Here is a 57,671-nt window from a genome sequence, read left to right as displayed (position 1 = left end):
TCTTCTTCTTGAAATTGGTATCGGAGATTCGTAAAGTATTGTGTCCAAAACGATGGAGGTCCACCATATTCTTTCGAAACGTGGGCAGCGAGCTCTTCATAACCATTACGTCTCGTTTTTGCCTCACTGGATTTCCATTCCTGTAAAAGTTGCTTCATGCCTTCCGGCTCTTCGGCGAGCTTGTCTTTTCTCATGGCAAAAACAGCAAACGTCATCGGTAAAGACGTGTTAGACGTCCAAAGGTTAGCAAGATCGTATACGTACACTTGGTGTTCTTCTCTTCTCTTTGCTTCGATGGCATCGTCACCGATCAATAAACACGCATCATGATTTAACATCATCTCATCATAAATGGGCGGGACCGTATGATACGTATTCCTACGATGCTCGTAGAACCTACGCATAATAACCTTAAGTAAGTGGATAGACGTAGCTGAACTATGCGTAAGCGCAATGCTTTTATCGTTTAATTGTTCAATCGGGACCTTTGAGAAAAGAAAAATTGAACCGACCTCTCCTTTTGCCGCTACGGCAAGGTCAGGCATTAGCACGTAATCTTCGTGATTTTGTGCATAGGCGAATGACGAAATGGCTCCTACGTCTATATTACCTTGTGCCATGGCTTCGTTCAACTTCGCAGGAATACTCGGCACAAAAGACACATCATGCTGGAGTTGATCACGATTCAAATGATAGAAGAACGGGTGGACATTTGTGTACAAAATTTCTCCAACGTTAATCATGTCATCTCTCCCCATCGTTGAAATAAACTATGGTTTACATCGAGTCGGTCGAGAATTTTACCGACAACAAAATCAATGAGATCATCCATCGTCTCCGGCTTATGGTAAAAGCCAGGCATTGCAGGGATGACCGTTCCACCGGCATCAGCAACGCGCTTCATATTCTCCAAATGTGTACTCGTAAGCGGCGTTTCTCTAGGTACAATAATTAATGGCCGTTGTTCTTTAAGCGCAACATCAACACTTCGCTCTAGCAAGCTTCCTGAATGACCGTAAGCAATCTTTGCGAGCGTTCCCATTGAACACGGCACAACGATCACTCCGTCGTTCTTGTAAGAACCACTCGCAATCGGTGCACGAAAGTCTTGCAACCCATGAACGTGCAAGTCTCCAGTTGGAAAGAGTCGCTCTAAACAGGCTTCACGATCCGTAACGTCAAGCCCTTCCTCCAAATCAAATACTTGCCAAGCAGCTTCAGACATGACGAAGTGTACTTTATGCTCACTAGAGAGCAGCTGTTGTACTAAGCGAATGCCGTAAATGGCCCCACTCGCTCCAGACATAGCGACCGTAAAGATTCGTTTTTCACTCATAAAAGAAAATCCCCAATCGTGAAGAAAAGCATTAAAAGACTAATGATGCCATTCATCGTAAAAAACGCAACATTTACTTTTGATAAATCGTTAGGACTAACAAGACTATGTTCGTAAATCATAATGCCCGCACAAATGACCGCCCCAACGAAAAATACCCAGCCGAGCGGAGAAATGAATGAGAGCGTAAGTAGCGCTGTTACACTAATAATATGACTACCACGAGCAATGATTAACGCTCGTTTAATGCCAAAGCGTGCAGGGACAGAATGCAAACCATTTCTTCGGTCATAATCCGCATCTTGCGTCGCATAAATAATATCAAACCCTGCTGTCCAAAACATCACGACTAAAAATAGCAACACCGCAACCGGGCTGATTGTGCCAGTCGCACCGACCCAGCCACCTAGTGGTGCAATCGCGATCGTCATCCCTAAAATAAAGTGACACGCCCATGTGAACCGCTTCGTATAGGAGTAGATGACTAAAAAGAAAACCGCAAGTGGCAACAAGTAAACCGCTAACATGTTTAATTGAAATGCAGCTACAAATAGCAACACGAACGACACCGAAATAAAAATGCCCACTTCTTTGAACGAAATCTCACCTGCAGGAATCGCACGGTTGCTCGTTCTCGGATTTCGTTTATCAATGGTTGCATCAATCACTCGGTTTAAACTCATCGCAGCACTTCTTGCACCTATCATGGCAACGGTAATCCAAAAGATTTGCATAAGCGTTGGCCACGTACCATTCTCAACAAAGCTGCCGAGAATCGCACCTAAAAAAGCAAAAGGAAGCGCAAAAACGGTATGCTCAAACTTGATCATTTCGAGAATCGTTTTTAGTTTATTCATAGATTGCATCCTCAAGAACTGATCGCTTAAAACCCCAATGACCCGCGGCAGCACCACCAGCATAGCTTCGGTAGTTCACATCAACAAAACCAGAATCAACAAACCACTCAGCGAGTTCCTTTTTCTTTGGAAACGTTGCGGTCGAATCATACAACCACTGATACTCTTTTCCGCTTCCAGCGACCCAGCGACCGAGCCTTGGCATGACTTGTTTAAAATACACAGAATAAAACGGCTTAAACAACACATTCTCTGGGTGGGACGTCTCTAGGCAGAGTACTTGTCCTCCGGGTTTAAGAACACGAAGAATTTCTTGCAATGCCTTTTTCGGGTCCGGTACATTGCGGAGCCCAAAGCCAATTGTGACAACGTGAAACGACTCATCGGCAAATGGCAGTTCCGTCGCATCTCCATGAAGAAGCTCCACATTTGTTAGTTTCTCATCATCGACTTTTTTTTGGCCGACTTCGAGCATATTTTCACTAAAGTCAAGACCGTGCACTTTTCCTTTGCCTTCAAGCTGATTGGCGATGGCAATCGTCCAATCTCCTGTGCCACAACACACATCAAGCACTTGAGCGTGAACGGGCAATGACATCTGCCTCATAATGTCTCGGCGCCATTGCTTATGCATGTTCAGGCTGATGACACCGTTCATTTTGTCATACTTCGTTGATATGGATTGAAACACTTCATGAACGTGTTTTTCATTCGTTCTCCCCACAGTTGTTACCCCTCCCGATTATGCGCTAAGAGTTCTCCGATGCGATTGGATAGATGATCTGTTAGTTGGCTTTGATGCGTGTTATACGCTTCTTCAAGCTTAACGTATACACGTTCAGCGACAATTCGAAGTTGCTGGATCATCCCTTCAGCCGATACATCCCCAACTTCCCCACTCGGTTCCATGGCAAATAACGGTGATAGCCTCGCTGAACCGAAGGGGTTCTCTTTTTCTTCTGCGTGCTCAATCATGTCAAGTAGTCTTCGATACGTTAGAAAAGGAGGCGCGATGTGTTGCACAGCCTCGTGATTATAAAAGACACCGACGTTTTTAATAAGTGTAGATTCCATAATCGTGACAAGACTTTCCAATTCATCTACGCCTGACCAGTCATGCTCATGAAGTCGAATCTTCGCGTCGTTCGTTTTTTGGATGGAGCCGCTGAACACACGTACGAGTTTCACGTCTTCAAGCTTAGCGAGCTCTGAATAGTAAAGACTACTAAACCAATCTCCAGCAAGCACCGTCAATTGCTTTTCAATTTCCCGGTCCCTTGCTTCATTATGTAATGGGACGTATTGATGAGTCGTAAGCGCTGCGTCTACTAGCATTGCTGCTGTAGTCCTCTTCAGCTTACCTTCTTCAGCCAATTCAGGGGCGTCAATACAATTCGTGAAAAGCATCATTTTGTCAAGGTCGATGCTCACTTTCGAAACGTGTTGGTTTAAATACCGATGAGCGCTTAATCGATCGAATCGATCTTGAATCCATTGAAACCGCTCTTCTTCTTTCCATTCTGCTTGTTGCATACTCTTCCCTCCGGAAACCCATGATCCTGAATTGAAAGAAAGTAGCTAGATTTTGCTACTCTCTTTCTGTCAACATTTCTCCGTGACTCGTTTGAATAAGCGCCTTGCCGCGAATTTTAACCGCAGACGTATGCTCTGTAAATTGACCAATCATCACTTCGCCTTTATCCAGCTTTTCAGAGTGATGAAAGCGCGTCGTATTTCCACGTGTTAAACCAATCACATTCACACCGTCTTCTTCTGCCCGAACGACAAAGAAGTCATTGTTACTACTCATGAGAATCCCTCCTCTACGCATTTACTGTCTAATACTTAATGAGAGACAATACTTCTTGACGCGAAGACTCCTCTTCTTCGAATACGCCACGAACCGCAGACGTCACCGTCGAGCTGCCAGGCTTTTGAATACCCCGCATCGTCATACACATATGTTCAGCCTCAACAACGACCATCACACCGTGCGGATCTAACGTCTCTACCAAAGCATCGGCTACGGTTGATGTAATTCTTTCTTGAAGTTGTGGCCTTCTCGTTACGGTTTCAACAACACGTGCCAATTTACTAAGCCCTGTAACTGTACCATTCTTAGGAATATAACCTACGTGTACTTTTCCGAAAAAAGGAAGTAGGTGGTGTTCACACATCGAATAAAACGTAATGTCTTTGACGAGCACAAGCTCTTCATGCTCTTCTCCAAATACTGTCTTCAGATGCTCAGCAGGATCTTCACCAATGCCACCGAATACTTCTTCATACATTCTTGCTACCCGGGCAGGTGTATCTATAATTCCTTCTCGACCAGGATCATCTCCGATCGCTTCAAGGATTTGACGGACCGCAGATTCAATTTTTTCTTTGTCGAATTTCGTCATGGCGTATGGCCCCCTATATCGCATGTTAATCGCTAGAAATTTTAGCACAGGACCTTTTATAAAGCAATTATGACCTCTTATCCTATTGTAACACTTCGTCAAGCCTCATCAAATAAAAACAAAATAAACCCCCGTTATATAACGGGAGTTTGTTCTTACAAGATAATCGCAATCAGACCGCCGCTTCCTTCATTAATGATTCTCTCCAGCGTTTCTTTTAACTTATACCGTGCATTTTCAGGCATGAGAGAGAGCTTCGCTTGAATGCCTTCGCGGACGATGCTGTTTAAAGAGCGACCGAATATATCTGAATTCCAAATGGAAAGCGGGTTTTCTTCAAAATCTTGCATCAAGTAGCGCACGAGCTCTTCGCTCTGCTTTTCTGTCCCGATAATCGGGGCAAACTCTGACTCGACATCAACTTTAATCATATGAATGGACGGAGCAACCGCTCGTAAGCGCACCCCAAACCTTGACCCTTGTCGGATGATTTCTGGTTCATCCAAACTCATATCCGTAATGGCCGGTGCGGCAATACCATAGCCTGTTTGTTTAACCATTTTCAACGCTTCGGATACTTGATCATACTCTGATTTTGCATGGGAGAAATCTTGCATAAGTTGTAAAAGGTGGTCTTTCCCTCGAATCTCTACACCGACCACTTCTTTTAAGATCTCATCATACAAATCATCAGGCGCATACAAATCAATATCGGCGACCCCTTGCCCCATTTCGATACCTGATAACGAGGCGGTATCAATAAACTCAAACTCGTCTGCAAAGTGACCGACGACGCGATCGACGTCTCGCAACCGTTTAATATCTTGAACCGTCTCTTTCACAGATCGCTCATAATCTTTTCTTAACCAGTGATCATCGCGTAACACCATGACCCAACTCGGTAAATTGACGTTCACTTCGTGCACCGGAAACTCAAAGAGCACTTCTCTTAGTACACGATTAATATCGTGCTCTGTCATGCTTTCTACACTCATTGAAAGTACAGGTACGTCATGCAACTGCTCCAAATCACTTCGGAGTTCTTCTGTTTCTGGTGCGTACGGTCGAACGGAGTTGACGATAACGATAAACGGCTTGCCAACTTCCTTTAGCTCTTCAATGACGCGCTCTTCTGCTTCCAAGTATTCATGTCTCGGCAATTCCCCGATGCTACCATCAGAAGTGACAACAACACCAAGCGTCGAGTGTTCTTGAATGACTTTTCGTGTTCCAATCTCTGCAGCTTCTTGGAACGGAATCGGTTCTTCGTACCAAGGCGTATTAATCATTCTCGGTCCGTGCTCATCTTCATACCCTTTCGCTCCCGAAACGGCATAGCCCACACAATCAACGAGTCTTATATTTACATCGAGACCTTCATCGACATGTAGCTCAACAGCCGTATTCGGTACAAATTTAGGTTCTGTCGTCATAATCGTTTTTCCGGCTGCACTTTGCGGCAATTCATCTTGTGTGCGGGCGCGCTCTACCTCACTGTCCATGTATGGCAATACGACCAATTCCATGAACTTCTTGATAAAGGTTGATTTACCTGTTCGCACCGCACCGACGACGCCTAAGTAAATATCACCTCCTGTACGCTCCGCGATATCTTTAAAGATATCCACTTTCTCCACGAGATCCCCTCCGATCTAAAATTAACTCCACCGTTTCAAAATATGTGTCATTGCATTCTATGATGTTGTCCACTTCTTTATGACAAGGATTGAACAGGCGGATCGTTTTCTCGAAATATTTACAAAAACAAAAAACCTCTTCTACTCTATATATAGATAGAGAGGAGAGGTTTAGAACATTTCCTTATTCGTTTTTGCCTGTAATTTTTGGTTCTCCGTTATCCAGTTCATAAGGAACAGAATAGACAGGCGCAATCGGAAACTCATCAGTAAGTATAGAGCGGATGTCTGATTCATCTTCAGGAACACCGTCATATTCTTGCAATACTCGGTTTAAATCAATCGCGTAATCGATCACCACTTGACCTGTACGATCCAAATACAATGGTAACGTCGTGGAGAAATACGGGCTGGATACAACCGGTTGCTCATCTAAACCCATAGCTTCATAATCAAGGGCAAAAATGCCAGGTGCAACCATTTCGTCTAGCGGTGGATAACCGTGTGTTCTCGTGTAGTCATTTACTTCTCGTTCAAATTGGTTCGCTTCATGCATAACAAGTACTGGAATGACTCGAACTTCGGGATCGTTTTCGACATCAATTAACGTGTAGTAGAAGTTGCCCCCATTTTCATATGCACTCGCAGGAGCATCATGCATATAGCCAGGCACAAGTTGGCGAAAATCGACTTGATACCGTTCATAGTCGGTCATCGTTTCATCAAACGTTTTAATCGGGAGCACCCCGTTTTGTTCTTGAAACTGATCAACCCCAGCTTGTACAGATTGCAATTGCTCTTCGTATGGAAAGCCTCCTGTACTCGTCCCTGATGACGGTTCAGGATCACCACCACAAGCTACGAGTAAAACGAGCAGCGATATGGGAACTAGCTGTTTTATAATACGCACCATGCTTCACTCCAAAGATATATTCAAAGGGTTGCGCGCGATCCAGGAACGACCACGACCAACACGATTAATCCTGCGATGAGAATGCACACAAATGAAAAGCTGAGCACGATAAAACGTAGTACACCACTTAACTTTTCTCTTCCAAACAGCGCACCCGCTGCAGCCAAGAACATTAAAAACAACCCGATAAAAGACAGCCACATTGATTGTAACGGGGTCATAACGTACCCTCCTTCAAATTCACTCGTCCATTATAGCATACCGGTGATTGGTCTCGCAGTAACCGTTCATAGCAACAGTTGTCCATTTTTCAAAAATCTTTCGCTATAGGTAGGAGACATGATCCAGCCCACAAAAAATCGAAGAGCATCCGCTCTTCGATTGACTAAACCTTTCTTCCAATAGGTGGAGCCTTGTTGGATGTGGTTCACTGGTATCCTATGCACAGTATCCGTCTCTGCACTATACGAACGCCTAGCTAAACGCAATTATCCTCTGAAAAGTTGACTCAATGAATTAAAATCTAAAGGAATATCGTTATTTGTGATCGCGCGAACGAGCTGGTCTTCTTTTTCTTTTGAAACCGGAACGCCTGCCATTTTTGATACATCATGGATGAGTTGACGAACGGTCGCTTCATCTTGCAAGTTGGCCCCGCTAACTGAGTTAGCCATGTTGTATACATCGTTTTGGTTCATGTTTGACTCCTTTTGAATCCGATCGAAAATGGAATCAAATTGATTCATATCTACACCCACTTTCCTATTCTTATTGAATAGTGTATGTAGATCGAATTGAGGTGTGATTTCTAGGCAGAAGTTTAGATCGATTATTCTTTTAGATGTTTAAAAAAGTCTTCAGACTCATGCTTTTTTAGGCGACCCATTAATTGTTCACTGGCGCTTTCTGGGTGCTCTCCGTTAAAGATTACGTCATACAACGCCGTTGTAATTGGCACCTCAATCTCATGTGATGCCGCCAGTTGGTGCATGGCACGTGTCGTTTTTACACCTTCTACAACCATTCCCATATCGTCCAAAACGGTTTGGAGCGGCGTGCCTTGACCGAGCTGAAAACCCGCTCTCCAGTTCCGACTATGCTTGCTCGTACACGTCGCAATCAAATCTCCGAGGCCAGAAAGACCGGCAAATGTTAACGGATCCGCACCTAACCGTGTGCCAAGTCTTGTAATCTCCGCAAGCCCTCTCGTCATAATCGCCGCTTTTGCGTTATCACCAAAGCCAAGACCTTCTGCCAGTCCAACAGCGAGTGCAATCACATTTTTGAGAGACCCGCCAAGTTCAACTCCAGTCAAATCTTCATTCGTATACACGCGAAAGTTTTGGTTAATAAACAAGTCTTGAGCCCTTTTTGTCGCGTGAACATCATCCGATGAAACCGTAACGGTCGTCGGCTGTCTTCGGGCCACCTCTTCGGCATGGCTAGGCCCTGACAGACAGACGATTGATTCCGTCACTTTTTCTATACCCTCATCTTTCATTAACTCTGAAACTCTAAGTAATGTGTCCGGTTCAATGCCTTTAGACGCATGAATGACGTATGGAATGGTTTTATTGAATGCGACAATTTCTCGAACAGCTTCTCTCATCCCAGACGTTGGAACGCTAATTAATAGCGCTTCCCCATGCGCCAATACTTCTCCCATATGTGTAGACGCCTTCAATTGTTTTGGGAGCGTAACACCGGAAAGATATTTCTCATTCGTATGATGATCGTTCATTTCATTCACTTGGTCTTCTCTTCTCGCCCACATTAAAACATCATGGCCATTGTCGGCGAGAACGATCGCGAGCGCCGTCCCCCAACTTCCCGCACCAAGAACTGCTACACGTTGTTTCATCCCCATCATCCCTTTCCAGCTTTCAAGCGAATACCGCACACTACTTTTCTCCGATTTTACTTTCATTCCCTTTGACTAAACGTTGAATGTTCGTTCGATGCCGCCAAATAGACATGATCCCAACAACACAAGTAAGCGCAAAGTATGATATTGGATAACCATAATGATCAAGCGTAAACAACACCGTAAACGGGGTGAAAAAAGCAAAGATCAGTGATCCAAGCGACACATATCTCGTGATGACGATCGCCAAAATCGCAACAATCCCAACATAGATTGCCGGAAAGAAAACGAGCGTTGCAATGACACCAATTGTTGTCGCGACACCTTTTCCACCCTTGAATTGATAATAAACCGGATAATTGTGACCGAGTATTGCGAGCAACCCGCATATTGCAGGTGTCCAACCCGAGTACTGATCAAAAAATGACAGACCGCTTGATAAGAACAACAATTCCATTAAAAAACCGAGAAGCACGGCGACGATCCCTTTCACCGCATCAAGGAGCAATACAAGTATTGCAGGACCTTTCCCCAATATACGTAATGTGTTGGTCGCCCCTGCGTTTCCACTGCCGTGTTTTCGAATGTCTACTTTCTTGATTTTCTTTACGAAAATGTAACTAAAGCTAATTGAACCGATAAGATACGCAATAATCCCTGCAAGAATAACATCCATCGTCTCCCCACTCCCCCCAAAGCTTAAGACTCGTTTTTCTTACGCGCAATAATTTTCAGTGGTGTACCAACAAAAGAAAACGCTTCTCGCAATTGATTCTCCAAATACCTGCGATAGGAAAAGTGCATTAAATCTGGATCATTCACAAACACAACGAATGTCGGTGGACCGATGGCAACTTGAGTAGCATAATTAATTCGCAAACGCTTAATCCCACCAGCTGTAGGTGCAGGGTTTCGGGAAACTGCATCCATAATGACGTCATTAATCACGTGTGTTGGCATCCGCATTTGGTGACTGTCCATCACTTCATTTACAACAGGAAGCAATTTATGAATCCGCTGATTCTTCGTTGCTGAAACGAACACGATTGGCGCATACGACAAGTAGCTAAACGTCTCACGAATGTTCTCGGTGTACGCTTTCATCGTGCGATCATCCTTTTCCACCGCATCCCACTTATTCACTACAATCACAACGGCCCTACCCGATTCATGCGCATAGCCTGCAATTTTCTTATCTTGTTCAATTACGCCTTCTTCACCGTCTAAGACGACAAGCACGACATTCGCCCTCTCAAGAGCACGCATCGCCCGAAGAACACTGTACTTCTCTGTGTTTTCATATACTTTCCCGCGCTTTCTCATACCAGCTGTGTCGACAATTTTGTAGTCTTGTCCCTCGCGGGTAAAGTTCGTATCAATGGCATCTCTTGTCGTACCGGCTATGTTACTCGTAATGACACGCTCTTCGCCTAAGATTGCATTGACGAGTGAAGACTTCCCGACATTTGGTCTACCAATAACGGCGATTTTAATGAGTGATTCTTCCTCAGCGTCCTCTAAATGAACAGGGAAGTTGGCAAACACTTCATCAAGCATATCTCCGATTCCAATGCCGTGTGATCCTGATATTGGAAATGGTTGACCGAACCCAAATTCATAAAAATCATAGATTAAGTCTTGCATGTCAGGGTTATCAACCTTGTTAACGCCTACAACAACAGGCTTTTTGGACCTTTTCAAGATCATCGCAACCTCTTCATCTTGAGGGGTGATGCCTTCCCTACCATTAACGATGAAAATAATGCTATCTGCTTCCTCAATCGCAATCTCTGCTTGCATTCTCATCTGGTCTATGAGTGGTTCTTCACCGATGTCAATTCCACCGGTGTCAATGACATTAAACGTACGATTCAACCACTCTCCTTGTCCATATAGGCGGTCTCTCGTTACACCCGGTTTATCTTCGACGATCGCTAACCTTTCGCCGACCATCCGATTAAAAATTGTTGACTTCCCAACGTTAGGTCTACCAACGATGGCTACTGTTGCTTTTGACATGAGATATTCATGCCCCCTGTTCTTCTATGTAAATCACGAATCCAAAGATTGAACTCGCGACACTCCTCTATGCTGAAAGTGTCACTTTCTTTCTGCGGGAGTGGTGTTGATACTGACCTGCTCGCTGTACAAGGCTTTCAATCATATGCCATACGACAAACAAAACGAGTACTGCAGTTAAACGATTGAAAAAGAGAGCGTCTGCAATGAACAGCCCTTCTCTTAATGGAACGAGCACCCATCCAGTAAGCAATTCCCCAAAGCATAGCGCTAACATTGCTAGTGGATAGCGGCTATCACGGTAGCGATAAACGAACACCGTTAAAAAGAAAATTGCCGCTGCAGGCACCCATACGTCATGCGCATAAAAAATGACAGGACTAAACCAGTACGCCAGTTCAATTGCCGCATACATAAACATTAGCGATAACGCACATACGATTAGCGCTAGCCACCTTTTCTTCGGAACGTTACCCGCCCACACGATTGCAATGATGAGTGCGACCCCAAATGCGAACGGAACCGTGTACGATTCCCCCGACCAAGATAATGGGTAGACGATCATGCCGACCAAAACAGCAGCGGCTAAATAAAATCTGGCAAGGCTTTTTTTCATAAAAAAAGAAATGAGTACCCAAAGTATCCATGAAAACCAAAAAAATAACAAGCTCTCCATTTGCATCCTCCCTTTTCTTGTTCAGTATAGACAAGAAATGGCAGAAAGAACCGTACGGGTTACGAATGGAGAGCTCTATTTCTCAAAACAATCGGCGAATCCACTGTTGGTATTCGCCGATCGTTTGCGGTAATTAATCGTTACGGTATTTTTTTAGTTGGTCTCCAATCATGTCGCCAAGGGAGAACCCAGAATGATCTTCTTCAGGTGCTTCATACTCACGCTGAACTTTATGATCAGACGTCTCTTTTTCTTCCAACTCGCGAATGCTCAATGAGATGCGCTGTTCAGAAGGACTGATATCTAAGATCTTCGCTTGAACAGCTTGACCTTCTTCCAATACTTCTCCAGGCGTTCCGATATGGCGGTTCGCAATTTGTGAAATGTGAACGAGACCTTCCACTCCAGGAGCCACTTCAACGAACGCTCCAAATGAAACGAGGCGCTTCACTTGACCATCAATGACGTCACCTGGTTGAAATTGGCCTTCAATCGTCGTCCAAGGTCCTGGCAACGTATCCTTAATCGACAATGAGATTCTCTCTTTGTCTGCATCTACTGCCAAGATTTTCACTTCGATTTCTTCCCCTTCTTTTACAATCTCTCCAGGGGATTCAACGCGATGGTGAGCCATTTGTGAAATGTGAACGAGGCCGTCAACGCCTCCAACATCTACAAACGCACCAAAGTCAGTGAGACGCTGTACCGATCCTTTTACCGTATCTCCAATTGTTAAGTTCTCAAGAACTTGCTTTTTCTTTTCATCCGCTTCTTCGTCGAGAACGGCTCTGCGAGACAGAATCAATTTGTTCTCTTCTGCATCCAACTCAACGATTTTTAACGTAACGGTTTGCCCTTTGTAGTCTGAGAAGTCTTCTACAAAATGACGCTCAACGAGTGAAGCTGGAATGAAACCACGTACACCAACATCAACAACAAGCCCACCTTTGACAACTTCTGCAACTTCAGCTTCAATAGGCGTTCCTGCCTCAAACGTTGCTTTAAGTTCATCCCATGCCTTCTCCGCCCGCGCGCCGCGAACAGAAAGGACAAGCTCATCGTCTTCGATCTTGATGACTTTAAGATCTAACTCGTCACCCGTATTAACTACATCACTTACCTTTTCTACGTGCAAACTGGATAGTTCGCTTATAGGAACAATCCCGTCTACTTTGTAGCCAGCGTCAACGAATGCTTGCTTCTCTTCAACCTTCGTCACCTTACCTGTAACGATGTCATTCACTTGAAGATCTTTCATTCCTTCTAATTCATTGTTCATTTCTTCAGCCATTGTCTTTTGCCTCCTTACTTCCCTTTAAAAACATTGCTATACAAAATTCTCCATTTCTTGGAAGAATGTTGCAGACATTAGTTCGAATTCTGTTCTTCTTTCAGCTGCTTAATATGATCCATGATCCGGTCGGTCACTTGCCTCGCAGAAGCTTTCTCTTCTCGCAAATCATCAAGTGGAACGGCTTGTCCATACGTGAGCTCAACCTTTTTAAATGGCTTGTACTTGCCTTTTACGTAGGCTGGAATAACAACTGCATCACTTTTCAGTGCGAAAAAGCCTGCACCCGCTAAGCCTTCACCAATCTCATCGGTTTTGGAGCGATTCCCTTCCGGAAATAACAGCAACATGTCTCCTTGTTTCAATACAGCAAGCGCCGTCCGCAGCGAAGCTCGATCACCTGCCCCTCGTTTTACAGGGAAAGCACCGAGATTCTTAATCAACGTGCCGAATCCTTTTTTCTCGAATAATTCTTCTTTCGCCATAAACCGAAGTGGTCGTTTAATGTAGGATCCAAGCAACGGAGGATCGAAGTTGCTTTTATGATTAGAACAGATAATCACCGGACCATTCGCCGGTATATTTTCTTTTCCCTGAATTGATGCAAAGAAAACACCAGAAAGCAGAATTCTACAAGCAAATTGTCCAATTCGATAGATCATGACGATGTGTGCTCCTTCTCGCGGGCATGTTCATAGATAAACCGAACGACATCCTCAATCGAAAGTTGTGTCGTGTCAAGTGGAATCGCATCGTCTGCTTGCCTTAAAGGAGCGAATTCCCTAGTCGTATCTAAATGGTCTCTTCGTTCGATCTCTTGTCGGATCGTCTCAAAATCTGATGGTTGTTCATTTTGGATATTCTCCATATGACGCCTTGATGCACGTTCATCAACCGATGCAAACAAATAAACCTTAAGTTCAGCATCTGGTAATACGTGGGTGCCAATGTCCCTTCCATCCAAAACGACACCTCTTTGTTTAGCGAGCTCTTGTTGGCGCTCGAGCATCTGAAGTCGTACGCTATGGTGACTAGACACTTCAGAAACCGCATGAGTCACACTAGCACTGCGAATTTCTTGCCCTAAATGCTCGTTATTAACGAGCATATGGCGCCCATCACCAGACAAAGTGAAGCTCATATCTTTTAGTACATAATCAATAGTTTTTTCATCACTCGGGGAAATGTTATTCAAAAGTACGCGGTAGGCGAGCGCACGGTACATTGCTCCTGTATCAATATACAAATATTGCAATTCGTTCGCCACCTTCAATGCGACCGTACTTTTGCCAGAGCCCGCAGGTCCGTCAATTGCGATATTAATCTTTGGCATACGTCTCTCCATATGTAAATTTCATTCGTTGTTTATTGTTGTCCAACATTGCCTAAAGTTTACCATAATAAGCGGTGTAAGACAAATCGCTCATTAGGAAAGCCCTTTAGTTCCAGCAATGGAACTAAAGGGCGATCGTCAGCAAAAGCTGTCTTTTTGTTTGGGGACTCCAAGTCCGAATAACGGTCGTAAATATAACGCTAAAAATGTTCCACCGAGTGCCATAATTCCCCAAATATATCCGTGAGCACTAAAGGATGCAATACCGCTGAAATATGCGCCGATGTTACACCCAAATGCTAGCCTTGCGCCATATCCCATCATCAAACCACCGATAACAGACGCTAAAGCATTCCCTTTCGTGATCTTGTTGAAGCGAAACAGTCCACCTGCAGCGGATGCAAGAAACGCCCCAAGAATGACACCGAAGTTTAGTACCGACGTCGTATCCGCAAAAATAGAGGCATCTAGTGCTGCTGTATCTCCTTGCCAAAATCCCCACTCACGCACATCAAATCCTAGAAATTCGGCAGCTTTTGAGCCCCAAAGTGTAAATGCATACGTAACACCCCAAGGTGTTTCACGAACGAGCAGTGTAATCGCGTTTAAGACTGCGAGCACAATCGCCGCTGCAAACAACGGCCATGATCCTCGAAAAATTCTTTTCCAACCACTTTCAGTTGGCACTTGTGCCATCTTTGGTGGGTTTTTCTTTTTTTCAATGATTATCGTCACAGCCGCTACCGCACCAAAAATGAGCATCGAGACGAGCCAAGCTCCACCATATCCAAGACCTGTTGATGTCGCCAAGGAAAATGATTCAAATGCGGGCATGTCTTCCATCCAAAAGTTAAAGTGACTCGCCCCAATGGTTGATCCGATGATGAAAAATAGGAGCGTGATGAACATTACGCTTCGTCCGCCACCTACTGCATATAAAGTTCCAGACGCACAACCTCCGCCAAGTTGCATACCAATTCCGAAGATAAACGCTCCAACGAGTAAGCTGACGCCTACTGGAGAGATGTTCCCGGTAGCTTCACCACCAAAAAACGTAAAGCCTGTAGCGAGAATCGGGGCAAAAAGTGTACACGCGATGGCCAGCATGACCATATGAGCGCGAAGCGCTTGTCCATTTCCGACCGATGCGAGTCGTCGAAATGCAGATGTGAAGCCAAATCTAGCGTGAAAGAGCGTATACCCAAGTAAAATTCCAATAACGAGAAGAATAGGTTGTACGAAATGCTGGGTGAATATGAGATACAAAGCAAGTATAAAAGATGCGATAAGACCAAAAGTGACGAGATTCAACTGCGGTTTTTTTAAACCAATCGTATGTTTAGCAACTGAATGTTGTTCTGATATAGGTTGAACATGTGTAGACAAATTCATTTCACCTCTTTATCTGATGGATTTACTCAGGAATTAATCTTCTAACAGCCTATGCCTGAATGAACAAAATGTCAATACTAAATAATGATTCTCCTGTGTAAGCAAATGTTGTTCTTTGAAGACTATATAAGTTGAGGGAAAGAATTTAACTGAATCCGCTGACAGAGATCGGTCTTGATCGACTGTTGAAATTGATTTCACTTCGATGTCGATCGTTGTTCGTTACTGCAAGAGTTGTGGGAAACACAGAAGACGTTTGTTGTATGGTAAAAAGACGTGACCAATGGTCACCACCTCGCGCAAGTGTGTACATCTCCTGGCACGTTTGTGACAATCGAGCCTTTAAACCGGGCACTTTCGGCCTCCAACGGTCACATATCTCGCGATTTGTGACCGTTGACTCCGTTTATGTGCACATCCACGTCTAAAATGATGATTTTTCTATCCCAAGTGTCACAAAAATGACTATATGGGGCATTTGGGCTTCTTTCCGCACACCGAAGCGGCGAGGGAATGTGGTCCTTATACTCTGGGGTTAATAGAAAACGCCACCGATGTTGCCCTTGTGCTATGGAGTACGACCGTCCGACATCAGTGGAAAGCAACAACAAACTGTGCAATTAAGAAAATGCTAAAATCATCCTATATAGCGTGCTGACCTTGTTATATAAGTGAAATGAACCATACTGCAGTTATTCGTTAACTCAAACGATGTGGGATGTGAATAAGGTGGTGATTTGCTATGGTAGGATTTTATCAATTTTGCTAGCGTTTTCGGATGAGATCTTACCATTGGTCATTCTATCGTAAGATTTCTCGCCCCGATGGGAGGATTCTTATTAAAACGCCTCGTATAACAAGTAAAATCTTACCTTATAACCATCTATGGTAAGATTTTACTCCCACGCCCTCTCCAATGCTCAGTTTTCGGACGCAGCAAGTCTATGTGGAGTGTGATTGAATTTGACGCTAAATTCCATTGTAAATCCCGGCCTTGTCGCTGAATGAGTTTCTATAAATCAACTCGTATAGATCGCTTTTATTGAGCTCAGCCACTCTTTTCGGCTTCTTCGTCCGTACATCATGGTATATATTCAATTGTGGCGGCCTATGTTGCTGCCACACCCTTACTTTCATACCGAGCAATACCCCTATACAAACGAGTCAAGTACCGTAGATGCTGACATTCACGGTAGCGAAGAAACGTGCGTTAGTCCCACGTTCAATGATTGGTGGGCGCTGAAAAATTAACGTCCCTCTTCTTAAGTTACTCGTTAACTCGACGTATTGTTCAGATCTATGTGGGGATATCAACAACTTAGCGCGTTACGATCGTTAAGAATCCCATCATAGAACCGTCTATGTGGGAATATAGCCTTTCTATGTGGGGATTCCTGCTGAAATTTGTTCTTAAAGGAAGAAAATTCCATCATAGGCAGGGCCTTTGATGGAATTTTCTTATTATATCAAGCGAAACACTGTTGTATGATTTTAAACTTCTCTTTTTCAGTGACCTCAATGATTGCGGCGGCGGATTTTGGTTACATACAGCCACCACGAACGTGTTGTACACATTTACCGATTTCAGGTACCTTACAACGGATCATAGGCAGCGCCTCCCACACACAAACCTCAACGTCAATAACCAATAAAAAGGTCGTCAAAAGCCTGTTACAGACTTTTGACGACCTTTTCTGTTTACATTACATCCACATCGTAGACGGGTTCGGCAGCTTGCATTCGTTTCACATCTTCTTCAAAACCGTTGTTTGCATTAATGTACACTCGGTACGTATCGTTGTTCATCGTTCCGTAAATCTCATAGACGAGAACTTCTTCTCCACTTTGATTTTCAATGACCGCCAAATGTTCTTCACGTGATTGGACATTTGGGTGAATTTCATCCAATGCCTCTTCTAGCGTAAGGTCTGGAGAGAGGTCATGGCGTTCACGGTGGTTTGCAAAGTAGTTGCTTCCTTTAAAACCAATCACATCTCCGTCGTCCAGTGCAACTTCAAGCAACAACCCATCTGGGTAGAGACGAACATCGTCAGCCACGGGTACAAATTCAAAAACACCCATCGTATCATACTGCTTACCATCCACAAGTTGCACGTTCTCAATTCCGTTATCTTCAAGAAACTCTTTCGCAATTTCGGAGGCTTCATTCAGACTGATTTTTGGTTCTGTAATCGTTCGCGATTGCATCATCCAAAGGGGTAAGCCGCCTTTTTTTGTCATATCTAGCATGTAATTTCTTTCACCATCTGGGTCTTCGATCGTAATTTGGTACCCTTCATAAGGTACCCCTTCTCCTAGTGGTTCAACGTTAGCATCGGTATTCTCTGGCAAGCCAAGAAAAGCGCGAGCGCGGTCTTTCGCATCTTCTTCACTTACTTCTTGTTTGCCTTTTAACGTTTTCACAAGTCGTTTGTTTACATCTTTTTCAAACTGACTGTCGTCATTCCAGTTGTTTTCTGAAAAGCCTTTTGCTTTATTGTCAATCGTTTTTAGACTGTGTACCATCGTTCCTTCAGCAGGTTCACGCTCATTAATGAGATCATCCTCAACATCACTCCAGCGGATATCATTAGATAGCGCTTGGGCTTGAACGGTTCTCAAGTCATGCTTCATTTCCCCTGCCTGTTCATAAAAATGCTCCAGCTTTTCATATTCCTCGTCAGTTAGCGGTTCATCATTTCGATCACGAATCGCAGTTTCATACGTGAACTCAGCGACATTCGCTAAATACTCTCCTGTTTCATTTACAGGAATCATCCCAAGCGGCAGTTCACCCATCTCATTATGAGCGAGTGACGAGATTCGCCAAACTTCTGCGAGTGAGCCCGTAAAGTGGGAAGATCCATTGGTCGCAAGTGAGGCTCCTAACTCGTCTTCTAGCTGATCCATATGATAACTTAGCTGATGAAAAGCACGTTGATAGTTGTTCTCATGACTAATGGCTAGCGCTTCTTTTTCTTGATGCTCTTGATAGGCAAAAATTCCTGTACCGAGCAGAGCAACCGCTAACACGGCAATCGTAATGGCTCGAAACATTGTTTTCCTCCTTAATCAGCAAACACGTGCTTGCCAATTTGTTTAATCGTCGGTCGACCGAAAATCCATTGCGATGTTGCGGTTTGTGGGTTGTAATAATACGTCGCACCATCTGACGGGTCTTGGCCATTTATCGCATCTAGCACTGCTTTCCTTGCTTGTTCATTTGGCGTGAGATAGATTTGACCGTCGGCTACGGCAGTAAATGCCCGTGGCTCAAATATGACACCGCTTGCTGTATTCGGAAAGTCAGAATCATTCATTCGGTTAATAATAACAGCGGCAACTGCCACTTGCCCTTGATAAGGTTCACCACGTGCTTCTCCGTATACGGCATTTGCCATAATTTGAATATCATTTTCTGAGAAGCCATCTGGGACATTCGTTGCTTTATGAATGTTTGCTTCATTACCTTGTTCTTCGGGTTGTTCTTCACCTGTCTCTAGTTGCTCACCATTACCATCACCTTCGCCACCTTGATTGTTACCAGTATTTGGCGGCGGGCTCTCTTGGTTACCTCCATCTTGATTATCTCCTGAACGTTCAGGAGCTTGAGAGGTGCCTCCACCTTCTTGTTGACGATCGCCCTCACTTTGGCTTTGACCGCCTTTACTTCCTTTTGGCCCTTTTTGAATGTCCAAAGGCGTCGAACCATAATGGGTGAAATTCCGACCATTCTCCAACGCTTCTTTCACGAAAGCTTCATCATAGTTCGTCGTCTTATCTAACCTTGCTTTAAGATCATCACCGACAAGCCCATCCACTTCCATCCCAAATGCTTCTTGGTACTCTTTGACACTCCAATACGTGCCCCAACCGAAAACACCATCAATGGTGTCATTATAATAGCCAATGTATTGAAGCCTTGCTTGAAGTTCGATGACGTCGTCTCCAGTCGCTCCTTTTTGGATAATCTGATCAGAAAACGCTTCGCTCGTTTGAGGCATCGCACTGATCATCGTAATCGTAAGTACAGCGACGCTAACCGCCTTGCTCCATTTGAACATTTCCATTCCTCCTTCTACACTCACTTCACTGTCTGTGATGTACATAGTTTCTAAAATGTAGAAGAAAATTATTCATGCGTTTCTAAAACATTGATGATGAGTTGTTTCACAGATAGAGACTGTGTCGCCTTCACCAAGGCAGAACAAAAAAACAAGGATGGATAACCCACCCTTGATCTTTTAAAAGAATGCTATTCAGATTCTTTTTGCAAAGCTTTGATCGTCTGCTCTGACAAGTGTAATAGTTCCTCTTTTGTTTCTTCGTCAATCTGTCTAGCATGAGCGCTCAATGTAATGTAATGGACATACTTGTCCACATAATGTGTTGCTAACTCATCTCGCTCGATCGCTTCATAAAGAAGCGCAAGTCGTGTGTACAATGATAGTAATGAAGACAGTGACCCACGAACATTTCCTGATTGGATATGTTCTCGCGTTTTGTCATGAAGCTCATTGAGTAGTTCTTTTGCTGATTGTTCAGGATGTTCTTCACCGACACGCAGCACAATAGCGGTAAGCGGTTCGATCGTTAACGTGTTGTCAACGTACGTCATACCCGTTGGTGAATCAATGACGTTCACTCCTGCCTTTTCACGGTCAACAATGACACGAGCATCCTCAATGCGAACATCATTTAACGAAAGTGTTCTCGTTGTTTCGTCTGCATTGATGAATACGTAGTAGTCTCCTGTATCATCGGTCGAACGTGCTTCATAACCGATGACGAGATCTTCTTCTCCAATTTCTGGAATATCAATAAGTGACACATTTTCTTCGATCGCTTCCATGGAATGATGCGAGAACGCATTCGTCGACCGACGGAGTTCAATTAGCCCTTTCGTATACTCGCTCGTTTTCACATGGTCTGGGTATTGCTCTTCGTCGTTCACTTTTTCCCACTCGAATTTGTTAATCGCATCACTAGAGTCATACGAATCGTGAATGAAATATGGATAGTGGAAAGGCTCACCTTGTTCATCTGTCATATACGTCGATTTGTATGGAGCTTCATCGGTCTCCTCTCGGAATTGTTTCGTTCTGCCATACTCTTGACCTGCATGAAGGAATGACGTGCCTTGAGCGGTTAACACCATCGTATTTCCAAGTCGAATTCGCTCTTGAATTTCTTGTTGATGCTCGTCTGGATCTTTTTGAATCGACAGCGCAATCACATCATGCAACGTTAAATTATCGTGTGCTTCAATGTATGGAACGACGTCGCCCGGATTCGTAGCGGTATAGTTGTGAGGTTGTGCCGTTACGTTATCAAAAATTCTTTGAATGTTTCGCTCGCCACCAGTAAGAAATCTCGGCTCCCCTTCACTGCCGAACCCAGATTTCAATTCATTACGAAAATCATCTGAGAATGAGCCAACAGCTGTTGTATGTTGCATCCAATCTTGATCAGCTGGCATCACATCTGGATCGTTTTCATCCCCGACAAACGTTCTCCAACCTTCTCCAATCATTAAGATGTTCGGATTCAGTGCTTTTGCTTCGTCATATGCCATTTGAATCGTTTCCGCATCATGGTCACCCATCATGTCAAATCGAAACCCATCAATGTTAAATTCTTCAACCCAATACGTAATGGAATCGATGAGAATTCGATGGGCCATTTCGTGAGTTGTACCTAATCTACCACCACCAAAACTCGTGCGCGGGCTGCCATTAGCATCCATAAAGTGATAATAGTGGGGTTCCAAATCTTCGAATATTTCCACGCGAGCTGTATGATTATAAACAACATCCAACACGACACCCATATCACGCTCATGAATCTCATGAATCAAGTTTTTAAATTCTTCAATTCTCTTTTCAGGATCAGTAGGGTCTTCCGAATACATCCCCGTCAACGAAAAATAACTATGAGGGTCATAGCCCCAGTTATAGTTCGTATTGTTCGCTTCATACTCGGGCATCCGCTCAGAAGCACCGAGTTCATCAGCAAAAAAGTAGCTCATGACGGGTAGTAATTGAATGTGAGTCACACCAAGGTCTTCAATATAGTCGAGCTTTTCAACAAAAGAAGCAAACGTTCCAAACCTCGCTTGCAACTCATCAGAAATCGAAGGATCTGACGTGAAATCACGTACATGAATTTCATAAATAATCGCGTCCTCTCGATTCTCATACCCTGGAATGTCCGCAAATTCTAACTCTGGTCCAATCGTTGATGGATCAACGATTGCCGCTTTCCCAATCGGTACTTGTGGATCCGTATGATCCCAAGCAGCCATTGACTTCGCATATGGATCTAGTGCGAGCACTGTTTCGCCCGCTCTCTCGATTTCAAAATGGTAATAATACCCTCGCAAATCTGAAATACCGGTGTTTTCTTCTGTAAGTTCAACTTCAAACACGCCACGGTTTTGACGACTCATTGAAATGTCACTACGCACTACAGTATGATGGTCGTCTTTATCGTAGAGAACGACCCGAACCTCATCTGCAGATGGAGACCATACGCTAAGCGTCGCTGTCCCATCTTCATGAAGATCAACCCCTAAATCCCCATCGTAGGAAAGTTTCTCATCTTTAAGTTGCCACGTCGGATAGACCAACATCTCCTCCTCATATACGTGAACCGTATAAGGAGCGTCTTCTGCTGAAAAATCTCCTGTTAATTCAACCGTTTGACCATCATCTGTTTTCGTTACTCCTCCGATAGTCTCGGACTGCCCCATACGATTTACAAGCTCGATATTTTCTAGCAAATCTTCCTCTGCAAAAACTTCCGTCGATGAAAATACAACGTCAATGGTTGATTCGTCTACTAACCAGCCGTACTCCATCCCTTCACCGAATACATAATAAGGGTTTGTGTACACGTTTGTATCACCAGCTTGTAAAAATATTTGACGATGCTCACTCAAGTTGGCGAAGTTCATGTTCCCAGATTGCTCTCCCGTCTCTCGGTTTACGAGTAAAAATTCAACGATCTCGGCCCCGTCCTCGATTTCAACATCGACATAATGGCCGTACTTATTCTCCTCTGCGAAACGATGCGCACCTTCTGGCCAGTTTTCAGTTGGGTAACGCACATCGCCCCACGTCCATAACCCCCAGTCGTCAAGTTCATCACTCTTATAATGGACGCGCAAAATGTCATCTTCGCTATGAGGCTCGTATAAATACACTCGCCCGTCTTCAGTTAACCAAACTTCATTCAAGTCGTCAGAAATGAGCTCCACGAACACATCACCAGTAATGTTCTCCCCCGTCGTCGTATTAACGAGCATACCGACCGTCTCAGCTTCTGGCAAAAGTTTAACATCCGTGTAAATCGAAAAATCTTCATGAGTTCCTTCTGTAAAAGGTTGTGCTGCATTAGGCCAGGCACCTTGTTGTTCTGAAGGCTCTGCAACATCTTCCCACACCCATAAACCTAGATCGTCTACGGCATACTCCCCTGGTTGATAATGAACCCGAAGGGTATCTTCTGGAATGTCACTCGATTCATCCGTTACGAGTTGTCCTCCTTCCACAGTGAGTAACACCGTACCGCCATCACTCATACTCGGAATCGAAAGCGTTATGATCCCTTCCTCACTTGCTTCATAAGTTTCACCTTGGTACGCATCAACAACGACTGCATCTGCAGAATCCACTTGTAACGTAAGTAGTCTTTCTTCCTCACTGACATTCAACCCAACGTAAACAGCATCTTCATCAATAGATCGCTCAAAGACGATGTGCCCTTCTTCGTTTGACCCTGCAACTGTTTTACGCTCACCAGACGCAAACACTTCTCGATGTTCATCTCGAAATGCGAGAATGGATCGATAATGTTCCCTTACTGCATTTCCTGCAAAATTGTCATCCTCAATCTTTTCCCAAGGCATATCGTATCGGTTATCATAGTAAGGATAATTATCCATACCGCTCAAACCAAGCTCTTCTCCGTAATAGATCACGGGTTGACCGATTGCCGTCATTTGTAGCGAAGAGGCTACGAGCAGCTTCCCAACATTGCCATCAACTCGCTCTAAAAATCCTTCTTCGTCGTGACTACCAAGAAATTGCCCGAGCAAAGCCGTGTTGTCCATCTGTTCATTTCGCTCAACCAACTGTTGATTCGCTTGTTGAAGATTCCCATTTACGAAATCAAGGGCAGTATACTTGAACTCAAAATCTAATAATGAATCCATCATGCCTGACCGTAAATAGCCGTGGTCATTATTCTGACCCGCTCCCCAAGACTCCCCAATTAACTGAAATTGTGGGGCTCGTTTTGTTAATTCATTTCGAAATGCTTGCCACGACGTATCCTCGACATGCTTTACCGTGTCAACGCGAAAATAATCAATCGAGTTGCCCGCATCCGTCGTCGACTTCTCAATCCAATCAGATTGCCATTCAATCACTTGTTCTCTTACAGCCGGGTCCTCGGTAATGAAGTCTGGCAACCCAGCAAGTTCGCCTGTCACTTCATCTTCTCCGACATTTCCACCTTGCCTAATTAAATCAGCGAAACGCTCACGGTCTGCATCCGTTGGAAATCCAGGCGGGCGTTCTTCATCCGGAATCTCTCCATCGATTTCTTTAAGCCCATAACCCGTATGATTTAAAACCACATCAACCATAATTTTCATGTCGCGTGCTGCCGCTTCATCGATCATCTCATGGTATTCTTCCATCGTTCCAAAATGAGGATTTAATTTGGTGAAATCGCTTGCCCAATACCCATGGTACCCAAAATAAGGATGTCCTGCAGGCTCATCTTCATCGGTAAATCGAACATCATGAGCGACATTTTCAACAATAGGACTGATCCAAATCGTATTCACACCGAGATCTTCAAGATAATCAAGGTTTTTCGTAATCCCTTTAAAATCACCACCTTGATACGTTCCGCGATGGTGTTGCCCATAATTTTCATAACCTAAATCGTAAGGGTCATTGTTTGTTTCATTGCCATCAAAGAAGCGATCGGTTAATAAGAAATAAATGACAGCTTCATCCCAATCAAAATCATTTTCATCTTCATATTCCCGTTTTGTCACTTCAATTTCAGCATTCACTGTGGAAGAATTTCCGTACTCATCAATGGCTGTCACCGGGATTTCTTTAACTCCGGCACTCGTCGCTCTCGTTACCGACAACGTGACCTCCATGAGATCAAGGTCGACTTCTAATTCTGACGGACCGCCTAGAGACGTCGTATCCGCAAATAGTTGATTTACACCCGCTCCTTCTATATCAATAGATAGAACAGCATTTTCGTTGAAATTCATCTGTTCTGGATCGACAGACGTATCAAATATCATTTCTTCATTCACATAACGAATGACGGACTCTTCGGAAAATGGATCCGCTGTTTCGTACGTATCGTCTCCAATCGTTACGATGTAAGAATACGGATGTTCTCCTTCAGGAAGGTTTTCATATAAAAACTCATAGCGCTCTTCTTGATCGTTATACGTCATTTCAAACTGCTCACCTAAAATCGCCAGTTCCACTCGGTCAATGTCTTCCATTTTGTTTTGTGCAAACAACTTAGAATCACGGTAGTAAAACTGTGCATTCCCATCTCTTAACTGTGGTCCTGTCATCTCTTTAATCGTATGTACATCCATAACCCCTTCGGTAACATACGCTTTTGTTATCGGTTCATTGTGATTAATTCGTATTGACCGGTCAACGTCTTGACCATTTGGTTCCCGGTTCTCCCAGTCCCCTTTTTTTATGATAAAACCAATTTCTTTCACTGAAGGGGCAACCTCAATATATGCAACTGCGTTGCCATCTTCAATATGTGAAAATTCAATCTGATCATCTTGCACCCCTGTCCCCCATACCCAGACGTCCCAATCATCATAGTTGTTATCAGTACGGTCGTACGTTAACTGGACGACGTGGTGGTCGTTTACCGGTTGTTCTGCTCCAACACTTGCCGGATAAGCGGTGAACAACGATTGCACCGTCGACACAAGCAACAGAAAAATCATAAAGCTTGCAAACGTATTTCTCCTTGTAAAATGGCTCATTAACCCTTCCTCCTCTTCAAATAATGTAACCGGTTGCACAAAAACACAAACATGTAGTAAGCGCTTTCAATTAAATCATACCTTATTTGTTCGTGTAAATCTCACATTCATATAAAACAAACAATATTCCTATAAATCACGAAGTACAAAAGACCTATTCATAACTTTCCTGCTTGAACCTAGTGTGCTATATGAGTTGAACGAAAAAAATTTCACTAAATTCGATGACCGAGATCTGTCTTTGCAGGCAAACGCCTACCAATCGTCTGTTGAAGTTCATCTCACTTCGATGTCGATCGTTGTTCTTTACTCCAAGGGTTGTGGAAAACACAGAAGCCGTTTGCTGAATTGCAAAAAGGTGTGACCGATGGGAACCACCTGGCGCAAGTGTGTGATGGTCTGGCACGTATGTGACAATCCAGCCTTCTAACCGAGTACTTTCGGTCCTCAACGGTCCCATATATCGCGATTTGTGACCGTTGACTTCGTTTATGTGCACATCCACGTACAAAATGATGATTTTTCTTTCCCAAATGTCACAAAAATGAATATATGGGGCATTTGGGCGTCTTTCCACACCGTGACCAGTAGGCAAAAACGCGAACCGTGTTGCTCTTATGATTGGGAGTGTCAAGAAAACACGATATGCGTACTTTGACCACCGATGTTGCACTTGTGCGCTGGAGTACGACCATGCGCCTGCAGTGGAAAACAACAACAAACTTTGCAATCAGGAAAATGGTAAGTTCATTCTATATAACGTATTTTGCTATATACATAACAAACCGCCCCGAAAAACGGGGGACGGCTCTTCATCTGCTGAAGTTCGTCTACAACAAACGGACAACTTAATGAAGCGTGTTTAATTGTTGCTTAGATAATTGTGCCTTTGCGTCTTGAACGAGGGAAGCCGTAATATGATAGCGCAAAAATGGGGTAACGAGATATACACGTTCAAATAACGATAAGCTATGTTGTTGCAACTCTTTCGCAATTTGTAACCCTTCTTCTTCCCCTCGTTGCACATCTTGACCACAAGACTGCATACGTTCTCTCACTTGTTTCGTAAGGGTAATTCCAGGCACTTCATTGTGAAGAAATTCTGCATTGCGACTATTAATGAGCGGCATAATGCCAACATAAATTGGCACGTTAATATGTGCAGTTGCTTTTTTCAATGCATATAGTGTATCTACGTCATAGACCGGTTGTGTCATGACAAAGTCCGCACCTAGTTTGATCTTCTTATCTAATCGTTTAACGGCTTTTTCCATCGAAGAGACGTTTGGATTAAATGCGGTTCCAACTCGGAAATTTGTTTTCACACCGAGTGAACGACCAGAATGGGAAAACCCTTCGTTCATTTCTTTTAGCATAGAGATCAGATCAAATGACGTGAGGTCATACACCGATGATGCTCCAGGGAAATCACCCACTTTCGTTGGATCTCCAGTGATTGCTAGCACATCGGTAATGCCGAGTGCATGCAAGCCAAGAAGGTGAGATTGCATGCCGATGAGATTTCGGTCCCGGCAAGCAATGTGAACAAGTGGGCTCGCACTCGTTCTTTGTTTAATAAGTGTAGCACTAGCGACATTGTCCACTCTCGATGTCGCTAACGAATTATCTGCGAGTGTAATTGTATCCGCACCTGCTTCGGTTAAAGCTTTTGCGCCGTCCACAAATATGTCCAATTTCGATAAAGACTTCGGTGGATCAAGTTCAACAATGACGCTCGGTACCTTTTGATTCGAAACAGGGTGATCTTTTGATTCCAGTCGTTTTGAACGAACATAATGGTTATTTGACGTTTGTCGTTTGATCGGCTCTTTACCTTTAAGCTGATCTTTTAACGCACGAATATGTTCGGGTGTCGTTCCGCAACAACCTCCGATGAGATTTACGCCTAAATTTCTAAAGGACACTGCCTGACTTTTGAAATAATTTGGGTTGGATTGATAGACAAGCCTTCCATCTCGGATGCCTGGTAAGCTTGCATTTGGATAGGCAGACAACAATAAATCCGTCGGAATATCACTCTCTTTAATGGATGTAATCGTTTGAGCAGGGCCCATTCTGCAATTCAAACCGACAACATCTGCACCTTCACTTTGCAACCTTTGCAAAGCATCTTGAAGCAAAATGCCTCCGTGCAGCACACCCACATCTCCTAAGGACACATTGGCAACAATCGGGATGGATGCATCTTGCTCTTTAATGAGCCGGATGGCACGAATAAGCTCGTGCAAATCATAGTACGTTTCAAGTAGCATGACGTCGGGTGAACTCGCTAATAGTGCCTTTGTTTGTTCTAAAATTGCGTCATCAATTTCTTCATCGGTCCACTCACTTGACCGACCATCCCGAATACCGCCAATCGTACCGGCTACATACGTTCCGTCAGAATGTGCCGCTGCTCGTTTTGCAAGTTCCACACCGGCTTCATTAATTCGAGTAACTTGTGACTCTAGCCCGTAATTCTTCAACTTTAAGCGATTCGCAGCATATGTATTCGCCTGAATAAGATTGGCGCCTGCTTTTACATATTCCAAGTGGGCTTCGTATACTTGTTCCGCTGCATAAAGGTTCGCCTGTTCAATTGATCCGGTAATATCTTGGCTGTAAAGAAGGGTTCCCATTGCACCATCACCAATAATGATTGTCTTTTGTAAAGCTTCAATAAATTTCACCATGAGCCCTCCTATACATTCACGAGTTTCGCCGCTTCTTCAAAAGCATAACGAAGATCATTAGTAAGGTCGTTTGCACTTTCAATTCCACAAGACATTCTCATAAGTGTTTCATCGATGCCAATTTCTAATCGGACGTGCTCTGGAACATCGGCATGGGTTTGAGATGACGGGTAAGTCATTAAACTTTCCACCCCACCGAGGCTTTCAGCAAACGTAATGAGTGATAGATTTCGTAAAAGTGGGTCAACGAGCTCTGGGTTTGTAACACGAAACGATAACATCCCACCTTTGCCAGGATAAAGGACTTCTTTCACGAGTGGGTGTTCGTCTAGATACACAGCCACTTCTTTCGCGTTCTCTTCATGTTTCTTCATACGTAATGACAATGTTTTCATTCCTCGTACGAGCAGCCAACAGTCAAAAGCCCCAAGCGTCATTCCGATCCCATTTTGGATGTCGAACAATTTCTCCCCAATCGCTGGGTCTTTCACTGCAATTAATCCTGCTACGAGATCATTATGTCCGCCCAAATACTTGGTCGCGCTATGAATGACAATATCTGCACCTTCTTCTAAAGGTTTTTGCAATAGCGGGGTATAAAACGTATTGTCAACAATCAATAGAACGTTATTTCTTTTAGCAATCGCTTGAATTTGCTGAATATCCGCTTCCTGCATTTGCGGATTCGTCGGTGTCTCAATGAACAGTGCACGCGTGTTGTCTGTAATCGCTTCTTCGAGTAATTCTAGGTTTCTAGGGTCAACGTATTGAATGTTCACGCCCCACTTTGGCCAAAACTGTTGGAACAAACGATATGTCCCTCCATATAGATCGAGGGACGCAATAATTTCATCCCCTTGTTCAAACAATGAAAGAACCGTTTGAATCGCCGCCATTCCGGAACTACAAGCAAAACCTCTCGATCCCATTTCCAAATCAGCAATCGCTTCTTCAAGAACGTCTCGTGTTGGGTTTTTCGTTCGGGCGTAATCATACCCTGTAGACTCCCCAACACCAGAATGACGGTACGCAGTGCTCATATAAATCGGGGCATTAACCGCTCCGGTCGTTTCATCTCTTCGGTTTCCTGTCTGAACGAGCTTCGTTTCTTGTGAATATCCCTTTGCCATTCAAATCATCCTCTCTACGTGAACCAAAGATAAAAAATGCCCTCTTCAGAGTATGAAGAAGACACGATCGTTTCGATGTTTCTTCTTATCTCTCGGCATATCATGCCAGTAGGAATTAGCACCTGACTCCTTGAGCTGGTTGCTGAGACTTCTTAGGGCCTATCCCTCAGTCTCTCACGATAAGATTCCTTGTTCATTTAGTTGTAGTGTTACGATACCTTATTCAGAAACAGGTTGCAAGTATATTTCTATTCTGGTGATGCTTCAATGACGAGCTCTTCTTCATTTCCGCATACACATCGTTTGAATCCTGTCTCATATTCACCGTCATTCTTCTGCCTTCCGCGCAGAATATACTTTTCTCCACACTTCGGACAGCGGATGACGATTCGATACCTCGCATCTGTCGTCATGAAGCTCCCTCCTTAAACTGACTGTTTACTGTTTTCATTTGCTTTTTTTACCTTACTTAAGCCTAACCACCATAAAAAAATCATAAACGGAATGAGGACAAACGGCATCCAATTGTTGGAATAAGTGAGCACTAGATTAAAGATACCGTGAAAGACGACGGGAAGAATCAAGCTATACATGAGCCATTTCTTCCTTTGACCCCGTACTTGATAACGGGCAGAACCTAAATAATAACCCATAATCACACCGAAAAGTGCATGTCCACTCACTGGGAATAGCGCTCTTCCTATAACCGCGTCAGGGCCTTGACCTATAAGATAAAATATATTCTCCAGCGTCGCGAATCCTAATGAAAGTGCGACAGCATAAACAATTCCATCGAATTTCACAGTGAATTGTCCAAACTTATAGACCGTAAAAATCAAGAAAAACCATTTAAAGAATTCTTCCAGCAACGCTGATTTTAGAAATGTCTCTGCCAATCTAGATGTTAACAAACCTTCTTCTGTCAGCGCAAATTGTATGACCATTATCGGAAACACGATGAGCATTCCGATAATAAATGCCCGAATAACATCTCTCCACCCAGCGCTTCCATATTCATTTCTTAAGTAAAAATACGTGAGCAATGCCAAGGCAGGAGCAGATCCAACAGAAATGAGCGCCACAACATTCATGTCTACTTCCTTTACGTATTTATTGGTCGAATGCCGACTGAAGGTTCATTAGTTCTGCTGATAAGAGCACGTATAACTTTACTTTTGCTTTCTTACTACTATAGTCTTTGCCAAGAATCACACCTTGATTCAACAAGTCATACGTACTGCCTTCATAATCGTATGAAGGGTATACTTCTCCTTCTTCTGCACTCGTCGTAATCACGATCGGTTTTTTGGCGTTACGTATGAGTGGCATGTACGCTTTTGGCACTTGACCTCTTCCAAGCCCCTCAATTACGATCCCATCGATGCTCGATGAGTCAAGCATGAACTGCAGCACTTCGGCAGAAGCACCTAGATGAACTTTCAAAATTTCAACGTGAAACTCCTTTTTCGGAGTAAACCGCGGCTCAGTAATAATAACCTCACGCACGAGTGGTTTTTGGAAGATGTGTGCTTGATCATTATCAACAATTCCAAAATACCCGTAACCAAAAGCATTAAAACCTTGAACATTACTTGCATGTTCTTTTCTAACATATTTAGCAGAGAACATTCTCTCATTAAAGATAACCACTACACCTAACTCTTTTACTCTGGCGTCAGATGCGGTAATGACCGCATTTCTTAAATTCACAGAAGCGTCGCTACCGACTTGTTCAGGCCCACGTTGTGAGCCAGTGACGACGACAGGTTTAGACACCGGTAACGTTAACTCTAAGAAGTAAGCAACTTCTTCTAACGTATCTGTTCCTGACGTAACGACCACACCGGTAATACTTGGATCTTTACAATAGTCCATCACCACTTCTCTTACGTTCCACAAGTCTGTAAATGTTAAGTGAATGGACGGCTTGGACACAGCGGAACAAATCTCTAAAGAAACGTCAAAAGGAGCATCCAATGAAGCGACTAACTCTTCACCGTCTAGCTCCCCAGCGACTAACTTGCCTTCTTTCGTTTCTTTACTGGCAATTGTCCCCCCCGTTGTTACGAGTGCAATGGATTGCATCTACTCACCTCTCATTGGCTGATTTCTCGATGTGCGATGACTTCAGCAATCGCATCTCCGTGATGTCTGCCTGTTTCAATAAAAATTTCATTTGCGTTGTTGCCAGCGGCTATGACACCAGCAATGAATAAGTTTTTGACGTTTGTTTCCATCGAATCAGGTTTATAAAACGGTCGTCCAGACGTCGCATCCATTTTTACACCCATCTCTTCTAAAAACGCATGGTCAGGGTGGTAGCCAATCATGGCAAACACAAAGTCTGCAGGAAGGTCATGCTCCTCATCGTCTGTTGTGACATAACGGACGACGTCTTGTGTAATTTCGGTAATATTTGCTTCAAAAACCATTTGAATATGACCATTGTTCACGAGTGATGTGAATTGCGGAAGAATCCACGGTTTTACTTTCGGTGAATAATCCGCGCCACGATAAATAACCGTCACTTGAGCGCCTGCCTTTTCCAACTCCATCGCTGCATCGACGGCCGAATTCTTGCCACCAATGACAACCACTTGCTGACCTTGATACGGGTGTGCTTCTTTAAAATAGTGATACACATGAGAGAGCTCTTCTCCCGCCACCCCTAATGCATTTGGATGATCGTAATATCCGGTCGCAATAATGACATAATCGGCATGATACTCGCAATACTCACCTTTTTGTTTTCTCGTTTCCACATGAAAAGTTCCATCATCAAAAGGTTCAACAGACTGCACGGATTCATATCGATTGACGGACACACGCTTACGCTCTACAACTTCACGATAGTAGACGAGTGCCTCATTGCGTTTCGGCTTTTGGTTTGTCGAATAAAAAGGAACGTCACCAATTTCTAACTTTCTAGCCGTGCTAAAGAACGTTTGGTGTGTTGGATAACGAAAAATGGAAGAGACGATATTATCTTTCTCAATCACTCGCGCTTCTACACCTTTTTCTTGTAAACGAATGGCGGCAGCAAGCCCGCATGGACCTGCGCCGACAATAATCACTTTTTCTCGTTTCAAACTGTCACTTCCTTATGACCATCCTCGATGTACAAAAGCATCTGCGTGCTTTCTGATCCCGATCATATATGCTGCTTCGCGCATGTTGATTTGCTCGGTATTTGATAGATGATACGTATTCATAAAGGCATGTTTCATGGACGCTTTCAGACGTTCGTTCACTTCATCTTCTGTAAACGTCTCTTTTTTATAGTCTTGCTGTTGTTCCAAAGCAGAAAGAGCGAGATTCCCAAGACCAGATAGAATTTCAGGCACAATCAGTTTGCCATTTTTCCTTAAGATCTCTGTTGCCTCGTTGTTTAACGTTTGTTTTGCTGTTTCAACAATCACTTTTGCTTGTATACTGGAGACGGCTTTTTCCGTCATCGTGTCTTTATGAATCGACGCATCAATTAATATGTCGCACTCCGACGACAATAACCGTTCTTTTGATATCGACTTTCTGAACAAATTCGTCACCATACCGAAACTATCTCTACGGTCTAGTAGGTAATCAATGTCCAAACCGTCAGCATCATATAATGCGCCATGACCGTCCGAAACGCCGACAACAATACCCCCAGCTGCTTCAATTCTCTTCGCCAAATATGCCCCCGTATCGCCAAACCCGTGAACGATAACTTTAGAGCCGGACAAATCAACGTCTTTCACCTCAAGAGCGGCTTCAAGACTATAGTATGCGCCTTTAGCAATCGCGTGGTCCCGTCCCTTAATGCCTCCTAAAGCTTCTGCACGTCCGGCAACAGGTTGGGTGGCATTGTCTGGTTTAATATTAAGCAGTTCATCATACATCCACGACATAAGCTGAATGTTCGCCGTTGTTGGGATTTCAGGTGTAATAACATCTTTCGTTGCAGAAAGTAGCGGCAACACAGCCCGCACATAACCACGGCTGAGCTGTTCAAGTTCTTGATAGGACAGTTCCGAAGGGTTGCAAATGATTGCACCACTCGCTCCACTGTATGGGAGATCGAGCATGCCAGCTTGAAGAGACGTGCGAATCGCTAATGCTTGTACATCGGTTTCATGAAACGTGGGATGTAAAATTACACTTCCAATAGCTGATCCTGCAGCATCATTATGTTGCACACGATACCCGGTAAAGACTTCCGTGCTTCCATCGTCCATCTTTACAGGAATGGATACTTTATAAGTACGAAAAGGCGAGGTCAAAATCTTTGTAAGGTCACTGGAATAGCCAAAAGAAGAAAGAGCATTCGAGACAATCTGTTGAAAGGCTTCTAATCTAGAGTTCACAGCCTTTTTTTGACTCGAGTCTGGATCCAGAACTGCCTGTTCTTGTTTTTGTTTATTCCCCATTGTGGGCCACCTCCATATAGTTAAGCCGGAGTCAAGGCTACTCCTGTAACTCCGGACGAGCACACCAATACACATCAATAAAAACACTATAATCTTACTATATTAAAGATCGATCTTTTTTTCCACTTGTTTGTTTGGTTTATTATTAAAAAATACCATATTTAGCCGTTGAACTGCTCCTGTTTCTATAAGCTGTCTGCCGTGTTCCTCAACAGCTACATGAGAGTAAGCACATACATCTCCGTATTCAGATATGATGGCGATAAAGCGATCATATCCTAAAAACCTTGTCGCTGTTGATGGAAAGTATAAATAATAACGATCTTGCATTGTGAGTAGCTTCCCGCTTTTTACGCCTAAACGATGCAGCTGTTTCACGAGCTGAAGTACCGCTTCAAAGTCTTGAAATTTATAAAATAAGTCACGTCGCTCGTCAACGGTAATATCCATTTCAATCATATCGTCTTCTTCTGAAATATCTTCTTCATTCTTTGATATGTGAATGACCATTCCTTGAGCAGGCAAAGAAAATACTTCTACCGATAATCCTCCATCTACTTTAAACCCAAAGGTCACATCTGCTTCAAGAATTAACTCTCGGAACAATTGATGAACTTTCGGTCGATCTAGCCATAGATCATCTTTTGTCAGGCCGCGTTCTTTAAGATCATCAAACGTTAAAAATACCTTTATTTTATTGGCGGCAATTCTTTCAAGACGCATCGCCGGCCCTCCTTTTCCCTGTAGGCAAATCGTGAAAGCAGTTCATTTCTATAAGCTATTCACGATGCCTTATCCGTGTTCTTTAACAGGAGGACATTGAAAGGCCCTTTTTACTCGGGAGGAGCGATGCGAATCAAGTGTACTTCAGCTGGAGCACCGAGGCGAAGAGGCAGTCTGCGTGTACCAAAGCCGTTACTAATTAACAACTGACCAGACCCAAACGGTTGCCATTTACCTGCTTCGCGAATGCCAAAACCAAATATACGAATTTGTCCTCCGTGTGTATGCCCGCTCAAAATCAAGTCATAGTCTTGGCTGTCCTTATACATTCTTGGGACGTTAGGATTATGACTGACGAGGACATTAATCGACGCACGGTTAGAAATTGGCTGCACAACCGCTTGTGAAGAGGTATGATCTTTCGTCCCAAAAACATGCAAACTGCCTTCGTTCATCCACGCATGTTCATTCTCTAATGTGCGTACGCCGTACTTTTGAAAAAGACGTACGAGTGACGGTTTCGCAACATTCATGTCATGATTGCCATACACAAACAATACGTCGTCAGCAATCTGTGAAAGTACACGCAAGTTTTCATCTGTTCTTGATAATGGTGTTCCTCGCTCTAACAAGTCGCCACCAATAATTACGACGTCAACTTGTGAGTGAATCACTTTTTTTACCCAATTCTCTTTAATGACTCGTCGATGCACATCACTGATGAACAACAACGTTACCGGTTGAGACTGACCCGCAACAATGAGTTGATGCTCGCGAACGCGGCAGCGCTTTGCTTCAACACCCATATATACGAGTAAACCGATCCCCATGACAAACAGCAGCGCCCCTACGCCGATCATCTTCTGCTACGCCCAGCGATCCATAAGTTGTTGCATTCCTTCACTAGCACTCATCTCCATCCACTTGTCAAAAGGGTACTCACTTGACTCGTGGTTTATATATATTGTGTAACCGCGGGCATAGCCTGGCAGTTGATTCACTGGACTTACTTGCATACTCGTTCCAATGACGATCAAACAATCTGCTTCTTCAATTTTTTGGATGGCTTCTCCCCATACGTCTAGGGGGAGCATTTCCCCAAACAAAACGACATTCGGTCGCAACATCCCCCCGCACACGCGACAATGGTCACCTTGCATGAATGCTCCCAAGTCATGGGAGGTTTCACATGCATGACAACGTATCGTTTGGATGTTTCCGTGCAGCTCTAAAACGTTTTCATTTCCCGCTTGTTGATGAAGACCGTCGACGTTTTGCGTAGCAAGCATATGTAATTTCCCTTGTTCTTCCAACTGTTTCATCAACCGATGCCCGACATGTGGTTCGATCGTCTCTAATTTTTTTATCCGTTCTCGATAAAAAGATTGAAACACATCTGGATGATTCGATAGTGCTTGAACACTCGCCACTTCTTCGGGGCGAAACGATTGCCATAACCCTGTCTCAGATCGAAAATCTGGGATTCCCGACTCTGTAGACATCCCTGCACCGGTTAGAATTGCGACTCGTTTCACATCTGTTGGTATCATGGAATGTTCCTCCTTCGACCGTTCATGAAATTGCCATCACCTAACACTGGATGAGGTAGGTCATTTCTCTTATAATTAAACTATGACAGAGTCAGTTTGAGGTGTGAGATGGAATATTTAATTTTTATTGTCGGAACAGCTCTTTTTGGAATTGGATTTTTTTTATTGCTCTTATTATTATACATGAAAAAAAAGATGACAGTTCCATTCATTATGATGGGTGCCGGCGTACTCTTATGCTTTGCCGGTCTTATACTCGCCCAAGATTTTTCTGCTACATGACATAAAGCAACGAGGTTGGCAACTGTGCCACCTCGTTGCTTTAGAAAACCAGGCATATGTCCGCTTTTGAAATATTGAATGTTCAGTTAGAATGAATGTATTGCACGGTAAGGAGGCGACACGATGAGACAGATGCTTATTTTTAATGAAGACTTACAATTTAATCAACGGGTCGGAATGCCAGTAAAAATCTACTGCCGAACAAGGCAAAAGACACTTGCCTTTGGGAGGATTCAGGCGATCACTCCCCACTTCATTAACGTTTCAAGAACGTGGTTTATGCGCAGAGATTATCTAATTATCGGAATTGCGCCAACAGAGTGATTATTGATGAAAAAGGTTCACCCCATGCACACGCTCTAGCCATTCTAACGTTTCATAGCGACGATTCGCTTCAACGGTCGTTGGCCATAATTCATCGTACCGTTCAATGATTTCATTTCGCAATGATTTATAATCTTTCTCCGCTTCATCGTACCGCTTCTTCACAATGGTTAAGTAGAAAGTCAACCCTCCTGCTATGACGAAGAGCGGGAGCACATACGAAGAATTGATCATGTATTCAATAACTGTGTACTCTCCTTGATTTGCAGCGAGAAAAAAGATCCCGACTAAGATGATCCAAGCAGCAGTAGATACCCATCCACAGAAGATGACGCGCTTTTCTTGCTTCTTTTCTTCTTGTTTTCTCGAAATTAATTCTGTAAGTAAACGTCTAGCAAATGGAGACATCTGCTTGTTCACATCCACGACCACCCTAACCACCTCTTCCTACACTATATGCTGGCTAGGACAATGTATGAATGCTACTGAATGGCAAAAACGAGCGTGACAAAAACAAGCAGTACGAAAACAATCGTGAGAATTTGTATGAGTCTTGGACTCTTTTTTTGTACCCTTCTTGTCGTTTCGGGTTGTTCGTTCTCTTCTACCTCTTGGCCATCGTCAATGGATCTTCTTGATTGCCTGCGATACGTATCCATTCTTCTAGGGGTGAGCGTTGCCGAAACTTCTTGCTCACTTTGTTGATTATACTTTCGACTTCGGTACTTCTCCGCCAAGTGACCCACCCCTTTCGTTGCCATAAGTTACTTGTACAGTAACGTATTCCCGGTAATTTGACAAATATCCTGTTTCAACGTTCGTGTGAACACGTTGAAAAAAAACGATAATCATCATAAAATAGAAAGGAGACCAATTGTGGAGGGATAGTGAAATGAACATATACTCGATCGTTGACAAGGATACATGTATCGCTTGCGGCGCTTGCAGTCTATCTGCTCCCAACCTTTATGATTACGATGAAGAAGGGCTCGCCAGCTTCACACCTGATGATAATCAAGGAACGACCCCTATCTCAGAAGCAGATGAAGATTGTTTCATGGACGCTTATGAAGGCTGCCCGTCAGATTCGATTAAATATGCGAATGAGCCTTTTTTCGGAGACCCTCTCCGAAATGAATGAACGAAGCCCATCGAAACCCTACCTCGAAGACGAGGTATTTTCATTCCCATTTTACTTTCGTGCGTCAGTGAATTAAACACATAGAGAAAAAGGAGATGGACCGATTGAGTCAGACCATTTACGTACTTGTAGCAGATCACATGAGCAAGGAAGGGTTAAAACCACTACATGATGAACCTTCCATAGAGGTCGTGGAAAGTTCCCCAGATCAAGTCGAATCACTAGAAAAGTTCACTGCTTTAATTGTACGTAGTGCCACGCAAGTTGATGAAGCACTACTCCAAAGATTGCCGAATTTAAAAATTGTAGCCAGAGCAGGTGTCGGGATTGATAATATCGATCTTGACGCTGCCACAAAACATGGCGTAATCGTCATTAATGCCCCTGATGGTAACACCATTTCTACTGCTGAGCATACATTTGCGATGATGATTTCCTTAGCAAGAAATATACCGCAAGCCTATGTGTCTGTGAAAGATCGTGAATGGAATCGAAAAGCTTTTCAAGGAATGGAACTAAGAGGAAAAACACTCGGCATTATCGGCTTCGGCCGTATTGGTTCAGAACTTTCAAAACGAGCGGCAGCGTTCCAAATGAACGTCATCGTATTTGATCCTTTTTTAACGCCAGAACGAGCAAAAAAGGCCGGGGTGTCCCTCGTCACGTTTGATGATCTCTTGCAAGAAGCCGATGTCATCACAGTACATACCCCTCTTACCAAAGAAACAAAAGGGTTACTTGGTGAGAAGAACCTTGCGAAAACGAAGAAAGGTGTGTTGTTGCTTAACTGCGCACGAGGCGGCATCATTGATGAAGAAGCATTGCGTAAAGCGATTGAATCGGGTCATATTCGAGGCGCTGCACTCGATGTTTTTGAAAACGAGCCGACCGATCATTATGAATTAATTTCCTTGAAAGAGGTCGTGGCAACACCTCATATCGCAGCCTCTACAGTCGAAGCTCAGGAAAGTGTCGCCTCGCAGGTTTCTGAGGAAATTGTACACGTCTTGCAAGGTGCGCCAGCCATTCATTCTTTGAACTTACCGGCAATTTCTGAAGAATTGTATGACAAAATTAAACCGTATTACAACCTTACGAAACTGATGGGGCACTTCGCGTCACAATGTGTGAAAACAGCGGTGAAGCATATTGATGTAACATTTAGTGGCACGATTGCCAATGAAGAAACTTCGGTACTCACGAGAAGCTTTATGGCTGGGTTCTTGTCGCCAAGAGTAGACGCAGGGGTCAATGAAGTGAACGCAGGGGTGATCGCAAAAGAACGAGGAATTTCATATAGCGAAATCCATAGCTCAGATGCGCACGGATATGCAAATATCGTAGAAGCTAACATTTCAGGCACAGCTGGAGAGTTTCTTGTTCGAGGAACATATGTCGATGCATACGGACCGAGAATTGTACGAATCAATGAATTTAACGTTGACTTATTTCCTTCAGGTCACCTTCTCTATATTCGTCATAACGACCAGCCAGGTGTTATTGGCGAAATGGGACAATTGATTGGAGAACACGGGTTGAATATTGCAACGATGCAAGTAGGAAGAAAAGAAGAAGGCGGAGACGCAATTATGATGCTGTCTGTCGATAAAGAAGTGCCTGATGCCGCCCTTCGTGATTTATTATCAATCGATGCCATCCTAGCGGCAGACCTTATCGAGTTATAATTTTCTTTTTAACGATAAAAAAAGGACTCCTTTGCGGAGTCCTTTTTGTTGAACATATGCGTTGTGCGTTTTTACGGCTCAGGAAAGAAGTGGTACAGAATCACAGCCAGTTGTGTTTCCTCCTTCTGCGATAAAAACCGCTCCCCTTCTTCTGTCAAACAAGCATGCTCACTTGTCAGGAGTAGCCACTTTTCTTGATCTGCGACGCGATGGAAAAATCGATATAAGTTTACAGCCTTTGGCTTTTTATGCTCGAGCAACGAATACTCTAATCGTGCTTCGATGTGCTTCCAAAAGGATGCAGTCAATAAGCCATCTGTGTCTAAGCGAACCGGTTGTTGACGATGAATCATCGTGAGCACAGAACGGAATAGAATTAATAGCCACGCTTCTTCGCTGTTTTTCTCCTGATCATTTAACCAGCGAAGCATTGCAGCCGGCATATTCTGGGCTTCCATCCACTCTGACTCCTCTCATACTTTTACTCGTTTAATATACTTCGCACCAAGCTTGCATCATTCATCGTCGTTTTCCCTACCCATACTTCAGTAGAGATGTGACTAAACTCTGGCTCTTCAATGAGTAGCACAAAGAAATTCAACAAAGACAAAAGTATTGATGCAAAAACAAACACGACACACATTCTTTTTACATAATCCAGCACCTCACGCAGCTCCTCTACAACACACTCTTCAACAGTGATGTATATGCAGCGTAGGCATGAATCATTAGTCTTTAAACACGATTGCACTTCTCTCATATGGAATATCGGCAACATCGAGTGAATGATTAACGAATCTGGCAACCGTAAAGAAATAATCTGACAGTCGATTCATATAAGCAAGTACGGGCATATGAATCGTTTCAATGTCAGCAAGTGCAGCCACTTCACGTTCTGCTCTCCTCGTTTCCGTTCTGCAAACGTGTAAATCCGCAGACGCTTCACTGCCTCCAGGTAAAATAAATCGTTCAATTTTAGGGGAAAGACTCGTCCAATGGTCAATCCACTCTTCTAATTGAGCGGCATTTCTTTCTGTTACTTTATATGTCGGGTCGTCCTTCACCGTTGCAAGGTCACTTCCACAATCAAAAAGTTCGTGTTGAATGACGAGGAGTTCGCTCTCTAGCTTATGAAATTCACTCTTTTTTGCAACGGAGTGGCGTGCCCTCGCAACAAAGCTGTTCACTTCATCAATGCTCCCATAAGCGACGATTCGTTGGTCGTGCTTTTTTCGACGTCCACCGATTACACTTGTTTTGCCTTCGTCTCCGCCTCGTGTGTAAATTCGCATCGATTATTGACCTCCTTTGGTCACTTATGGCTTGTATAGCGTCATCGTAAACGTCGTCCCTTTTCCTTCTTTACTTTGTACGACAATATCGCCACCGTGACCATCCACAATATTTTTCACAATCGCTAGACCTAACCCCGTTCCAGCGTTGCCTCTCGTTCTCGCTTTATCTGCTTTGTAAAAGCGTTCAAATACGAACGGAAGGTCGCTTTCAGGAATACCGCTACCCGTATCAATCACTTCAAATCTAACCGCGCTGTCTACATCCGTAATCTTACAGACGATTTCTCCGCCTTCGGCTGTATGTCTCACCGCATTTGAGAGAAGGTTTGTTAACACTTGTTCTAGTCGATCGGGATCAGCGTTCAAGTGGATGGGTGGGTCAGGAGAGACAAATCGCAATGTCACTTTTGCTTCCTCAGCCATTTTATTGAACTTAACCATCACTTTTCTCGCCAATTCGACAACTTCAATGTCTTGTTTCTCCAACGTTATATGCCCAGATTCCATTCGAGCAATATCCAATAGTTCATTAACGAGTCGACCCATTCGCAAGGATTCATCGTAAATAATCTGAGTGATTTCATCTTTCTCTTTGTCTGTTTCAGCCACACCGTCCATTAACGCCTCGCTATACCCTTGAAGCATTGATATGGGTGTGCGCAGTTCGTGAGAAACGTTGGCAATAAAGTCTTTGCGCAGTTTATCGTGTTGACGCTCTTCTGTCATATCACGAATGACGAGCACAACTCCGCGTACGTGAGATTGATCATATAAAGGCGTCATAAGAGACGCATACGTTCTGCCTTGAACGGTCACTTCTACCCATTGCTCTTGCTCTTGAGTAACGACTTTTTTAAACAACGCATCTAAACGGTCTGGCAAACGTGTCGTTTTGTCGTGATCTTCATACATGAATGCTTCTAAAAACCGTTCCGCAGGCGGATTAGTCACCATCATATCCCCACGACGGTTTAATGTTATGACCCCATCAGCCATACTGCTGAGAATTCTCGTAAGCTGCTCTTTTTCTTGATTGAGAGCATTAATATTATTATTTAACTGTCTACGCATCCGATTAAAAGCAATTGCCAATTGACCAATTTCATCGTGTGTGAGCATTGGCACAGACGTATCAAACTTGCCTTTCGCAACTTCTAACGTCACTTGCCGCATTTTTCGCAAGGGTGCCGTTACACGACTTGAAAGGAAAAACGCAAAAAATGTAGTCAACACAAGTCCAATCGCTGCTGCTAATAAAATTAATCGTTTCGTTTCATCGGTCGACTCCTGCATCAACTCTAACGAATTGTATAAGAAAATGGAATAGTTCTCAGACTCTGTAGATGCCGGGGCGCCGACGACGATGTATTCTGATGGGTCGCCACTGTATTGAGATTCGTAGGAAACGCGACTAATGACACGATCTTCCCCAGCAAAAACTGGCTGGAAACTATCATGATTAGAAAAAACAACGGAGGGATGTACTGCCCTTCAGCAAGCGTCGCATCCGTTGTCCAATACGGCACTTCATCCCTAAAAATGACAATCTTCATTCCGTGAGTTCGCTCTAGTTGCCTAACTGAGCGAAAAGATTGGGGCTGGCCTTCGCCTTGCTCAATTGTTGAAACAATATACGAAGCATGATTACTTAAGCCATCTTCCATTTGTGAGAGGTGAAAGTTTTCGAAAAACTGATAAAGGAGTATACCTAAAATCCCTAGGACGACCGTAACAAGAAGGAGAATGGTCATCCACAGTTTTCCGACGATACTCCTCCAAATCATTGCTTTTGTTTCACGTTTTCAAATTTGTAACCGATTCCCCAAACCGTCGTAATCATATCTCCCGCTTCTGTCGAGATGCTGTTGAGCTTCTCACGAAGACGCTTTACATGGGTATCCACCGTCCGAAGGTCCCCAAAGAATTCATATTTCCAAACGTCTTTGAGTAGCTTTTCTCTAGAAAATACTTTGTCAGGTGAGCTTGCCAAATAATGCAACAACTCGTACTCTTTTGGAGTGAGCGATACTTCTTCATTTTGAACACTTACCCGGTGAGCATCGTGGTCAATCGTAATATGATCAAAAGCAAGAATGTTTTTCGTTTGTGTGTTCGTTTGTAAATACCGTGTTGATGACGTTCTACGCAGTAGTGCTTTCACACGTAAAATGACTTCTCTAGGGCTGAATGGCTTAACGATATAATCATCCGTTCCTTCCTCAAACCCTTGCACACGGTTAGCTTCTTCGCCCTTAGCGGTAAGAATAGCTACTGGCGTCGCCTTTTCTTTACGCAGTTGTTGCAACACTTCAATTCCATCCATGCCAGGCATCATTAAATCAAGCAATATTAGATCATAATCTTGTTCTTTTGCAAGTTGCAAAGCTATTTCTCCATTTTCTGCTTCTTCAACGATGTAATGCTCCCTTTCAAGATACATCTTTAGTAACCTGCGAATGCGATCCTCGTCATCTACGACTAGAATTTTTACTTCATGGTCCATGTTACTTCCTCCTTCACACATCCAGTTAGAAACGTTATACAAGAAAGGGACGATCGATATGAACGCCCCTTCCATTTGATTCTTTTCTCATCCGATTCCCTCTACGCGTACGAGTGCAAACCTGCAATCACGAGGTTAACAAAGATGAGGTTAAACATGATGATGGCAAAGCCGATAACGGCGAGCCAAGCAGAACGTTCTCCGTGCCAGTTTCTAGACAACCGCAAATGTAAGTACGCGGCATAGAAGAAGAACGTAATGAGCGCCCACACTTCTTTAGGATCCCAGCCCCAGAACCTTGTCCATGCAATTTGTGCATAGATCATTGCAAACGCGAGTCCACCAAGAGCGAACAATGGAAAACCAATGGCAATGGCTCGGTAACTTAACTCGTCCACAGTTTGCGGCTTAACCCCTTTAAGTAATGGTTGCAGCATTGCACTAATGCGACGGTTTTTACCGATAAGTCGAATGATCCAATACAGCACGAAACCACTACCGAATGCCCAGATGACAGTGTTTAAATCTTCACTAATGATCCAGTCTGGCATGTTTACAAGTGGTGACATACGATCTTCAGTGAGGAGCACCCCTTCGTTAGGGCCCACAATGGCAGGAAGCTCATACAATTTCTCTGCTTCTTCTCCATACTCGTTAATATACATAAACTCGGCTTCATAGTTAACTGCTTCAAACACGTTCGTAACAATGACGAAAGCAAGTGCTGAGAGCAACGTATACATAATAAATTCTATACCGAACGTTCGCTTCGTCATCTTCTTGCCACTAAGGTCTAACGTACGAACGAGATATACTAGACCCGCACCAAAGCTGACAGCCAAAATTCCTTGAGCAACGGCCGTCGTGATGACGTGCAACGCAAGCCAGTTTGATTGTAAGGACGGAACTAGAGGCGCAATATCTGTAGAAAATACAGATGCATACGCAATGATTAGCATAACGATCGGAATGGTGAACAATCCGAGAACGTTAGACTTGTAAATGCCGTTAATGATAACAAACGCCAAACTAATGCAAATCGCTAGAAACGCTGTATATTCAAACATGTTACTTACAGGCGCATGTCCACCTGCAGCCCAGCGTGTAAAGAAGTAACTAAAGGCAAATACAACCGCAATAATTGTCGCAATGTAGCCCCATGTACCCCAGCGATTGTTTTTAAATTCACCTTCTTTATTGCGGAATTTTCTTCCTGTGACCGAAACCGCATAACAAATGGTCGCGATAAGGTAGAAAACGAACGCAATGTACAGCAGATTACTACTCAACTCTGCTAATGAATTCATACAGGTACCTCCTAGTCATTGACCTTATCGTCAATCACTGCCTTTTATAATCGATCTCTTTCCTCGTATTCCTCTTCATACTCTTTATCTGTTTGATCGAGTGGTTCTTCAAGTTCGGTCTCTTGCGCGAGTTCGCGAATTTCTTTTTTAATTGACTCCCAGTTTTTATTCGTGTGAGCTGCGATCATAATGTTTTGATCAGCGTCACGTTGGAGCCAAATTCTTCGGTGCGGCCAATAAGACCCTTGAACTAAACCAATTAAGAAAATAGAACCTCCGACAATTAAGAACGGGAGCGTTAAATCTTTTCGCACTTTGAGTCCAGTGACGTGATTCGTGTCAATGCCTGCAAATGAAAAGGCATACTGATGGGGATCATCATCTTCATCACGAATTTCGAAGTTCCTTTGAATGCGAATAAATGTAAGCTCTTCTTCGCCAGCGTCATTTTCTGTTTGGAAAATAAAGGCCGGATTATCAGGCACATTATTCTCGGTTGTCGGAACGCCCTCATCATTAATCATGAAGTTTGCAAAATAATCATAAATGTACACTTGATCGCCGTTGTCGAGCTCATAATAGTCTTCGGGGTTATTCAAGTCTACCGTAAACGTCCCTGCCGCTTCACCACTCTCTTGATCTTCAACATCAAATGTCATCGCTTTGAGCTCATTCATTTTGTAATCCAATTGATAGATCGAGTAATTATCAAAGTAGAGTGGTTGATTCACTTCAATCTCGTCTTCAGAAAGAAGTTCTAGCTCACGTTCAGCACCTACGGTCGTATCTTCTTGTGCAAGATAGAGTGACGAGTGCGTTCGGAACGTCTCAATATGTTCTGCATCCGAGCCTTCCATTACACCTTGAAAACGCTCATCGGCTTCATCGTACAATTCCAAATCAAATTGTTTGTTCTCTAAGTAGTATTCTTTGGAAGTTCCTGGAATTGGCACCGTCTCTCCTTCACGCACCCACATGTTTTCGTCAATGTACATGCCTGGAAAGAACCGTAGCATTGCCCCGACAAGAAAGATGATCAGACCGATGTGATTCACATAAGGACCCCAACGTGCCCAACGGCTTTTTTCAGCTAGGATATTGCCATTTTCTTCGAAGATGTTGTAACGCTTCTTCTTAAGAAGCCCTTTTGCCTTGTTCATCGTTTCATCCGCATCTTCTACAGCGCTTGTACCAAATACTCTTTGGCGTTTCATAAAATTATGATGCCGGGTTACCCGTTGTGATTTAAGCGCCTTGTATAATGGGAAAAAGCGATCAATACTTGCAATTAAAATCGATACACCGAGTGCGGCGATTAACAGCATATACCACCATGATCCATACAAGTTGTGGAAGCCGAGTATGTAATATAACTCCCCTGCCCAACCGTATTCATCATAATAGAACGTTGCTGCATCTTCCCCTGGTGGAATAAATAATTCTTGTGGGAATATGGTACCGATCGCAGACGCAAACAGCAAAATGACAATAATGGATATCCCTACTTTTACTGAAGAAAAGAAATTCCATATCTTGTCAATCATTGAGCGGTTATACGTTTGCGACCTTCTGGCAGCACCTTCATACCGCATGTTTAATAGTTCCTTGTTATCACCTGTAAGCGGTTTACCGCACGACGCACATACTTCTGTACCGTATGGATTCGTGTGGCCGCATTCACATTTCACCTGTTCCAAATAATCACCTCGTTCAGACTCGAGATGGCGAATATCCCAAGGAATATTATACCTACAAAAACCCTGTCGTACCGCCTTTTTTCGCTAGTTTTTATGACGTTTATGTGACAGCCATTTCACGAAGTCTGGCAACTTCATATGGTTTTAAAGGTCGGTAATCTCCGGGATTTAACTTATCTAATGTTAGAAAAGAATAGTGCTCTCTCTTTAACTTTAAAACGGGATGTCCGACAGCTTCAAGCATACGTCTAACTTGGTGATTTCTTCCTTCCGTAATGACGAGCTCGATGATGGACGTGTCGTTTTGCTTATTTCCAGACTTGAATGATGCTTTTGCTGGTAATGTTTTTCCGTCCTCAAGCGTCACACCAGACGCTAGCTTTTTGAGCGTATCTTTAGAAGGCTTCCCTTGTACTTTAGCAATATACGTTTTTTTGATTTTGCTTTTTGGGTGCATCATTAAATTTGAGAATTCACCATCGTTAGTTAAGAGAAGAATGCCAGACGTATCGTAGTCAAGTCGTCCGACAGGAAAAATTCGTTGTTCGACGTCATTGATGAGATCGGTCACAACTTGCCGGTCTTTGTCATCACTTACTGCTGATATTACTTTTCTCGGTTTATAGAGCAGATAATAAACAGGCGCTTCTTTTGTAATAAGCACACCATCTACCTCTATTTCTGCTTTCGCAGATACTTTTGTTCCTAATTCTTTGACCACATCTCCGTTTACTTTTACGCGACCTTCCGTAATTAACGTTTCGGCTTTTCGCCTTGATGTGATGCCTGCTTGAGCGATTACTTTTTGCAAGCGTTCCATCTTTTCACCCCAAGTTCTAAAATCTTGCTTTACTAAAGCTAAAGTTCCATTTTATCATACGCCTCATTTCTTGTTTTCACAAGCGACGGCGTTGAATGGGAAACAGTGCAAATCTTCCGTAAAAAAAGCCGACCCTGCGGTCGGCGACGATTACATATTACCAAACACGAGCATAACGAAGAAAATTGCTGCACATAGTCCACAAATATCAGCGAGTAAACCGACTTTTAATGCATCACCAATTTTCTTAATGCCGACTGCACCGAAATAAACAGTAATGACATAGAGGGTCGTGTCGGTGCTTCCTTGCATCGTGGAAGCTAAACGACCGATGAAAGAGTCAGGGCCGTGCACACGAATTAAATCGCTCATAATGCCTAAAGCTCCTGTGCCTGATAATGGACGCATAATCGCTAGCGGAACAATATCTGCAGGGACACCAATGAATGCAAGCACAGGTTGGATGGCTGATAGCAAGAAATCTAATGCCCCTGACGCTCGAAACACAGAGATGGCAACTAACATGCCGACGAGAGGAGGAATGATGGAGATGGCAAGTTGGAAGCCATCTTTAGCACCTTCTACGAATGTTTCATATGCTGGCACCTTTTTGTAAATGGCCACGACAAGGATTGTAAATAGTAAAGCGGGGATAAGGTACATTGAAATGACCGAAAGGATATACATCTGTTACCTCACCCTCCCTAGCCGTGTCCGACGCCAATGAAAATAACGGTCAATAAGGATTGCACTTGTTGCACCTACAATGGTTGCGGCAATGGTCGTACCGATAATCTCACCGGGGTTTGCAGAACCGTACGTCATGCGAATGGCGATGACTGTCGTAGGAATGAGCGTAATGCTTGCCGTATTAATTGCAAGAAAAGTAATCATGGAACGACTTGCCTCGTCCGTGTTTCCATTTAACTTTTTTAGTTCTTCCATCGCCTTAATGCCCATCGGTGTCGCTGCATTGCCTAACCCAAAGAAATTGGCGGTCATGTTTGACAAAATATACCCCATCGCTGGATGATCTTTTGGCACTTCAGGAAAAAGCTTACCGACGACGGGTGATAGTCGTTTTGAAAGAAATAAAAGCAAGCCACCTTCTTCGGCAATCCGCATCATTCCAAGCCAAAATACGAGGATGCTTATGAGTCCAAAACAGAGCGTCACCGCTTGTTCTGCCCCTTCAAAAACGGCCGCGTTCACTTCTTCCATCCTACCCGTGAACACCGCAAATACTAGGCCTATGATCAACATACTCATCCATATCCAATTAATCATCTGCTCACCTCAACATCTGTTGAATCCTCGACTTCAAGCGATCCCACCAAGAAGCAGCGGGCTCTTCTGCAAGCGGTCTAAAAAGCGGCGCTTGGGTAATGACTTCACCGTCGAGCATGAAGCGTATGTCCGCAGCATGAGGGTCTTCAGACGTTTCGTCGATCGGTTTAATTCTTGGTACAACTCTAGGTATCTCTTCATCTGTCAGAGGAAAATCAATTTGGTCGTGCACTTCATAATCCATCGATTCATCGGAAAGCTGATGTTGCCGACTTAATGGGCCTTCTTTTACGAGTGTTTTCATTTGATACGTATCAAAACCGTATTCAAACATCCGAATGTGGTCGTCCCAATCAGAAGGGGCATTCAGTGTGACCGCAATGAGTTCCATTCCATCTTTTTCCGCTGAAGAAACGAGTGTTCGACGAGCGCGTTTCGTGAAACCCGTTTTTCCCCCCGTACTATATTCATATCTTTCAGTTAACAACCGGTTTTTGTTTTTCCATACACGGTCCCATGACTCATTCTCGTTCGGCGCTCGGTGAACCTCTGTTCCTGATATTTCACGAAACTCGCCCGATTGCATGGCGGCTTGCATAATGATTGCCATATCATGAGCACTTGAGTAATGCTCTTCATGATCATCCAAACCGTGGGGGTTTGCAAACGTTGTGTGCTGTAACCCGAGCCTTCTAACTTGGTCATTCATTAAATATACGAATCCTTCGACACTTCCCCCGATATGTTCAGCAATCGCAACGGCGCTATCATTGCCAGACCTTAACATAAGCCCATAAACCAAGTCACGAAGGGTTACTTTCTCCCCTGCACGAAGGTACAAAGACGACCCTTCAGTACCTTCAGCATTCGTTGATACAGTCACGACATCATCTAAGTTTCCTTGTTCTACCGCAATCATCGCTGTCATGATCTTTGTAATACTTGCAATCCGCTTTTCACTTTCAGCATCCTTTTCGTATAACACGCGACCCGATTCAACCTCAATAAGAATTGCCCCTTCCGCGGATACTGAAAATGGGGCTTCTTCCGCTTGTTCAGCTGTCGCTTCTGCACTCACGAACAACATCCCTACACAAACTAAAATCACTTGGAATAACCGACGCTTCATGTTACGACCTCCTGCCGTCCTCACGACCGCTACTGTTAATGAAAATGTATGCAGGCTTGGCCAAAGTATGAACGAAGAATGAAAATGCAATTAAAAGGAACGATAGGATAGACATCGTTTTATAGAGAGGGAGTTTGAGATGGAAAACATATTTTCAGAAACGATCATCGTTCTTTCTCGAATTATTACGATCTTGCCGTTACTTCTCATCATTACGCTATTCATGGGCAAACGATCCATCGGTGAACTTCCCGTATTCGATTATTTGATTATCATTACACTCGCTTCCGTTACCGGTGCTGATATAGCCGACCCTTCCGTTCCTCATTTCCATACCGTCTTTGCGATCATCGCCATCGCTGCTTTGCAGAAAATATGGACAAACCTTTCCCTTCGCTATCCGAAGTTCGGTAAGAAAGTAACCTTTGCCCCAACAGTCGTGATGGTTCATGGGAAGTTTCTACCAAATAACATTCGCTCAATACAATATTCCATCGACAATGTGATTTGTATGCTTCGTGACAAAAATGTTTTCTACTTCCAAGAAGTGCAATACGCCATCATTGAAGCAAACGGTCAACTGAGCGTGATGAAAGAAGAATATGCGCAACCTGTGACGAAAGAAGACATGAACCTTCCAAACAACCCATCAAACATTTCATATCCTTTAATTTTAGATGGTCAGTTCGAAAATGAAAATGCGATGCGCTTTTCAATGAACGAACGAAACTTGCTCGAGCTGCTCGCCCGCAGAGGCATTAAACGACTAAAGGACGTCTATTATGCGGAAATACATACAAATGGCAATGTCGTTATTACGACACAAAACGGGGAATTGACCCGAACGTCTATTCATCATTAACAGTTCCTTGTTATCTTAGTGAGTAACATGTGCATTCTTATTGATGCTATAATAAATGGGAGTAAGCGAGCACAAAGGCCATAAAGTAGAGTTTGATCTTCTTATTGTTAACCTTTCTTTGATTTTTTTCTCTAGTCTACCTGGAGTTGTTTGTCCATGCGTTGTTCAGGGACATCTTTATAGTGACTGACCCTTCCTTTTTCTTGATTTGATAAACTTCTCGTATACCCCTCACATAAGTTCGAACCGCACTTCCACCTACCACTAAGCCTGTATATCTCTCTAAAAGCCAATCATGGATTTGAGCACTACTTAGGTGGGAATATTCTTCTAACCACTCGAGTACTCATCCTTATAATGGTATAATTTTTTCTTATTTCCAAGGGCTTCTCAATATAGGCCTTGCTTCAACGAATGTCATTTCTGAATACTTATAGACCGTCGGTATTGAGATCTTAAGCTTTTTAGCGAATTGTGCCACTTTAAATTTTCTCTTATGTAATTCCTGAATCCGAATATATAACACGAACTTCTCCCCCAAAACCCTGACCTCCAGTAAAATATCTTTAACATCTATTTATTAAAAGGGGGATTGATTGAGCAAAAGTGTAAAAATCTTATCGAGCAGAAAGTATTAACTTTATTCTAGCGTTTACAGGAATTAGGCGCTGGCGTCCGTTCAATCCGATGTGCTAGTCCAAGCATTTACGGAAGGGTTCATTACCGATGACACCGTCGCCATTGAAGCCACACACCTTAAAGCACGAGACTTAGCGCCCGTAAATGAAGAGAAATCCGAGAACATGAAGGAATCGCCTACAAAACAGGGCCGCAAAACCAAAGCCGACCCGGAAGCTTGGAGTCAAGCGCAGGCAGAAAAAGAAGCGGCACTTTCGCTCTACGATAAGAAAATTGAAGATCAGCTGGACGCCTCTGTTGATTTCTTACGGGCGGAAGTCCCGCTGGATCCCAAGTGGGGCATTAAGAAGAACAGTGAAGGCAAGAATGTGTTTTGGTTTGGCTATAAAGGGCACTTTGCCGTCGGAGCCCAAAGTCAGTACATCCGGCAATCGTTGTTCTCTTCGGGGAACTTGAATGATGGAAAAGCAGCGATCGCTTTACTCAAAGGTGTGAAAAAGCAACTGCCAGACCTTGATGTGACGTATTATACAATGGATGCCGGTTATGATGGCCCAGCCATTTATCAACAGGTCTACCAAAATGGATCCCGTTCCGTGATCGCTTATAACAAGTGCAACGAAGCGGAGGCCTTCGGGTTTGAAAAGCATTTCGCACCGACATGCGTCCGAGAACATTCGTATCGGTATGACAGCTACGACCCTCGATATGAAACGCTCAAATATACACGTCCAAAAGAATGTGCAACATGTCCACTTGCCAGCGATTCCTTATGTCAAAAGGTGTACAAGGTGAACATCAAGCAAAACTTACGTCGTTACAACGCTCCAGCTAGAGGGTCCAAAGCTTGGAAAATCATCTACAATCGCCGAACAGTGGTTGAACGTGTGATTGGCTACCTCAAAGAGTTTTTTCAATTGAACAATATTCGCTACCGCAAAGGAAAGCGAGCGAACGCGTATTTCGACCTCGTCTACCTTCTATACAATGGTTTAAAACTCGCTTGTGATCGACTCACGGAACGTATGAACGAACATCACGCGTAAATTTTTCAAAGCAACCGTATACAAATTGGATTTATCTGTGCTTTTTTAAGAGGAAGACTTATGAAATTGATTCATTTAGACTCCTCTCCAATAAATTATAATTTTTTAGCATAAGGTGATATTAACCTATACTTGGTTCTTCTCTAAGTGGGGCAATGCTATTAGGCGTTTGAACATTTCTCTACTCTGATTAAAACCCCGTCTAAGATATGAGTAGACTCCTACAGAAATTACGTGAGTAGCAGCTACGGCGACCTGATAGCCTACACTAGTAACCCAGCTACAAGTGTCCTCGTAGTCAGTATAAGTCTTAATCAAAGCAAATACATGACAAGCAAATAGTCTTATCTACACTTTCTAACTGCTTCATTTCTGGTAAAGCTCTTAGAAATTATGAATTAGATTTCTGAGATAAAACTTCCTTAAATTGCCTACTAAAATTAAACACTCTTCTTTTTATATCTTCGTTCACTAGAATAAAACCTTCATTAACTTCTTCAAAATCACTTTTGCATGTCGAAATTTGAAATGGGATTGTTAGGCCTGAAAGACCACGCACTACAATTCTTAAATGATCAAGGGCTTGAACATTTCTTATGCCACCACCATTAGATAACAAACCCACTGGTTTCATGTAGAATTGTTCTATAGCTAAAGAATCAAGTGCATTCTTTAAGATACCAGAGTAGGAATTATGGTATAAGGGTGATGCTAAAATAATACCATCCGCTTCATGAGCGGCCATTACTAGATCCCTCGTTTTCTTATCTGGATGCTGTCTCGGTTTGTGGTGGTACTCCGAGTCAGCATATGGTAACGTTTGAACAGACAAATCAACCAAGTGAACCTCAAAGTCTTTCTCTAGTTCTTTTTGCACTGCTTTGCAAAGAATAAGTGTACGAGAAGGATTATCTAAACTACCTGATAAAATCAATACTTTCTTCATAAACTCATTTCTCCTTTATTTGAATTTTGTTTAACATCTTTTTTATGTGCAACCTTCCATAACATCATGCTAAATAGTACACTTAATAAAGTATATAGACTCATGGCTATAAAAGCCCAAAACAAACTAACTAATGATAAGACAAAACCTACAATCAAATATGCAAGACCATCTGTTACATTTCCCAAAGTTGACCTTAATGCCATAACCCGACCCAGCATACTTTCCTCAGAGGCAGTTTGTAAATAAGTAGTTAACGTGATTCCACCTATTGTGAATGAAATACCCATAATAAAGGCTGCAAATAAAACCATAGTGAAATTTGTAGAAAAACCTAATATTAATAATACAACCGATCTTAAGCTATATCCAAAGAACAACCAATTTATAGGTTTCTTTACTTTTATCTTCGCCATAACAAAAGAACTTATAACTGAAGATAAAGTAATCGTAGAAAGTACAAAACCTAGCAATTCTTCAGTTGACAGATTCAAGTTATACAGCAAATTAGGAATTGCCAGTTGTATAACGCCAACACCCAGTAACAATTGACAGAAGAAAGCAAACATCATAACAGCGATACTTTTATTATCGTAAAGCATGTATTTCAAGCCAAGCCACGCACTAACAAAAATATTTTGTTTTTTATTCTCCTCAATATTTTTATTAACAGGAAAATTAACTATAGTTAAAAAAAACGCAGACAGAACATAGGCTAGGCAATTTATAAACAATAGTGAAGAAACTTCTAAATTAAAAATTAAGAACACACCACCAAAAGAGGGTCCCATCATAGCAGCGATGTTTTTTGTAATATTAAAATATGAATTGACTTGATTTAACTTTTCTTTATCTTCTAATAAGATAAACACAGAGGCTTGATTTGTCGGAAAATAAAAAGCTCTAAAAATTGTAAGCAATACTGAGATAATTATTAATGTAGTTACAGTAAGTGCTTCAAAATAAAAAAGGATAGGTATTACAAGCACTAAAAACGCTCTGACCAATTCACATAAAATCATTAACTTCTTTTTATTATATCTGTCGGCAACCACGCCCCCAATAATGCCAAAAAAGAAGTAAGGAACTGTCCCCGCAAAAAGAACCATACTTGCTTGAAATATACTATCACTTAATTGGTGGGCTAATAAGGTTACGGCTAAGAGGTAGATAGAAGCACCTAAAGTAGAAGAAAAATCGCCAGCCCAGAGTAGTTTTAAATTTTTATTCAATTTAATCCCCCAATGTTACGACGTTATTATTACCTCATCATTATCAATTAATTTTTGAATGTATTCATCAAGTTCACCATCTTTATCTTCATCATTTACATAGTAAACACGCCTATCTACATCTCTTAAATAGGAGTTGATTGCAATGTGATTCCTAGTATCAATGAAACTATTTGTCTTTGCATACCAACTTTCGATATGCGAAATATTTGTTTGTAAATCCTTAAGCCAAGCCTTTACTACTGAAAGTATAGTATCTGTCTGAACCCCTCCTTTAACCGCCCAAAATATATAAAAATCAGATCCTATTTCTAGTATATTTTGGACAAAGTAATACTTCCCAAAATTGTCTCGAAACCTCTGTTGTAAAGAAACTACATCCAACTGGTGAGATCCGTGAGCAGCTTCCTGTATCATCAATGCAAATTCTGATATGTAAGGAAGCTTTGAGAGTACAATGGTCTTATTAGAAGCATTTTTAACATGTATTTTACTGGGAATTTTAGTAACTTCCTCATTGAGAAGTTGTTCTGAGTTAAGTAAAGAGTATTCTATTTCCTTAATATTATAACTATAAGAGCTACAAATGGTAAGGCCTTTGAATACTGGCTTGTTATCTTCATTACTTAAATACTCAAGATTATCAACTATGAACTTTTTAATTTCAGTATGTGCAGATTCATCAAATATTTGGTTATTATCCTTTATCTTGATGACTTTTCTTATTACATCTAAAATTATGTCTTTTAAGTTGCTTTCCAATTCAATAACAACTTGCAGCATAGTGTGAGTGCCTTCATATCTAACCTCTTCGACATTATAATGTTTTAAAGTATTTGATAAAGTGTTTTTTGATAATATATTATTATGCGTTTCAAATCTGAAAAGTATGTGACACCTCGAAGTTAATGGGCTTGTTATCATATTAATGTACTCGTTCCTGTTTTTTAAATATGTTGTTTGCTTCATTGGTAAGACGTCGTGTTTTATAGAAATATCTATCGATGTTTCTGAATCTATTGAGTCTCCATAGGAGGTAAAGTAATTATAAACACTCTTATAAGAAGGTAAAGTATTTATATTTATAATATCAAAATTTGTATTAACGTATGAATTCTCAATAAATTTACTTAAATCTTTTTTTAAAAGATAAATACCAATATTATATTCTTGTCTTGAAACTTTTTCATGGAGACTATTAAGAATTGTTTCTATTTCTCCTTTAGAAAGGTAATGCTTTTTTTGGTGAATCGTTAAATATAGGTATTGTTTATTTACAGAGATCCTTGTTTTAACTTTTGGGTTCATTTTCTTTACTCTAAACAATAGTATACGCTTGATAACTTCCAGCACACCTTTTCGGTGTTTTAATTCTCCAGGAAACTTGATACCAGCACCTATGAACCCTAATGCTTGGTACACCGGCTTGATGCCAAAACTATTACTTTCAATAAAAATATCATTTGAGAATTTATAGCTCTGTATTATATTGTTTAAATCTTTTTCAATCCACGGACCAATTAAAAATAATTTATTTGGAACCATGCTCTCAAGTATTTTGTAGATCTCACCAATCTCTATATCGTCTAGATTAGAAATCTGACCAATAACCGAGTTTCCATATTCATCCCCTTCAAAGGTGAATTCATTCAATTGTTCAAGGAATTGATACTCTTTATTAAGATTCTTATTTATAATCTCATCTTTTATAATCACTTTTTCTTGTTGAAACTCTTCTAAAGTAGGTTTTTTATCACCGGCATTAAAGAACAAATTTATAGCGTCGTTCAACTCTGTCTTAGAAACTCTCGTCCATAAAATCATGTTGTCTTTTTTTGTTGCACCGTGAACAAAAAACTTCCCATTATTTTTACATAGCAAATGCTCAACAAAATGCGTACTTCCTATTTTATTATGGATAGCTCCCAAAGGATATTTTGCTATAACCATACCATAATTAAGATGTTGTAAACATACATGCGCAATTCTTTGGTTAACACTCTTCATAAACTTCACCTATAAATTTTATTGTGTCTTCAAGCATATAATTTTCACTTAATCCTAACTCGTAATAACGGTCGATGTTTATTTCTTGTTTTTTTTGATTGTTATGAGCTTTAATCTTTTTATTCCAAACTTGATTAATAGTATCAATTAATAATTTTGATCCTCGATTAACAGTACTTCCGATGTTTATTATGCTAAAGTCCAGATCTGTAAAATTCAAATGATAAACTAACGATGCAACTTCCCTAACATCTACATAATGATCGGCATGTATTAATTGTTTTATTGAAGAAGGTGATATTCTATCATAATAAATTGCACATAAAGCTGTACTCATCCAATTACCACTCTTCCCATGAATTGGACCTAACACACCAACAGGTCTAATTATTTTAACATCTATATGGCCTGGTATTTGAAGTAAAAGTTTCTCATTATAAGCTTTAATAATACCGTATGGAGAACTTGGAGATATCGGATCCCTTTCATCCATTCTTTGAGTTGACCCATATACTGCAAAAGAGCTTAAATATATGATCCTCTTAATTCTGTTATTATTAGAAATTGCGGTAACGATTGATTGAATCATATTTGCTTCTTTTGATAACGCCTCTTCAAAGTAAGATCTAATATATTTTGACATGACTCCTGCCGCAATGACAATTGAGTTAATTTTATGTTGATCACATATAGTATTAAGTTGGCTTGAACAGTAGACCCTACTATTTATGTGCAGGCTATTTTTATTCTCAATCTCCTTATCAAGTTCATCCATAGTAACAATATCTGAATTCATGGTTTCAAATTGGTCTGCGATATAATGGCCTACTAGACCATATCCTATCAATAAAGTAGTCAAATCTATATTCACTCCATTTCGTTGCAAATCTCTTTATAAAACTCTGCAAGCCTTACTATCGCAACTTCAAATTCTTTTTTGTCTACTCCAGCTGATAATCGTATAAAACTCGAGCTCTCAGTTCCGAATACATATCCTGGGGTTAGAAGTAAATTTTTCTCTTGGGATAATCGCAAGACAAAGTTTTGGGATGTCAATCTTGTATTTTTTATATCGACACATAAAAACATACCTGCCTGAGGCATCAAGTATGGTATATTTTCTTTATCTAAATAAGTCTTAGCCCAATTTATATTTTGTTTACAATAACTATATAACTCCATTGGAA

The 57,671-nt window shown here is 42.5% G+C and carries 54 protein-coding genes, 3 pseudogenes and 1 riboswitch (2 of these 58 running past the window's edge); of the genes and pseudogenes, 6 read left to right on the top strand and 51 right to left on the bottom strand.

Annotation, left to right across the window (positions count from 1 at the left end; genetic code table 11):
- From ACE1TF_RS12610 to ACE1TF_RS12455, 32 genes are all read right to left on the bottom strand, one after another.
- Positions 1–743, bottom strand: the 5' portion of a protein-coding gene (locus ACE1TF_RS12610) for a menaquinone biosynthesis protein (RefSeq protein ID WP_375017217.1). 115 nt of this gene lie to the left of the window's left edge; 743 of the gene's 858 nt are visible here — the first part of the coding sequence; it begins with the start codon at positions 741–743; its stop codon lies beyond the left edge, outside the window.
- Positions 740–1,336 carry a UbiX family flavin prenyltransferase gene (locus ACE1TF_RS12605; RefSeq protein WP_042397602.1) on the bottom strand — a complete coding sequence of 199 codons (597 nt, stop codon included), beginning with the start codon at positions 1,334–1,336 and terminating at the stop codon, positions 740–742. The genes ACE1TF_RS12610 and ACE1TF_RS12605 overlap by 4 nt, the downstream gene beginning before the upstream one ends.
- On the bottom strand, positions 1,333–2,193 hold the full coding sequence (locus ACE1TF_RS12600; protein ID WP_375017215.1) for a UbiA-like polyprenyltransferase: 861 nt from the start codon (positions 2,191–2,193) through the stop codon (positions 1,333–1,335). Before ACE1TF_RS12600 ends, ACE1TF_RS12605 begins: the two co-directional genes overlap by 4 nt.
- The gene (locus tag ACE1TF_RS12595) at positions 2,186–2,917 is read right to left on the bottom strand and encodes a demethylmenaquinone methyltransferase (protein WP_375017213.1); all 732 of its coding nucleotides are present in this window, start codon (positions 2,915–2,917) and stop codon (positions 2,186–2,188) included. The genes ACE1TF_RS12600 and ACE1TF_RS12595 overlap by 8 nt, the downstream gene beginning before the upstream one ends.
- Positions 2,918–2,922: 5 nt before the next feature.
- Positions 2,923–3,726, bottom strand: coding sequence for a heptaprenyl diphosphate synthase component 1 (locus ACE1TF_RS12590; RefSeq protein ID WP_375017211.1), 804 nt, complete (start codon positions 3,724–3,726; stop codon positions 2,923–2,925).
- Between the two features lie 55 nt (positions 3,727–3,781).
- Positions 3,782–4,003 (bottom strand): trp RNA-binding attenuation protein MtrB, encoded by a 222-nt coding sequence (gene mtrB / locus ACE1TF_RS12585; RefSeq protein WP_042397597.1) that lies wholly within the window; start codon positions 4,001–4,003, stop codon positions 3,782–3,784.
- Between the two features lie 28 nt (positions 4,004–4,031).
- Complete coding sequence (folE, locus tag ACE1TF_RS12580) at positions 4,032–4,598, bottom strand: GTP cyclohydrolase I FolE (protein WP_042397592.1); 567 nt, start codon at positions 4,596–4,598, stop codon at positions 4,032–4,034.
- A 155-nt stretch (positions 4,599–4,753) separates the two neighbouring features.
- Complete coding sequence (gene spoIVA, locus ACE1TF_RS12575; RefSeq protein ID WP_042424078.1) at positions 4,754–6,235, bottom strand: stage IV sporulation protein A; 1,482 nt, start codon at positions 6,233–6,235, stop codon at positions 4,754–4,756.
- A 184-nt stretch (positions 6,236–6,419) separates the two neighbouring features.
- Positions 6,420–7,148 carry a hypothetical protein gene (locus ACE1TF_RS12570; protein WP_375017208.1) on the bottom strand — a complete coding sequence of 243 codons (729 nt, stop codon included), beginning with the start codon at positions 7,146–7,148 and terminating at the stop codon, positions 6,420–6,422.
- Positions 7,149–7,168: 20 nt separating this feature from the next.
- On the bottom strand, positions 7,169–7,369 hold the full coding sequence (locus tag ACE1TF_RS12565) for a DUF2768 domain-containing protein (RefSeq protein WP_375017206.1): 201 nt from the start codon (positions 7,367–7,369) through the stop codon (positions 7,169–7,171).
- A gap of 267 nt (positions 7,370–7,636) precedes the next feature.
- Positions 7,637–7,894, bottom strand: coding sequence for a stage VI sporulation protein F (locus ACE1TF_RS12560; protein WP_042397587.1), 258 nt, complete (start codon positions 7,892–7,894; stop codon positions 7,637–7,639).
- 83 nt (positions 7,895–7,977) lie between these two features.
- Positions 7,978–9,018: an NAD(P)H-dependent glycerol-3-phosphate dehydrogenase gene (locus ACE1TF_RS12555; RefSeq protein ID WP_375017456.1), complete on the bottom strand. Its 1,041-nt coding sequence runs from the start codon at positions 9,016–9,018 to the stop codon at positions 7,978–7,980.
- A gap of 31 nt (positions 9,019–9,049) precedes the next feature.
- Positions 9,050–9,688: a glycerol-3-phosphate 1-O-acyltransferase PlsY gene (gene plsY, locus ACE1TF_RS12550; protein WP_042397583.1), complete on the bottom strand. Its 639-nt coding sequence runs from the start codon at positions 9,686–9,688 to the stop codon at positions 9,050–9,052.
- A 23-nt stretch (positions 9,689–9,711) separates the two neighbouring features.
- Positions 9,712–11,031, bottom strand: a complete 1,320-nt coding sequence (gene der, locus ACE1TF_RS12545) for a ribosome biogenesis GTPase Der (RefSeq protein ID WP_375017203.1) — start codon at positions 11,029–11,031, stop codon at positions 9,712–9,714.
- Positions 11,032–11,098: 67 nt separating this feature from the next.
- Positions 11,099–11,707, bottom strand: coding sequence for a YphA family membrane protein (locus ACE1TF_RS12540; RefSeq protein WP_375017201.1), 609 nt, complete (start codon positions 11,705–11,707; stop codon positions 11,099–11,101).
- Positions 11,708–11,840: 133 nt separating this feature from the next.
- Positions 11,841–12,998, bottom strand: coding sequence for a 30S ribosomal protein S1 (gene rpsA / locus ACE1TF_RS12535; RefSeq protein ID WP_375017199.1), 1,158 nt, complete (start codon positions 12,996–12,998; stop codon positions 11,841–11,843).
- Positions 12,999–13,075: 77 nt separating this feature from the next.
- A complete protein-coding gene (locus ACE1TF_RS12530; RefSeq protein WP_042397578.1) occupies positions 13,076–13,660 on the bottom strand; it encodes a lysophospholipid acyltransferase family protein in 585 nt (194 codons plus the stop codon).
- A complete protein-coding gene (gene cmk, locus ACE1TF_RS12525) occupies positions 13,657–14,331 on the bottom strand; it encodes a (d)CMP kinase (RefSeq protein ID WP_373900266.1) in 675 nt (224 codons plus the stop codon). The genes ACE1TF_RS12530 and cmk overlap by 4 nt, the downstream gene beginning before the upstream one ends.
- A gap of 138 nt (positions 14,332–14,469) precedes the next feature.
- Positions 14,470–15,723: a YeeE/YedE family protein gene (locus ACE1TF_RS12520; RefSeq protein WP_042397574.1), complete on the bottom strand. Its 1,254-nt coding sequence runs from the start codon at positions 15,721–15,723 to the stop codon at positions 14,470–14,472.
- 1,698 nt (positions 15,724–17,421) lie between these two features.
- Positions 17,422–18,780 carry a germination protein YpeB gene (gene ypeB, locus ACE1TF_RS12515; RefSeq protein WP_375017196.1) on the bottom strand — a complete coding sequence of 453 codons (1,359 nt, stop codon included), beginning with the start codon at positions 18,778–18,780 and terminating at the stop codon, positions 17,422–17,424.
- Positions 18,781–18,791: 11 nt separating this feature from the next.
- Positions 18,792–19,793 carry a spore cortex-lytic enzyme gene (sleB, locus tag ACE1TF_RS12510; protein ID WP_375017194.1) on the bottom strand — a complete coding sequence of 334 codons (1,002 nt, stop codon included), beginning with the start codon at positions 19,791–19,793 and terminating at the stop codon, positions 18,792–18,794.
- Between the two features lie 185 nt (positions 19,794–19,978).
- The gene (locus ACE1TF_RS12505) at positions 19,979–25,777 is read right to left on the bottom strand and encodes a pullulanase (RefSeq protein ID WP_375017192.1); all 5,799 of its coding nucleotides are present in this window, start codon (positions 25,775–25,777) and stop codon (positions 19,979–19,981) included.
- 848 nt (positions 25,778–26,625) lie between these two features.
- Positions 26,626–28,470: a bifunctional homocysteine S-methyltransferase/methylenetetrahydrofolate reductase gene (locus ACE1TF_RS12500; protein WP_375017190.1), complete on the bottom strand. Its 1,845-nt coding sequence runs from the start codon at positions 28,468–28,470 to the stop codon at positions 26,626–26,628.
- Between the two features lie 8 nt (positions 28,471–28,478).
- Positions 28,479–29,600, bottom strand: a complete 1,122-nt coding sequence (locus tag ACE1TF_RS12495) for a methionine biosynthesis PLP-dependent protein (protein ID WP_042397571.1) — start codon at positions 29,598–29,600, stop codon at positions 28,479–28,481.
- 82 nt (positions 29,601–29,682) lie between these two features.
- A riboswitch (SAM riboswitch) is annotated at positions 29,683–29,786 on the bottom strand.
- A 62-nt stretch (positions 29,787–29,848) separates the two neighbouring features.
- Positions 29,849–30,013, bottom strand: coding sequence for a hypothetical protein (locus ACE1TF_RS12490; protein ID WP_193744228.1), 165 nt, complete (start codon positions 30,011–30,013; stop codon positions 29,849–29,851).
- A gap of 12 nt (positions 30,014–30,025) precedes the next feature.
- On the bottom strand, positions 30,026–30,691 hold the full coding sequence (gene prsW / locus ACE1TF_RS12485; RefSeq protein WP_042397569.1) for a glutamic-type intramembrane protease PrsW: 666 nt from the start codon (positions 30,689–30,691) through the stop codon (positions 30,026–30,028).
- 19 nt (positions 30,692–30,710) lie between these two features.
- Positions 30,711–31,685, bottom strand: a complete 975-nt coding sequence (locus ACE1TF_RS12480; RefSeq protein WP_375017187.1) for an asparaginase — start codon at positions 31,683–31,685, stop codon at positions 30,711–30,713.
- Between the two features lie 11 nt (positions 31,686–31,696).
- The gene (locus ACE1TF_RS12475) at positions 31,697–32,689 is read right to left on the bottom strand and encodes a YpdA family putative bacillithiol disulfide reductase (RefSeq protein ID WP_375017185.1); all 993 of its coding nucleotides are present in this window, start codon (positions 32,687–32,689) and stop codon (positions 31,697–31,699) included.
- Between the two features lie 12 nt (positions 32,690–32,701).
- A complete protein-coding gene (locus tag ACE1TF_RS12470) occupies positions 32,702–34,009 on the bottom strand; it encodes a Glu/Leu/Phe/Val family dehydrogenase (RefSeq protein ID WP_042397566.1) in 1,308 nt (435 codons plus the stop codon).
- Between the two features lie 102 nt (positions 34,010–34,111).
- Entirely contained in the window at positions 34,112–34,732 is a 621-nt protein-coding gene (locus ACE1TF_RS12465; protein ID WP_375017183.1) for a genetic competence negative regulator, read from the bottom strand.
- A gap of 110 nt (positions 34,733–34,842) precedes the next feature.
- The gene (locus tag ACE1TF_RS12460; RefSeq protein ID WP_375017181.1) at positions 34,843–35,592 is read right to left on the bottom strand and encodes a metallophosphoesterase; all 750 of its coding nucleotides are present in this window, start codon (positions 35,590–35,592) and stop codon (positions 34,843–34,845) included.
- A gap of 6 nt (positions 35,593–35,598) precedes the next feature.
- Positions 35,599–36,282: an SIR2 family NAD-dependent protein deacylase gene (locus ACE1TF_RS12455; RefSeq protein ID WP_375017179.1), complete on the bottom strand. Its 684-nt coding sequence runs from the start codon at positions 36,280–36,282 to the stop codon at positions 35,599–35,601.
- A 108-nt stretch (positions 36,283–36,390) separates the two neighbouring features.
- Here ACE1TF_RS12455 and ACE1TF_RS12450 point away from each other — a divergent pair, with 108 nt between their 5' ends.
- Both ACE1TF_RS12450 and ACE1TF_RS12445 read left to right on the top strand, forming a co-directional pair.
- A complete protein-coding gene (locus ACE1TF_RS12450; RefSeq protein WP_193744637.1) occupies positions 36,391–36,564 on the top strand; it encodes a hypothetical protein in 174 nt (57 codons plus the stop codon).
- 123 nt (positions 36,565–36,687) lie between these two features.
- On the top strand, positions 36,688–36,888 hold the full coding sequence (locus tag ACE1TF_RS12445; protein WP_375017177.1) for a hypothetical protein: 201 nt from the start codon (positions 36,688–36,690) through the stop codon (positions 36,886–36,888).
- Here ACE1TF_RS12445 and ACE1TF_RS12440 read toward each other — a convergent pair whose 3' ends face one another.
- The gene (locus ACE1TF_RS12440; protein WP_375017175.1) at positions 36,889–37,308 is read right to left on the bottom strand and encodes a DUF2663 family protein; all 420 of its coding nucleotides are present in this window, start codon (positions 37,306–37,308) and stop codon (positions 36,889–36,891) included.
- A 62-nt stretch (positions 37,309–37,370) separates the two neighbouring features.
- The gene (locus ACE1TF_RS12435) at positions 37,371–37,625 is read right to left on the bottom strand and encodes a hypothetical protein (RefSeq protein WP_375017173.1); all 255 of its coding nucleotides are present in this window, start codon (positions 37,623–37,625) and stop codon (positions 37,371–37,373) included.
- A gap of 155 nt (positions 37,626–37,780) precedes the next feature.
- On the opposite strand from ACE1TF_RS12435, the gene ACE1TF_RS12430 reads away from it, so the two are divergent.
- Together ACE1TF_RS12430 and serA are read left to right on the top strand one after the other, a co-directional pair.
- Positions 37,781–38,029 carry a ferredoxin gene (locus ACE1TF_RS12430; protein WP_375017171.1) on the top strand — a complete coding sequence of 83 codons (249 nt, stop codon included), beginning with the start codon at positions 37,781–37,783 and terminating at the stop codon, positions 38,027–38,029.
- 95 nt (positions 38,030–38,124) lie between these two features.
- The gene (serA, locus tag ACE1TF_RS12425) at positions 38,125–39,714 is read left to right on the top strand and encodes a phosphoglycerate dehydrogenase (protein ID WP_375017168.1); all 1,590 of its coding nucleotides are present in this window, start codon (positions 38,125–38,127) and stop codon (positions 39,712–39,714) included.
- A gap of 71 nt (positions 39,715–39,785) precedes the next feature.
- Here the strand turns inward: serA and ACE1TF_RS12420 are convergent, their stop codons facing one another.
- From ACE1TF_RS12420 to ACE1TF_RS12370, 11 genes and pseudogenes are all read right to left on the bottom strand, one after another.
- A complete protein-coding gene (locus ACE1TF_RS12420; protein ID WP_375017165.1) occupies positions 39,786–40,172 on the bottom strand; it encodes a hypothetical protein in 387 nt (128 codons plus the stop codon).
- Positions 40,173–40,195: 23 nt separating this feature from the next.
- Entirely contained in the window at positions 40,196–40,378 is a 183-nt protein-coding gene (locus tag ACE1TF_RS12415) for a hypothetical protein (RefSeq protein ID WP_375017163.1), read from the bottom strand.
- A 64-nt stretch (positions 40,379–40,442) separates the two neighbouring features.
- Positions 40,443–41,006, bottom strand: a complete 564-nt coding sequence (locus tag ACE1TF_RS12410) for a cob(I)yrinic acid a,c-diamide adenosyltransferase (protein WP_375017160.1) — start codon at positions 41,004–41,006, stop codon at positions 40,443–40,445.
- Between the two features lie 24 nt (positions 41,007–41,030).
- A pseudogene (locus ACE1TF_RS12405) lies at positions 41,031–42,793 on the bottom strand (ATP-binding protein).
- Complete coding sequence (locus ACE1TF_RS12400; RefSeq protein ID WP_375017157.1) at positions 42,790–43,512, bottom strand: response regulator transcription factor; 723 nt, start codon at positions 43,510–43,512, stop codon at positions 42,790–42,792. Before ACE1TF_RS12400 ends, ACE1TF_RS12405 begins: the two are co-directional and overlap by 4 nt.
- Before the next feature lie 101 nt (positions 43,513–43,613).
- On the bottom strand, positions 43,614–44,819 hold the full coding sequence (gene ccsB / locus ACE1TF_RS12395; RefSeq protein WP_375017154.1) for a c-type cytochrome biogenesis protein CcsB: 1,206 nt from the start codon (positions 44,817–44,819) through the stop codon (positions 43,614–43,616).
- 44 nt (positions 44,820–44,863) lie between these two features.
- Positions 44,864–46,507: a cytochrome c biogenesis protein ResB gene (gene resB / locus ACE1TF_RS12390; protein WP_375017454.1), complete on the bottom strand. Its 1,644-nt coding sequence runs from the start codon at positions 46,505–46,507 to the stop codon at positions 44,864–44,866.
- A gap of 109 nt (positions 46,508–46,616) precedes the next feature.
- Complete coding sequence (locus ACE1TF_RS12385) at positions 46,617–47,336, bottom strand: pseudouridine synthase (RefSeq protein ID WP_042397545.1); 720 nt, start codon at positions 47,334–47,336, stop codon at positions 46,617–46,619.
- A gap of 150 nt (positions 47,337–47,486) precedes the next feature.
- Entirely contained in the window at positions 47,487–48,023 is a 537-nt protein-coding gene (locus ACE1TF_RS12380; RefSeq protein ID WP_375017151.1) for a spore maturation protein, read from the bottom strand.
- Positions 48,024–48,026: 3 nt separating this feature from the next.
- On the bottom strand, positions 48,027–48,623 hold the full coding sequence (locus ACE1TF_RS12375; protein WP_042427473.1) for a nucleoside recognition domain-containing protein: 597 nt from the start codon (positions 48,621–48,623) through the stop codon (positions 48,027–48,029).
- A gap of 4 nt (positions 48,624–48,627) precedes the next feature.
- Positions 48,628–49,752, bottom strand: a complete 1,125-nt coding sequence (locus ACE1TF_RS12370; RefSeq protein WP_375017149.1) for a D-alanyl-D-alanine carboxypeptidase family protein — start codon at positions 49,750–49,752, stop codon at positions 48,628–48,630.
- A 139-nt stretch (positions 49,753–49,891) separates the two neighbouring features.
- On the opposite strand from ACE1TF_RS12370, the gene ACE1TF_RS12365 reads away from it, so the two are divergent.
- Positions 49,892–50,614 carry a YetF domain-containing protein gene (locus tag ACE1TF_RS12365; protein ID WP_375017146.1) on the top strand — a complete coding sequence of 241 codons (723 nt, stop codon included), beginning with the start codon at positions 49,892–49,894 and terminating at the stop codon, positions 50,612–50,614.
- 58 nt (positions 50,615–50,672) lie between these two features.
- Here the strand turns inward: ACE1TF_RS12365 and ACE1TF_RS12360 are convergent.
- Positions 50,673–51,140 (bottom strand): annotated as a pseudogene (locus ACE1TF_RS12360) (IS21 family transposase); the annotation flags it as partial.
- Between the two features lie 160 nt (positions 51,141–51,300).
- On the opposite strand from ACE1TF_RS12360, the pseudogene ACE1TF_RS12355 reads away from it, so the two are divergent.
- Positions 51,301–52,299: pseudogene (locus ACE1TF_RS12355) on the top strand (transposase); the annotation flags it as partial.
- Between the two features lie 391 nt (positions 52,300–52,690).
- On the opposite strand, the gene ACE1TF_RS12350 reads toward ACE1TF_RS12355, so the two are convergent.
- The 5 genes in view from ACE1TF_RS12350 to ACE1TF_RS12330 are tightly spaced (at most 15 nt apart) and all read right to left on the bottom strand, a layout consistent with a single transcriptional unit that may run on beyond the window.
- Positions 52,691–53,245 carry an NADPH-dependent FMN reductase gene (locus ACE1TF_RS12350; RefSeq protein ID WP_375017144.1) on the bottom strand — a complete coding sequence of 185 codons (555 nt, stop codon included), beginning with the start codon at positions 53,243–53,245 and terminating at the stop codon, positions 52,691–52,693.
- Positions 53,242–54,477, bottom strand: coding sequence for an MFS transporter (locus ACE1TF_RS12345; RefSeq protein ID WP_375017142.1), 1,236 nt, complete (start codon positions 54,475–54,477; stop codon positions 53,242–53,244). Before ACE1TF_RS12345 ends, ACE1TF_RS12350 begins: the two co-directional genes overlap by 4 nt.
- A 15-nt stretch (positions 54,478–54,492) precedes the next feature.
- On the bottom strand, positions 54,493–56,484 hold the full coding sequence (locus ACE1TF_RS12340) for a peptidase M16 family protein (protein WP_375017139.1): 1,992 nt from the start codon (positions 56,482–56,484) through the stop codon (positions 54,493–54,495).
- On the bottom strand, positions 56,471–57,343 hold the full coding sequence (locus ACE1TF_RS12335; RefSeq protein WP_375017136.1) for an NAD-dependent epimerase/dehydratase family protein: 873 nt from the start codon (positions 57,341–57,343) through the stop codon (positions 56,471–56,473). The genes ACE1TF_RS12340 and ACE1TF_RS12335 overlap by 14 nt, the downstream gene beginning before the upstream one ends.
- Before the next feature lie 8 nt (positions 57,344–57,351).
- Positions 57,352–57,671, bottom strand: the 3' end of a protein-coding gene (locus tag ACE1TF_RS12330; RefSeq protein ID WP_375017134.1) for a pyridoxal phosphate-dependent aminotransferase. The gene runs 742 nt beyond the window's last position; 320 of the gene's 1,062 nt are visible here — the last part of the coding sequence; its start codon lies beyond the right edge, outside the window; the stop codon is at positions 57,352–57,354.

The organism is Geomicrobium sp. JSM 1781026 (assembly GCF_041949955.1).
Lineage (GTDB): Bacteria > Bacillota > Bacilli > Bacillales > Marinococcaceae > Geomicrobium_A.
Note: the sequence above shows the minus strand (reverse complement) of the source record. Positions and strands in the feature narration are given on the sequence as shown.

Coding starts and splice junctions, on each gene's coding strand:
- plsY (WP_042397583.1), bottom strand. CDS start 9,688: ATGGATGTTATTCTTGCAGGGATTATTGCGTATCTTATCGGTTCAATT.
- ypeB (WP_375017196.1), bottom strand. CDS start 18,780: ATGTTTCGAGCCATTACGATTGCCGTGTTAGCGGTTGCTCTGCTCGGT.
- ACE1TF_RS12420 (WP_375017165.1), bottom strand. CDS start 40,172: ATGGAAGCCCAGAATATGCCGGCTGCAATGCTTCGCTGGTTAAATGAT.
- rpsA (WP_375017199.1), bottom strand. CDS start 12,998: ATGGCTGAAGAAATGAACAATGAATTAGAAGGAATGAAAGATCTTCAA.
- ACE1TF_RS12605 (WP_042397602.1), bottom strand. CDS start 1,336: ATGAGTGAAAAACGAATCTTTACGGTCGCTATGTCTGGAGCGAGTGGG.
- ACE1TF_RS12375 (WP_042427473.1), bottom strand. CDS start 48,623: ATGATTAATTGGATATGGATGAGTATGTTGATCATAGGCCTAGTATTT.
- ACE1TF_RS12570 (WP_375017208.1), bottom strand. CDS start 7,148: ATGGTGCGTATTATAAAACAGCTAGTTCCCATATCGCTGCTCGTTTTA.
- ACE1TF_RS12530 (WP_042397578.1), bottom strand. CDS start 13,660: ATGATCTATCGAATTGGACAATTTGCTTGTAGAATTCTGCTTTCTGGT.
- ACE1TF_RS12520 (WP_042397574.1), bottom strand. CDS start 15,723: ATGAATTTGTCTACACATGTTCAACCTATATCAGAACAACATTCAGTT.
- der (WP_375017203.1), bottom strand. CDS start 11,031: ATGTCAAAAGCAACAGTAGCCATCGTTGGTAGACCTAACGTTGGGAAG.
- ACE1TF_RS12600 (WP_375017215.1), bottom strand. CDS start 2,193: ATGAATAAACTAAAAACGATTCTCGAAATGATCAAGTTTGAGCATACC.
- ccsB (WP_375017154.1), bottom strand. CDS start 44,819: ATGAATTCATTAGCAGAGTTGAGTAGTAATCTGCTGTACATTGCGTTC.
- cmk (WP_373900266.1), bottom strand. CDS start 14,331: ATGCCAAAGATTAATATCGCAATTGACGGACCTGCGGGCTCTGGCAAA.
- mtrB (WP_042397597.1), bottom strand. CDS start 4,003: ATGAGTAGTAACAATGACTTCTTTGTCGTTCGGGCAGAAGAAGACGGT.
- ACE1TF_RS12480 (WP_375017187.1), bottom strand. CDS start 31,685: ATGCAATCCATTGCACTCGTAACAACGGGGGGGACAATTGCCAGTAAA.
- ACE1TF_RS12540 (WP_375017201.1), bottom strand. CDS start 11,707: ATGGAGAGCTTGTTATTTTTTTGGTTTTCATGGATACTTTGGGTACTC.
- ACE1TF_RS12430 (WP_375017171.1), top strand. CDS start 37,781: ATGAACATATACTCGATCGTTGACAAGGATACATGTATCGCTTGCGGC.
- ACE1TF_RS12555 (WP_375017456.1), bottom strand. CDS start 9,018: ATGATGGGGATGAAACAACGTGTAGCAGTTCTTGGTGCGGGAAGTTGG.
- ACE1TF_RS12410 (WP_375017160.1), bottom strand. CDS start 41,006: ATGCGAATTTACACACGAGGCGGAGACGAAGGCAAAACAAGTGTAATC.
- serA (WP_375017168.1), top strand. CDS start 38,125: ATGGACCGATTGAGTCAGACCATTTACGTACTTGTAGCAGATCACATG.
- ACE1TF_RS12460 (WP_375017181.1), bottom strand. CDS start 35,592: ATGATCGGCGTAGGGGCGCTGCTGTTTGTCATGGGGATCGGTTTACTC.
- ACE1TF_RS12465 (WP_375017183.1), bottom strand. CDS start 34,732: ATGCGTCTTGAAAGAATTGCCGCCAATAAAATAAAGGTATTTTTAACG.
- ACE1TF_RS12445 (WP_375017177.1), top strand. CDS start 36,688: ATGAGACAGATGCTTATTTTTAATGAAGACTTACAATTTAATCAACGG.
- ACE1TF_RS12470 (WP_042397566.1), bottom strand. CDS start 34,009: ATGGGGAATAAACAAAAACAAGAACAGGCAGTTCTGGATCCAGACTCG.
- prsW (WP_042397569.1), bottom strand. CDS start 30,691: ATGAATGTTGTGGCGCTCATTTCTGTTGGATCTGCTCCTGCCTTGGCA.
- ACE1TF_RS12490 (WP_193744228.1), bottom strand. CDS start 30,013: ATGACGACAGATGCGAGGTATCGAATCGTCATCCGCTGTCCGAAGTGT.
- ACE1TF_RS12450 (WP_193744637.1), top strand. CDS start 36,391: ATGGAATATTTAATTTTTATTGTCGGAACAGCTCTTTTTGGAATTGGA.
- ACE1TF_RS12385 (WP_042397545.1), bottom strand. CDS start 47,336: ATGGAACGCTTGCAAAAAGTAATCGCTCAAGCAGGCATCACATCAAGG.
- ACE1TF_RS12370 (WP_375017149.1), bottom strand. CDS start 49,752: ATGAAGCGTCGGTTATTCCAAGTGATTTTAGTTTGTGTAGGGATGTTG.
- ACE1TF_RS12350 (WP_375017144.1), bottom strand. CDS start 53,245: ATGAAGAAAGTATTGATTTTATCAGGTAGTTTAGATAATCCTTCTCGT.
- ACE1TF_RS12565 (WP_375017206.1), bottom strand. CDS start 7,369: ATGACCCCGTTACAATCAATGTGGCTGTCTTTTATCGGGTTGTTTTTA.
- ACE1TF_RS12500 (WP_375017190.1), bottom strand. CDS start 28,470: ATGGTGAAATTTATTGAAGCTTTACAAAAGACAATCATTATTGGTGAT.
- sleB (WP_375017194.1), bottom strand. CDS start 19,793: ATGGAAATGTTCAAATGGAGCAAGGCGGTTAGCGTCGCTGTACTTACG.
- ACE1TF_RS12560 (WP_042397587.1), bottom strand. CDS start 7,894: ATGAATCAATTTGATTCCATTTTCGATCGGATTCAAAAGGAGTCAAAC.
- ACE1TF_RS12590 (WP_375017211.1), bottom strand. CDS start 3,726: ATGCAACAAGCAGAATGGAAAGAAGAAGAGCGGTTTCAATGGATTCAA.
- ACE1TF_RS12495 (WP_042397571.1), bottom strand. CDS start 29,600: ATGGCAAAGGGATATTCACAAGAAACGAAGCTCGTTCAGACAGGAAAC.
- ACE1TF_RS12400 (WP_375017157.1), bottom strand. CDS start 43,512: ATGGACCATGAAGTAAAAATTCTAGTCGTAGATGACGAGGATCGCATT.
- ACE1TF_RS12380 (WP_375017151.1), bottom strand. CDS start 48,023: ATGTATATCCTTTCGGTCATTTCAATGTACCTTATCCCCGCTTTACTA.
- ACE1TF_RS12455 (WP_375017179.1), bottom strand. CDS start 36,282: ATGATACCAACAGATGTGAAACGAGTCGCAATTCTAACCGGTGCAGGG.
- ACE1TF_RS12505 (WP_375017192.1), bottom strand. CDS start 25,777: ATGAGCCATTTTACAAGGAGAAATACGTTTGCAAGCTTTATGATTTTT.
- ACE1TF_RS12365 (WP_375017146.1), top strand. CDS start 49,892: ATGGAAAACATATTTTCAGAAACGATCATCGTTCTTTCTCGAATTATT.
- folE (WP_042397592.1), bottom strand. CDS start 4,598: ATGACGAAATTCGACAAAGAAAAAATTGAATCTGCGGTCCGTCAAATC.
- ACE1TF_RS12340 (WP_375017139.1), bottom strand. CDS start 56,484: ATGAAGAGTGTTAACCAAAGAATTGCGCATGTATGTTTACAACATCTT.